The 55866-nt window shown below is 72.0% G+C and carries 56 protein-coding genes and 1 pseudogene (1 of these 57 only partly in view); 36 read left to right on the forward strand and 21 right to left on the reverse strand.

All coding sequences use genetic code 11. The features are described 5' to 3' along the window. Both BM085_RS32660 and BM085_RS32665 read left to right on the forward strand, forming a co-directional pair. Nucleotides 1-707: dipeptidase (locus tag BM085_RS32660; RefSeq protein WP_177245390.1), on the forward strand; the 707-nt coding region annotated here is incomplete at its 5' end. 65 nt (nt 708-772) lie between these two features. Beyond that, on the forward strand, nt 773-1495 hold the full coding sequence (locus BM085_RS32665) for a GntR family transcriptional regulator (RefSeq protein WP_093890676.1): 723 nt from the start codon (nt 773-775) through the stop codon (nt 1493-1495). A gap of 335 nt (nt 1496-1830) precedes the next feature. Here the strand turns inward: BM085_RS32665 and BM085_RS32670 are convergent, their stop codons facing one another. From BM085_RS32670 to BM085_RS32680, 3 genes are all read right to left on the reverse strand, one after another. Beyond that, complete coding sequence (locus BM085_RS32670; RefSeq protein WP_093890677.1) at nt 1831-2568, reverse strand: DUF4232 domain-containing protein; 738 nt, start codon at nt 2566-2568, stop codon at nt 1831-1833. 158 nt (nt 2569-2726) lie between these two features. Then, entirely contained in the window at nt 2727-3839 is a 1113-nt protein-coding gene (locus tag BM085_RS32675) for a DUF5925 domain-containing protein (protein ID WP_093890678.1), read from the reverse strand. Between the two features lie 89 nt (nt 3840-3928). Beyond that, nucleotides 3929-4642 carry a GntR family transcriptional regulator gene (locus tag BM085_RS32680; RefSeq protein ID WP_093890679.1) on the reverse strand — a complete coding sequence of 238 codons (714 nt, stop codon included), beginning with the start codon at nt 4640-4642 and terminating at the stop codon, nt 3929-3931. A gap of 110 nt (nt 4643-4752) precedes the next feature. Here BM085_RS32680 and BM085_RS32685 point away from each other — a divergent pair, with 110 nt between their 5' ends. The 19 genes from BM085_RS32685 (at nt 4753) to BM085_RS32775 (ending at nt 26979) form a co-directional block, all read left to right on the forward strand. Next, a complete protein-coding gene (locus tag BM085_RS32685; RefSeq protein WP_093890680.1) occupies nt 4753-5937 on the forward strand; it encodes an amidohydrolase in 1185 nt (394 codons plus the stop codon). 224 nt (nt 5938-6161) lie between these two features. Next, complete coding sequence (locus BM085_RS32690) at nt 6162-6932, forward strand: peptidoglycan recognition protein family protein (RefSeq protein WP_093890681.1); 771 nt, start codon at nt 6162-6164, stop codon at nt 6930-6932. Between the two features lie 69 nt (nt 6933-7001). Beyond that, nucleotides 7002-8945, forward strand: a complete 1944-nt coding sequence (locus BM085_RS32695; protein WP_093890682.1) for a methylmalonyl-CoA mutase family protein — start codon at nt 7002-7004, stop codon at nt 8943-8945. Continuing rightward, complete coding sequence (scpA, locus tag BM085_RS32700; RefSeq protein ID WP_093890683.1) at nt 8942-11119, forward strand: methylmalonyl-CoA mutase; 2178 nt, start codon at nt 8942-8944, stop codon at nt 11117-11119. Before BM085_RS32695 ends, scpA begins: the two co-directional genes overlap by 4 nt. Then, the gene (gene meaB / locus BM085_RS32705; protein WP_093890684.1) at nt 11103-12071 is read left to right on the forward strand and encodes a methylmalonyl Co-A mutase-associated GTPase MeaB; all 969 of its coding nucleotides are present in this window, start codon (nt 11103-11105) and stop codon (nt 12069-12071) included. The genes scpA and meaB overlap by 17 nt, the downstream gene beginning before the upstream one ends. Before the next feature lie 454 nt (nt 12072-12525). Beyond that, a complete protein-coding gene (locus BM085_RS32710; protein ID WP_093890685.1) occupies nt 12526-13899 on the forward strand; it encodes a cytochrome P450 in 1374 nt (457 codons plus the stop codon). After that, nucleotides 13896-14780: a terpene synthase family protein gene (locus BM085_RS45445; protein WP_093890686.1), complete on the forward strand. Its 885-nt coding sequence runs from the start codon at nt 13896-13898 to the stop codon at nt 14778-14780. Before BM085_RS32710 ends, BM085_RS45445 begins: the two co-directional genes overlap by 4 nt. After that, on the forward strand, nt 14777-16420 hold the full coding sequence (locus tag BM085_RS32720) for a prenyltransferase/squalene oxidase repeat-containing protein (RefSeq protein ID WP_218158892.1): 1644 nt from the start codon (nt 14777-14779) through the stop codon (nt 16418-16420). Before BM085_RS45445 ends, BM085_RS32720 begins: the two co-directional genes overlap by 4 nt. A 245-nt stretch (nt 16421-16665) precedes the next feature. After that, the gene (locus BM085_RS32725) at nt 16666-19104 is read left to right on the forward strand and encodes a sensor histidine kinase (protein ID WP_093890688.1); all 2439 of its coding nucleotides are present in this window, start codon (nt 16666-16668) and stop codon (nt 19102-19104) included. 96 nt (nt 19105-19200) lie between these two features. Next, nucleotides 19201-19626 carry a roadblock/LC7 domain-containing protein gene (locus BM085_RS32730; protein ID WP_093890689.1) on the forward strand — a complete coding sequence of 142 codons (426 nt, stop codon included), beginning with the start codon at nt 19201-19203 and terminating at the stop codon, nt 19624-19626. After that, the gene (locus tag BM085_RS32735; RefSeq protein WP_093890690.1) at nt 19623-20009 is read left to right on the forward strand and encodes a DUF742 domain-containing protein; all 387 of its coding nucleotides are present in this window, start codon (nt 19623-19625) and stop codon (nt 20007-20009) included. Before BM085_RS32730 ends, BM085_RS32735 begins: the two co-directional genes overlap by 4 nt. Continuing rightward, a complete protein-coding gene (locus BM085_RS32740) occupies nt 19990-20613 on the forward strand; it encodes a GTP-binding protein (RefSeq protein WP_093890691.1) in 624 nt (207 codons plus the stop codon). The genes BM085_RS32735 and BM085_RS32740 overlap by 20 nt, the downstream gene beginning before the upstream one ends. A gap of 410 nt (nt 20614-21023) precedes the next feature. Continuing rightward, nucleotides 21024-21533 (forward strand): CehA/McbA family metallohydrolase domain-containing protein, encoded by a 510-nt coding sequence (locus BM085_RS32745; RefSeq protein WP_093890692.1) that lies wholly within the window; start codon nt 21024-21026, stop codon nt 21531-21533. Between the two features lie 93 nt (nt 21534-21626). Continuing rightward, nucleotides 21627-22058, forward strand: coding sequence for a redox-sensitive transcriptional activator SoxR (gene soxR, locus BM085_RS32750; RefSeq protein WP_093890693.1), 432 nt, complete (start codon nt 21627-21629; stop codon nt 22056-22058). Nucleotides 22059-22168: 110 nt separating this feature from the next. Then, a complete protein-coding gene (locus BM085_RS32755) occupies nt 22169-22762 on the forward strand; it encodes a maleylpyruvate isomerase N-terminal domain-containing protein (RefSeq protein WP_093890694.1) in 594 nt (197 codons plus the stop codon). 34 nt (nt 22763-22796) lie between these two features. Next, complete coding sequence (locus tag BM085_RS32760; protein ID WP_245789837.1) at nt 22797-23225, forward strand: protease inhibitor I42 family protein; 429 nt, start codon at nt 22797-22799, stop codon at nt 23223-23225. A 95-nt stretch (nt 23226-23320) separates the two neighbouring features. Further along, the gene (locus BM085_RS32765; protein WP_093890763.1) at nt 23321-24151 is read left to right on the forward strand and encodes a polyphosphate kinase 2 family protein; all 831 of its coding nucleotides are present in this window, start codon (nt 23321-23323) and stop codon (nt 24149-24151) included. Between the two features lie 157 nt (nt 24152-24308). Then, nucleotides 24309-25748 carry a bifunctional phosphatase PAP2/diacylglycerol kinase family protein gene (locus tag BM085_RS32770; RefSeq protein WP_177245391.1) on the forward strand — a complete coding sequence of 480 codons (1440 nt, stop codon included), beginning with the start codon at nt 24309-24311 and terminating at the stop codon, nt 25746-25748. Between the two features lie 250 nt (nt 25749-25998). Continuing rightward, a complete protein-coding gene (locus BM085_RS32775) occupies nt 25999-26979 on the forward strand; it encodes a hypothetical protein (protein ID WP_143121167.1) in 981 nt (326 codons plus the stop codon). Nucleotides 26980-27048: 69 nt separating this feature from the next. Here BM085_RS32775 and BM085_RS47555 read toward each other — a convergent pair whose 3' ends face one another. From BM085_RS47555 to BM085_RS32785, 3 genes and pseudogenes are all read right to left on the reverse strand, one after another. Then, nucleotides 27049-27201 carry a hypothetical protein gene (locus BM085_RS47555; protein WP_370879609.1) on the reverse strand — a complete coding sequence of 51 codons (153 nt, stop codon included), beginning with the start codon at nt 27199-27201 and terminating at the stop codon, nt 27049-27051. Between the two features lie 15 nt (nt 27202-27216). Continuing rightward, nucleotides 27217-27324, reverse strand: a pseudogene (locus tag BM085_RS47560) (TFIIB-type zinc ribbon-containing protein); the annotation flags it as partial. Between the two features lie 46 nt (nt 27325-27370). Continuing rightward, a complete protein-coding gene (locus BM085_RS32785; RefSeq protein ID WP_093890698.1) occupies nt 27371-28267 on the reverse strand; it encodes a phosphotransferase family protein in 897 nt (298 codons plus the stop codon). A 55-nt stretch (nt 28268-28322) separates the two neighbouring features. Here BM085_RS32785 and BM085_RS32790 point away from each other — a divergent pair, with 55 nt between their 5' ends. From BM085_RS32790 to BM085_RS32805, 4 genes are all read left to right on the forward strand, one after another. Then, on the forward strand, nt 28323-29222 hold the full coding sequence (locus tag BM085_RS32790; protein WP_093890699.1) for a TIGR03619 family F420-dependent LLM class oxidoreductase: 900 nt from the start codon (nt 28323-28325) through the stop codon (nt 29220-29222). Nucleotides 29223-29246: 24 nt separating this feature from the next. After that, a complete protein-coding gene (locus BM085_RS32795; RefSeq protein ID WP_093890700.1) occupies nt 29247-29678 on the forward strand; it encodes a nuclear transport factor 2 family protein in 432 nt (143 codons plus the stop codon). 92 nt (nt 29679-29770) lie between these two features. Next, nucleotides 29771-30562: an HAD-IIA family hydrolase gene (locus BM085_RS32800; RefSeq protein ID WP_031161243.1), complete on the forward strand. Its 792-nt coding sequence runs from the start codon at nt 29771-29773 to the stop codon at nt 30560-30562. A 269-nt stretch (nt 30563-30831) separates the two neighbouring features. Then, nucleotides 30832-31461, forward strand: coding sequence for a neutral zinc metallopeptidase (locus BM085_RS32805; RefSeq protein WP_245789838.1), 630 nt, complete (start codon nt 30832-30834; stop codon nt 31459-31461). 60 nt (nt 31462-31521) lie between these two features. On the opposite strand, the gene BM085_RS32810 is transcribed toward BM085_RS32805, so the two are convergent. Both BM085_RS32810 and arfB read right to left on the reverse strand, forming a co-directional pair. Further along, nucleotides 31522-31965: an NUDIX hydrolase gene (locus tag BM085_RS32810; RefSeq protein WP_093890702.1), complete on the reverse strand. Its 444-nt coding sequence runs from the start codon at nt 31963-31965 to the stop codon at nt 31522-31524. Between the two features lie 96 nt (nt 31966-32061). Next, nucleotides 32062-32481 (reverse strand): alternative ribosome rescue aminoacyl-tRNA hydrolase ArfB, encoded by a 420-nt coding sequence (arfB, locus tag BM085_RS32815; RefSeq protein ID WP_093890703.1) that lies wholly within the window; start codon nt 32479-32481, stop codon nt 32062-32064. A 191-nt stretch (nt 32482-32672) separates the two neighbouring features. Here arfB and BM085_RS32820 point away from each other — a divergent pair, with 191 nt between their 5' ends. The 3 genes from BM085_RS32820 to BM085_RS32830 all read left to right on the forward strand — a co-directional run bounded on the left by BM085_RS32820 (nt 32673) and on the right by BM085_RS32830 (nt 35742). Further along, the gene (locus BM085_RS32820; RefSeq protein ID WP_093890764.1) at nt 32673-33506 is read left to right on the forward strand and encodes a hypothetical protein; all 834 of its coding nucleotides are present in this window, start codon (nt 32673-32675) and stop codon (nt 33504-33506) included. Nucleotides 33507-33603: 97 nt separating this feature from the next. Then, a complete protein-coding gene (locus tag BM085_RS32825) occupies nt 33604-35154 on the forward strand; it encodes an alkaline phosphatase D family protein (RefSeq protein WP_093890704.1) in 1551 nt (516 codons plus the stop codon). 39 nt (nt 35155-35193) lie between these two features. Beyond that, the gene (locus tag BM085_RS32830; protein WP_093890705.1) at nt 35194-35742 is read left to right on the forward strand and encodes a hypothetical protein; all 549 of its coding nucleotides are present in this window, start codon (nt 35194-35196) and stop codon (nt 35740-35742) included. 125 nt (nt 35743-35867) lie between these two features. Here BM085_RS32830 and BM085_RS32835 read toward each other — a convergent pair whose 3' ends face one another. From BM085_RS32835 to BM085_RS32850, 4 genes are all read right to left on the reverse strand, one after another. Beyond that, entirely contained in the window at nt 35868-37292 is a 1425-nt protein-coding gene (locus BM085_RS32835; RefSeq protein ID WP_245789839.1) for an FG-GAP repeat protein, read from the reverse strand. A 193-nt stretch (nt 37293-37485) separates the two neighbouring features. Next, nucleotides 37486-38910 (reverse strand): rifampin monooxygenase, encoded by a 1425-nt coding sequence (gene rox / locus BM085_RS32840; RefSeq protein ID WP_218158897.1) that lies wholly within the window; start codon nt 38908-38910, stop codon nt 37486-37488. A gap of 172 nt (nt 38911-39082) precedes the next feature. Beyond that, nucleotides 39083-39457 (reverse strand): P-loop nucleotide/nucleoside kinase family protein, encoded by a 375-nt coding sequence (locus BM085_RS45450; RefSeq protein ID WP_245789844.1) that lies wholly within the window; start codon nt 39455-39457, stop codon nt 39083-39085. Between the two features lie 54 nt (nt 39458-39511). After that, nucleotides 39512-40939 (reverse strand): MFS transporter, encoded by a 1428-nt coding sequence (locus BM085_RS32850; protein ID WP_245789840.1) that lies wholly within the window; start codon nt 40937-40939, stop codon nt 39512-39514. 213 nt (nt 40940-41152) lie between these two features. Here BM085_RS32850 and BM085_RS32855 point away from each other — a divergent pair, with 213 nt between their 5' ends. The 6 genes from BM085_RS32855 to BM085_RS32880 are packed head-to-tail and all read left to right on the forward strand — an operon-like array spanning nt 41153 to nt 47370. Beyond that, nucleotides 41153-42046, forward strand: a complete 894-nt coding sequence (locus tag BM085_RS32855; RefSeq protein WP_093890708.1) for an STM4015 family protein — start codon at nt 41153-41155, stop codon at nt 42044-42046. A 4-nt stretch (nt 42047-42050) separates the two neighbouring features. Continuing rightward, entirely contained in the window at nt 42051-42992 is a 942-nt protein-coding gene (locus BM085_RS32860) for an STM4015 family protein (protein WP_093890709.1), read from the forward strand. An 8-nt stretch (nt 42993-43000) separates the two neighbouring features. Continuing rightward, nucleotides 43001-44194: an STM4014 family protein gene (locus BM085_RS32865; RefSeq protein ID WP_093890710.1), complete on the forward strand. Its 1194-nt coding sequence runs from the start codon at nt 43001-43003 to the stop codon at nt 44192-44194. Continuing rightward, the gene (locus tag BM085_RS32870) at nt 44187-45017 is read left to right on the forward strand and encodes an STM4013/SEN3800 family hydrolase (protein ID WP_093890711.1); all 831 of its coding nucleotides are present in this window, start codon (nt 44187-44189) and stop codon (nt 45015-45017) included. Before BM085_RS32865 ends, BM085_RS32870 begins: the two co-directional genes overlap by 8 nt. Further along, nucleotides 45008-46477 (forward strand): STM4012 family radical SAM protein, encoded by a 1470-nt coding sequence (locus tag BM085_RS32875; RefSeq protein WP_218158894.1) that lies wholly within the window; start codon nt 45008-45010, stop codon nt 46475-46477. The genes BM085_RS32870 and BM085_RS32875 overlap by 10 nt, the downstream gene beginning before the upstream one ends. Continuing rightward, nucleotides 46474-47370: an STM4011 family radical SAM protein gene (locus BM085_RS32880; protein ID WP_245789841.1), complete on the forward strand. Its 897-nt coding sequence runs from the start codon at nt 46474-46476 to the stop codon at nt 47368-47370. Before BM085_RS32875 ends, BM085_RS32880 begins: the two co-directional genes overlap by 4 nt. Nucleotides 47371-47404: 34 nt before the next feature. Here BM085_RS32880 and BM085_RS32885 read toward each other — a convergent pair whose 3' ends face one another. From BM085_RS32885 to BM085_RS32900, 4 genes are all read right to left on the reverse strand, one after another. Then, on the reverse strand, nt 47405-48454 hold the full coding sequence (locus tag BM085_RS32885) for a DUF6745 domain-containing protein (protein WP_093890712.1): 1050 nt from the start codon (nt 48452-48454) through the stop codon (nt 47405-47407). A gap of 96 nt (nt 48455-48550) precedes the next feature. After that, nucleotides 48551-48877, reverse strand: a complete 327-nt coding sequence (locus BM085_RS32890; protein ID WP_093890713.1) for a hypothetical protein — start codon at nt 48875-48877, stop codon at nt 48551-48553. An 87-nt stretch (nt 48878-48964) separates the two neighbouring features. Further along, a complete protein-coding gene (locus BM085_RS32895) occupies nt 48965-49570 on the reverse strand; it encodes a TetR/AcrR family transcriptional regulator (RefSeq protein ID WP_093890714.1) in 606 nt (201 codons plus the stop codon). A 104-nt stretch (nt 49571-49674) separates the two neighbouring features. After that, nucleotides 49675-50325: a TetR/AcrR family transcriptional regulator gene (locus BM085_RS32900; protein WP_093890715.1), complete on the reverse strand. Its 651-nt coding sequence runs from the start codon at nt 50323-50325 to the stop codon at nt 49675-49677. A 90-nt stretch (nt 50326-50415) separates the two neighbouring features. On the opposite strand from BM085_RS32900, the gene BM085_RS32905 reads away from it, so the two are divergent. After that, entirely contained in the window at nt 50416-50790 is a 375-nt protein-coding gene (locus BM085_RS32905; RefSeq protein ID WP_093890716.1) for a DoxX family protein, read from the forward strand. Nucleotides 50791-50826: 36 nt separating this feature from the next. Here the strand turns inward: BM085_RS32905 and BM085_RS32910 are convergent, their stop codons facing one another. The 5 genes from BM085_RS32910 to BM085_RS32930 form a co-directional block, all read right to left on the reverse strand. Next, on the reverse strand, nt 50827-51480 hold the full coding sequence (locus BM085_RS32910; RefSeq protein ID WP_093890768.1) for a biliverdin-producing heme oxygenase: 654 nt from the start codon (nt 51478-51480) through the stop codon (nt 50827-50829). A gap of 78 nt (nt 51481-51558) precedes the next feature. Then, a complete protein-coding gene (locus BM085_RS32915) occupies nt 51559-52668 on the reverse strand; it encodes an acyltransferase family protein (protein ID WP_093890717.1) in 1110 nt (369 codons plus the stop codon). Further along, on the reverse strand, nt 52661-53401 hold the full coding sequence (locus BM085_RS32920) for an alpha/beta hydrolase (RefSeq protein ID WP_093890718.1): 741 nt from the start codon (nt 53399-53401) through the stop codon (nt 52661-52663). Before BM085_RS32920 ends, BM085_RS32915 begins: the two co-directional genes overlap by 8 nt. A gap of 223 nt (nt 53402-53624) precedes the next feature. Beyond that, nucleotides 53625-54281 carry a response regulator gene (locus BM085_RS32925; RefSeq protein ID WP_012889932.1) on the reverse strand — a complete coding sequence of 219 codons (657 nt, stop codon included), beginning with the start codon at nt 54279-54281 and terminating at the stop codon, nt 53625-53627. Then, nucleotides 54278-55570: a sensor histidine kinase gene (locus BM085_RS32930; RefSeq protein ID WP_093890719.1), complete on the reverse strand. Its 1293-nt coding sequence runs from the start codon at nt 55568-55570 to the stop codon at nt 54278-54280. Before BM085_RS32930 ends, BM085_RS32925 begins: the two co-directional genes overlap by 4 nt. 209 nt (nt 55571-55779) lie before the next feature. Here BM085_RS32930 and lon point away from each other — a divergent pair, with 209 nt between their 5' ends. Continuing rightward, nucleotides 55780-55866: the start of an endopeptidase La gene (gene lon, locus BM085_RS32935; RefSeq protein WP_093890720.1), read on the forward strand. It continues 2310 nt past the right edge of the window; 87 of the gene's 2397 nt are visible here — the first part of the coding sequence; its start codon is at nt 55780-55782; its stop codon lies beyond the right edge, outside the window.

Consider the following 55866-nt stretch of genomic DNA (forward strand, 5'->3'; position numbering starts at 1 on the left):
CGGCGACGATGATCGAGAATGAGCTCGATCGTCTGGACATCCTGTATGGCTTCGGGGTCCGGCAGATCGGTGTCGCGTATTCGCAGGCCAATCAGTTGGGTTCGGGGTTGGCCGAGCGGGCCGACGCGGGGCTGACCAATTTCGGCCGTCGTGCGGTGGAGCGGATGAACCGGCTCGGTATGGCGATCGACATCTCGCATTCGGGTGACCGTACGTGTCTGGAGGTCATCGAGCATTCGGCGGTGCCGGTCTTCATCACTCATGCCGGTGCTCGTGCGGTGTGGCCGACCAATCGGATGAAGCCCGACGAGGTGATCAGGGCGTGTGCCGAGCGTGGTGGCGTCATCGGTCTGGAGGCGGCCCCGCACACGACGCTGTCGGAGGAGCATCGCGAGCATTCGCTGGAGTCGGTGATGGACCACTTCACCTACTGCGTGGACCTGGTGGGCATCGACCACGTCACCTTCGGCCCCGACACGATGTTCGGCGACCACGTGGGGGTGCACAAGACCTACGCCGGCAACTACGCCCAGAACCGCGACGCCGCGCCCGACCACCCGAACGTCGCCTACGTGGACGGCCTGGAGAACCCGGCGGAAAACTTCACCAACATCATCGGCTGGCTCGTCAAGCACGGCTACGGCGACGACGACATCAGCAAAGTCATTGGCGGGAACACGCTCCGCGTGCTCGATCATGTTTGGTAGGACCTCGCCCCCCGGCGTCCTCGGGCGCGGGGGGCACCCGGGCAGCGTGACGAAGGGAACCCACGATGGGCCGACGTGATACCGCGGCGCAGGCGACGCTGCACGGCCTGCGGGCGTTACTCCGGGAGAAGTTCCAGCCGGGAGACCGGCTGCCGACCGAGCAGGACCTCTCCGAGATGCTGGACGTGAGCCGCGGCACCGTCCGCGAGGCGCTGGGCGTCCTGGCCATCGAGGGCGCGGTGATCCGGCGCTGGGGGATCGGGACGTTCGTCGCCGGCAGCCACGACCTGGCGCCGCTGAGCATGTCGAAGATTCTCGCCTACCGCGACCGCATCCAGATGGCGGGGCACACCGCCGAGCTGGTCACGTCATCGTGCGACACCGTGCCGAGCCCGCCCGCGGCGGCCGAGGCACTGGGCCTGCCGGCGCGGGCGCCTGTGTGGCAGGTGACGCGGACCTTCAGCGTCGACGACGTGCGGGCCGCGTACATGCAGGACTACGTACCACTGAAGTTCGGCACGGACGAGATCGACCCGAGTCCGATGCTCGGCATCGACACCGACCTGTTCACCTTCCTCGACCGTGTGGTCCTGCGCCCGGCCGCCCGGGTGATCACGGACCTCGAAGCCGTGCTCGCCTCCGATCAGGGGGCCGACGCGTTGCGCGTCCCCGTGGGCTACCCCCTGGCCCGAACGCTGCAGACCGTTTTCGGCCATGGCGATGTGCCGCTCGCCTATGGCGTCACCCTGCACCGCACCGACATCGTGCGGATCCGCATCACCCGCTGATCGAGCCGTTCCGGGGAGGGAGCCCACCGGAGCCCGAACTCGCCAGGACGGGCAGAAGGTGTCCTCGATCACCGCCAGGATCAGGCCGGCCCGCCGGAGGCCGATCCTGGCCGTGCCGCCGAAGCGCCGGCGGGTGCGGTCGGCGACCGGGGCGGCAGCGGCGGCTGGGGGGCGGCCCGGTCGAGTCCGAGACGGGAGCGAGCCGGCGGTACTCCGAGAACATGCGCGACCACTCCTTCGGCGGCTTCCGGCCGCGCATGGCCCCGATGCCGAGGGCCGAGCCGACCGGCCTGATCCCAGTCGCCTCCCTGCCCCGGTAAGGCCGATCACGGGTCTCAGAGACGCGTCCCCGGGGCCATCGGGGTGATGTCGAGACGGCCGTCGTCGCAGACCGCGGCGGTGAAGGGGATCTCCAGGTGCGCGACCTCGTCCGGCGGGATGATCATCAGTCGCGCGGCGGCCGGGCACCTGGTCTCGCGCCCGCTCGGCACCTCGGTCCAGTGGATCCTGGCGTGGGCGCCGGCTCCAGGCCGCAGGGTGACCCGGTGCGGCTGGACGCTCTCCCTGCGGGTCCTGGTGCGCAGCGCGTCGCCGTTGCGGTCGATCATGATCAGGCCGACGAAGCCGTACACCCAGCAGGTCCTGGCGGACCTGTTGGTGACCACCAGCGGCGCGTACCGCTGGCCCGCCCCCGCGTCCACCGCGCCGACGCGCGCCGCGAGCGCCCCGGTCCGGCAGCGCTCGACCGCCGTACCCGCGCCGGAGGAGCCGCCACCCGCCGCCGGCGGGCCCGCGAGCCATGCGTTCGCGCCCGCCGCTTTCGGGCCGGTGTCCGTCAGCCGCGCGTTCGCTTCCGCCGGCTTCGCGTCCGTCAGCCGTGCGTCCACGCCTGCGACCTTCGCGTCCGCGAGCGGTGCGTTCACGCTCGCGATCCGGGGGAGGGCGCCGTCGGCCGCCGGTGTGACGCTCCGCTCGGAGGACGCGGGGGAGCCGCATGCGGCCGACGCCATCAGCACGCCCGCCATCACCGTCGACAGGGCCGTGAGCCGCCTGGCACCGCTGGATCGTTTCATGTCCGGTTGGACGCGCGCCGCACGGGTTTTGTTGTCCTTTCCGGGCTCCGTGCGGGCCGGCCTTCCGGGCGATGGAGGTCCCGGGCCGTCCGGAGGACGCGCCGTGCCCAGCCCGCCTTCCCGGCAGGTTCAGCCGGACAGGTACGGCCGGGCGTTCCTCACAGGTAGAGGCCGGTGGTCTCCGGAGCGGTGGCCGGGTGGCCCGCCACGCCGTCGCGCAGGGCGAAGAGCTCGGCGAGGGTGGCGCCCGACGGGGGGACGCCCTCCGCGCGGCCGAGCCACCGGGTGGCCTCCTCGTAGGGCAGGGCGCCCACCTCGATCTGGGCCAGGCAGCGGCCGGGGCGGACCACGGCCGGATGGAGACGGGCCAGGTCCTCGTTGGTGGTGATGGCGACCAGCACGTCACGGCCCTGGCCGAGCAGGCCGTCGGTCAGGTTGAGCAGCCGCGACAGGCCCTGCCCCGCCGCCTCCTTGGCGCCGGACCTGATCAGCTCGTCGCAGTCCTCCAGCACGAGGAGCCGCCACTTCTTGCCGTCCTCGTCGGAGTCGGAGCCGACCGCGACCTCCATCAGGTATCCCGGGGCGTTGAACAGGCGGTCCGGATCGAGCACGCAGTCCACCTGGCACCACGACCGCCATTCGCGGGCGATCGTGCGCAGCAGCGTGGTCTTGCCGGTGCCGGGCGGGCCGTGCAGGAGGATCAGGCGGCCGTGCGCGTCGGCCGGCGTGACGGACATCAGGCGTGACAGCGGGCCGTGCAGGGATCGGGCGTAGTTGCCGCCGACCTCCGCCCAGGGGGAGGCGGTGACGGGCTTGCCGGAGCGGCGGACGCCGTCGGTGCTCTGCCACCAGAAGCCCATCTCCACGTGGTCGCTGTCCGGAGCGGGTTCCACCGCGTCCTTGACGGCCTCCTCGATCACCGAGCGGGCCAGCTCGTCGTCGACCGCGGTCACGCTGACCGTGGCGGCGCGGTTGCGGTAGCGGACCACACGCAGTGTCCAGCCCTCCCCGCAGACCAGTCGCGACTCCCGGCCGTCGTCCTCCCGCGCCGCCCGGACCAGCGTCCCGGAGGCGGGCGTCAGCGGAGCGTCGGGGCGGACCCGCTCCAGGTCCGTGGTGCGTGACCACGGCTGCGCGCCCGTCGCGAACGGCGACAGCGCGAGCGCGTCGATCACGTCCATCGCCGAGTCGCCGTCGTCGAGCCAGAGTTTCATCGGCAGTTCGGCCGGCCGTGGCTCCGGCGCGAAAGGGACGTTTTTCAGCACGGACATGACGGCAATGATCCCTTCCGCGGCCGTGGAGGTCGACGGGTTTTAGCGGGGGCGGGGCCGGTGGGAGAGTCCGTGGTGGCCGGTGGGCTTCAGGGCCGGGCCGCGGTCGGCTCCTGGGGCGCGGTCCTGCGGCGGCGGGTGTGGGTCACCTTGACCGGGTCGATGTCGGCGGTCCAGCGCTCGGCCAGCGCCAGGGTCGGCTCGCGGCCGTCGGCGACGTGGCGGAACGCGCAGGCGGCGGCCCGGTCCGCGTCGCCGCCGGCGATCGCCGCGTAGAGCTCCTCGTGCTCGGCGCACTGCCGGGCGGGATCACGGTCGGAGGTGAGCCGGAACAACCGCCTGAGCCGGGCGTCGAGCGGTTGCATCAGCGTGCCGAGCAGCGCGTTGCCGGAGACCCTCACGATCTCGGAGTGGAACTCGGCGTTGGCCGCCACGGTCTCCCGCCGGTCGTCTCGCCGTACGGCGTCGCGGGCGCGTTCGAGGCAGGCGTGCAGCCGCGCCAGGCCGTCGGCGTCGGCCCGCTCGGCGGCCAGCCGCGCGGCGAGCACCTCCAGGCTCTCGCGCACGTCGAACAGGTCGCGCACGTCGGCCGGGGTGAACGGGCTGACCAGCGCGCCCCGGTTGGGCACGATCACCACCAGGCCCTCGGCGGACAGCAGGCGCAGCGCCTCGCGGAGCGGGATGCGGGAGACGTCGAGTTCGGCGGCGAGGTCGCGCTCCACCAGCCGCTCGCCCGGCCTCAGCTCCACTTCGACGATGCGCCGCTTGAGCGTCTCGTAGACCCGGTCGCGCAACGCGCTCACCTTCCACCCCTCTCGTCGGGGGCCAGCCTAACTTGCCCAGTTAGCGGTATACCACTAACGTCGGCGGCGTCACCGTGGAGCGGTGTCACCACGGACGGGAAGGGAAGACGATGACCGAGCTGCTGCTGCTGCGCGACGCCCGGATCCGGGGCCACGAGGGCGCCGCCGACCTGCTGATCAGGGACGGCCGGATCGCCGAGATCCGCCAGGCCGGTCCGGACCGCGCCGGGGACGGCGCGGAGGATCTGGGTGGCCGGCTCGTGCTCCCCGGCCTCGTCGACGGCCACGCCCACCTGGACAAGACGCTGTGGGGCGGTCCCTGGGTGCCGCACGACGCGGCCCCCGGCCTGATGGGCAAGATCCGCAACGGCCAGGAGCGGCGGCCGGAGTTCGGCGTCCCCAACGCCGACTTCGTGACCGCGCTGCTGGAGAACATGATCGCCTGCGGCACCACGCACGTCCGGTCGCACGTGGACGTCGACCCGCTGGTGGGCCTGGGCTCGGTCGAGGCGGTCCGCGAGGCCGTCGAGCGGCACGACGGCCGGATCTCCGCCGAGCTCGTCGCCTTCCCGCAGGCCGGCATGCTGATCAGCCCCGGCACCGAGGCGCTGCTGGAGGAGGCGCTCAAGGCCGGGGTCGAGTCGATCGGCGGGCTCGACCCGGCGGGGGTGGACCAGGACGCGGTCAGGCACCTGGACGCGGTGTTCGCCCTGGCGGAGCGGTACGGCGCGGGCGTGGACATCCACCTGCACGACGGCGGCACGCTCGGCGCCTGGCAGTTCGAGCTCATCATCGAGCGGACCAAGGTCCTCGGCCTGGGCGGCAAGGTCACCGTCAGCCACGCCTTCGCGCTCGCCGACGCCGACCCCGCCACCCGGGACAGGCTGATCTCCGGCCTGGCCGAGGCCCGGATCGCCCTCGCCACGGTCGCCCCGAACCGGGGCCTGCTGCCGCTCCGCCTGCTCGGCGAGGCCGGGGTCCCCGTGACGCTGGGCAACGACGGCGTCCGCGACCTGTGGAGCCCGTTCGGCACCGGGGACATGCTGGAGCGCGCCCTGTTCCAGGCCAAGGGCACCGGGCCGCGCGACGAGGACATCGAGCTGGCCCTGGACGCCGCGACCTACGGCGGAGCCCGCGCCCTCGGGCTCCGGGACTACGGCCTGTCCGTCGGCGACCACGCCGACCTGGTGGTGGTCGACGCCCGCAACGCGGCCGAGGCCGTGTGCGTGCGCCCGCGCCGATCCCTGGTCGTCAAGTCCGGCCGGATCGTCGCCCGCGACGGCGTCCTCGCCTGACAGGTCCCCTCTCCGCGCCGGCTGCCCGGGGGCCGGGCTCCGGAGCCGGGGGTTTAGGCGCCCCTCCCAAGGTAAGAGGATGGCTGTTTGCCCGCTGTACCCATACCCGGAGCCCCGTTCCATGACGATCTGCTGGTAGATCAGTTGGCGAAACCCGGCATAGTGCGATGTGTCACCCGTTACGCTCCGGTAGGCCCTAGTCACTCGAACCGTGGAGAAGTCCCGTGGCCATCGATCTCGTTACCCGTCGCGAGTGGGGGGCTCGTCAGCCGCGCGGTGCCTACGGCCGGCTGAGCTCCACCAGAGGCGTCAAGGTCCACTACACCGGCGGCCAGGTCAGCCCGGACATCGTCGGCGACCACGCCAGGTGCGTGGCCCTGGTGAGGTCCATCCAGAACCACCACATGGACGGCAACGGCTGGATCGACGTCGGATATTCGTTGCTGGTCTGCCCGCACCGGAAGGTGTTCGAGGGCCGCGGGCCGCACCACCTGCCCGCGGCGAACGGCTCCGGGCTCAACAGCGGCCACTACGCGGTGCTCGGCCTGGTCGGCTCGACCGGGTTCACCCAGCCGACCGACGACATCCTGCACGGCATCCTCGACGCCGTCGAATACCTCCGCGACAAGGGCGGCGCGGGCGACGAGATCAAGGGGCACCGGGACGGCTACTCCACCGACTGTCCCGGCGGGCCGCTGTACGCCTGGGTGAAGCGGGGCGCGCCCCGGCCCGGCGGCGGCCCCACCGAGCCGCCCGAGCCGCACCCGTCCTTCCCCGGCCGCGTCCTCAAATATCCGCCGGTCATGGTCGGCGAGGATGTCCGCACCTGGCAGCGGCAGATGCGCAGGCGCGGCTGGGACATCGACGTCGACGGCCTGTACGGCGGGGCCTCCCGGGACGCCTGCCGCGCCTTCCAGCGCGAGAAGGGGCTGTCCGCCACCGGCGCCGTCAACCGCGCCACCTGGCAGGCCACCTGGGAGGAGCCCGTCACGTGAGCCGCCGCCGGAGCGCCCGACCCGACCCCGGAAGAATGTTCTCAGGCGGCGGCGCTTACTATCCGGTGCATGACCGTGCCGCCTGAGGAACTCCGATCGGCCGCCGATTTCCCGCCGACCACGCGGGAACAGTGGAGCGAGCTGGCACTCGGGGTCCTGCGAAAGTCCGGAGTCGAGGCCGGCTCTCCCGAGGAGGCACTGGCCTCTGTCACATATGACGGCGTGACCATCGCGCCGCTCTACGACGCGTCGGATCTCCCGGACGACCCCGGCCTGCCGGGGGCGGCTCCCTATGTCCGCGGCGCCCGGCCGGAGGGCGGGAGCTGGGAGGTGCGGCAGCGGCACGAGGTGGCCGATCCCGAGGCGGTCCTCGCCGACCTGGAGAACGGCGTCACCTCGCTCTGGCTCGCCCTGGAGCCCGAGGACCTGCCCCGTGTCCTGGACCGGGTCCACCTGGAGCTGATCTCGATCACCCTGGACGCGGGGGAGCGGACCCGCGAGGCGGCCGAGGCGCTGTTCGCGGTGGCCGAGGGGAAGAGGGCCGCCGCCGGCCGGCTCCGCGCCCCGGGAGCCGCGCCGGGGGAGAGCACGTCCGGGGAGAGCGCGTCCTCCGGGACCGGCGGGCGGACCGTGGACGGCCCGGCCGTGGACGGCCGGGGCGGGGACGGCCCGGCCGGGGAGAGGGGGCAGGGAGAGCTCGCCGGCAACCTGGGCGCCGACCCGCTCCGCGACCCGGAGACCGCGATCGACCTGGCCCGGCGCTGCGTCGCCGACCTTCCGGGCCTGCGGGCGGTCGTCGTGGACGGCACGCCCTACCACGACGCGGGCGGCAGCGACGCCGAGGAGCTCGGCTGCTCCGTCGCGGCGGGGGTCGCGGCCCTGCGGATCCTGACCGGCGCGGGTCTCACCGTCGACGAGGCGTTCGGGCAGCTGGAGTTCCGCTACGCCGCCACCGCCGACCAGTTCCTCACCATCGCCAAGCTCCGCGCCGCGCGCCGGCTCTGGGCGCGCGTCGCCGAGGTGTGCGGGGCAGCGGCGTCCGGGCACGGGGCGGGGCAGCGGCAGCACGCGGTGACCGGCTCGGCCATGATGACCGCCCGCGACCCGTGGGTGAACATGCTCCGCACCACGCTCGCCTGCTTCGCCGCCGGGACCGGCGGGGCCGACGCGGTGACCGTGCAGCCGTTCGACGCCCGGCTCGGCCTGCCGGACGCCTTCGCCCGCCGTATCGCGCGCAACACCCACGCGCTGCTCGTCGAGGAGGCCGGGGTGGCCCGGGTGATCGACCCGGCCGGCGGCTCCTGGTACGTCGAGCGCCTCACCGAGGAGCTGGCCGAGAAGGCCTGGGAGTGGTTCCAGGAGATCGAGCGCGCCGGCGGCATGGCCGCGGCCCTGGAGTCGGGGCTCGTCGCCGGGCGGCTCGCCGCGACCTGGGAGCGGCGCTCGGAGAACATCGCCCACCGCCGCGACCCGATCACCGGGGTGAGCGAGTTCCCCGACCTCGCCGAGCGGGTCCCCGTCCGCCGGGCCGGGCCCGGCCGGGCCGGCGGGGTCCGCTACGCCCAGGAGTTCGAGGCGCTCCGCGACCTGGCCGACGCTCAGGAGAGCCGGCCGAAGGTGTTCCTGGCGACCATCGGGCCGGTGGCCGCGCACACCGCCAGGACGTCGTTCGCGGCGAACCTGTTCCAGTCCGGCGGCATCGCCGCCGTGACCGCCGCGGCCGCCGCCCCCGGCGCGGACCCCGCCGTGACCGCCGCGCCGGGCGTGGACCCGGGCCGGATCGCCGCCGCGTTCGTCGCCAGCGGCGCGGAGGTCGCGTGCCTGTGCTCCAGCGACCGGCTGTACGGCGAGCACGCCGAGGCCGTGGCCGCCGCGTTGAGACAGGCGGGGGCGCGCAAGGTCTGGCTGGCAGGGAAGGGAGAGTTCGCAGGCGTGGACGCCAACCTCTACGCCGGGTGCGACGCGCTCGGCGTGCTCCGCACGACCTTCGACGACCTGGGGGTGGCTCGATGATTCCCGACTTCTCCGGAATCGGGCTGAAGGGCGAGCCTGTGACGCCGGACCCGGCCGGATGGGCGCGGGCCGTACGGGAGGCCACCGGCAAGGGACCGGAGGACCTGGTGTGGGAGACGCCCGAGGGGATCGGGGTCAAGCCGCTCTACACGGCCGCCGATCTGGCCGGGCTGGACTTCCTGGAGACCTACCCGGGCGCCGCGCCGTACCTGCGCGGGCCGTACCCGACCATGTACGTCAACCAGCCGTGGACGATCCGGCAGTACGCCGGGTTCTCCACCGCCGAGGAGTCCAACGCCTTCTACCGGCGCAACCTGGCGGCCGGGCAGAAGGGCCTGTCGGTCGCCTTCGACCTGGCCACCCACCGCGGCTACGACTCCGACCACCCGCGCGTGGCCGGCGACGTGGGCATGGCCGGGGTGGCCATCGACTCCATCTACGACATGCGGCAGCTCTTCGACGGGATCCCTCTCGACCGGATGAGCGTGTCGATGACCATGAACGGCGCGGTGCTCCCGGTGCTCGCGCTCTACATCGTGGCGGCCGAGGAGCAGGGGGTGGCGCCCGAGCAGCTCGCGGGGACCATCCAGAACGACATCCTCAAGGAGTTCATGGTCCGCAACACCTACATCTACCCGCCCGACCCGTCGATGCGCATCATCTCGGACATCTTCTCCTACACCAGCGAGAGGATGCCGAAGTTCAACTCGATCTCGATCTCCGGCTACCACATCCAGGAGGCCGGGGCCACGTGTGACCTGGAGCTGGCCTACACCCTCGCCGACGGGGTGGAGTACCTGCGGGCGGGCGTCGAGGCGGGGCTCGACGTCGACAGGTTCGCGCCACGCCTGTCGTTCTTCTGGTGCATCGGCATGAACTTCTTCATGGAGGTCGCCAAGCTGCGGGCCGCCCGGCTGCTCTGGGCGCGCCTGGTGTCCGGATTCGGGGCGAAGAACCCCAAGTCGCTGTCGCTGCGGACCCACTCGCAGACCTCCGGCTGGTCGCTCACCGCCCAGGACGTGTTCAACAACGTCGTGCGCACCTGCGTCGAGGCGATGGCCGCCACGCAGGGCCACACCCAGTCGCTGCACACCAACGCCCTCGACGAGGCCCTGGCCCTGCCCACGGACTTCTCCGCGCGGATCGCCCGCAACACCCAGCTCCTGCTCCAGCAGGAGTCCGGCACCTGCCGGGTGATCGACCCCTGGGGCGGGTCCTACTACGTCGAGCGGCTCACCCACGAGCTGGCCCGCAGGGCCTGGGGGCACATCGAGGAGGTCGAGGCCGCCGGAGGCATGGCCAAGGCGATCGGCCTGGGGCTGCCGAAGCTCCGCATCGAGGAGGCCGCCGCCCGTACCCAGGCGCGCATCGACTCCGGGCGCCAGCCGGTCATCGGCGTCAACAAATACCGGCCCGACGCCGACGAGGCCATCGACGTGCTCAAGGTCGACAACACCTCCGTCCGGGACCGGCAGCTCGACAAGCTCCGCCGTCTGCGTGCGGAGCGCGACGCCGGCCAGGTGGCCCAGGCGCTGGAGGCGCTGACCAAAGGCGCGGCGGGCGACGGCAACCTGCTGGCGCTGTCCATCGAGGCCGCCCGCGCCAAGGCCACGGTCGGGGAGATCTCCGACGCGCTGGAGCGGGTGTTCGGACGGCACGCCGGTCAGGTCCGTACGATCTCCGGGGTGTACCGCGAGGAGGTGGGCTCGGGCGTGGACGAGGTCCGTACGGCGTGCGCCGAGTTCGAACGGCTGGAGGGCCGCCGCCCCCGGATCCTGGTGGCCAAGATGGGCCAGGACGGTCACGACCGGGGGCAGAAGGTGATCGCCACCGCCTTCGCCGACCTCGGCTTCGACGTCGACGTCGGCCCGCTGTTCCAGACGCCCGAGGAGGTCGCCCGCCAGGCGGTCGAGGCCGACGTGCACGTGGTGGGGGTCTCCTCGCTGGCGGCGGGGCACCTGACGCTGGTCCCCGCCCTCCGTGAGGCGCTCGCGGAGCTGGGCGCCGGCGACGTCATGATCGTGGTCGGCGGCGTCATCCCGCCGGGCGACTTCGAGGAGCTGCGCGCCGCCGGAGCCTCCGCGATCTTCCCGCCCGGCACCGTGATCGCCGACGCCGCCCGCGGTCTGCTCGCCGACCTGCTCACCCGGCTGGGCCATGACGCGGACGCTTGACGACTACCTCCGGGGGGTGAAGGAGGGCTCCCGGACGTGGATCGCCCGGGCGATCACGCTGGTGGAGTCCTCCAGGGCCGACCACCGGGACCTGGCCCAGCGGCTGCTGGTCGAGCTGGCCCCGCTGGCCGGGAAGGCGCGCCGGATCGGCGTCACCGGCGTGCCGGGCGTCGGCAAGTCCACCTTCATCGACGCCCTCGGCGTGCACCTGACCGGGCAGGGCCACCGGGTGGCGGTGCTCGCCGTCGACCCGTCGTCCACCAGGACGGGGGGCAGCATCCTCGGCGACAAGACCAGGATGTCCCGCCTGGCGGCCGACCCGGCGGCCTTCATCCGGCCCTCGCCCACCTCGGGCACCCTGGGCGGGGTCACCAAGGCGACCCGTGAGGCCATGGTCGTGGTGGAGGCGGCGGGATACGACATCGTGCTCGTGGAGACCGTCGGCGTCGGCCAGTCGGAGACCGCCGTCGCCGACATGGTGGACACCTTCCTGCTGCTCGCCCTGGCCAGGACCGGCGACCAGCTCCAGGGCATCAAGAAGGGCGTGCTGGAGCTGGCCGACGTGATCGCGGTCAACAAGGCCGACGGCCCGCACGAGCTGGACGCCAGAAAGGCGGCCAGGGAGCTGGCGGGGGCGCTGCGGCTGCTCCGCTCCGAGCGGGCGGTGCCGGTGCTGACCTGCAGCGGGCGCGAGGGCACCGGCCTGGAGGAGCTCTGGGGGCAGCTCGTCCGGCACCAGGACGCCATGGCCGCCTCCGGCGAGCTCGCCGCCCGCCGCCGGCGCCAGCAGGTCGCCTGGACCTGGTCCCTGGTGACCGAGCGCCTGCTGTCCAGGCTCCGCGCGCACCCCGATGTCGCCGCCATCACGGCCGAGGTCGAGCGGGACGTGCAGGCCGGGCTCCTGACGCCCTCCCTCGCCGCCGACCGTCTGCTGGCGGCCTTCAAACACTGACGCGGAGAGCTCGACAGAATTGGCCGGATCCGGCCAAGGGGCCCACAAATGTGCACTCATGACTACATTGGGTGACTTTTAGTCAAAAATCGAGATGCCGCATTCGCTCTATACCACATGAAATCTCGGTTAATTACGCAATTATTTCGCGCATCAGTGGATCATTGCTCTACTTCAACCTTGATCACGGATGGCGGAACATGGAATACTTCGCCCGAAGAGTCATGAAACACGTAATAAGCACTCTTTGGCTACGCGAGTGTGAGAAGGCGCATGACGAGGCGCGGGAAGGTCGCCGAAGGGCTGTCAGTCGACCGGCCCTGACCTGCTCCCCGTGCGGGATGGACCACAACGCAGTGGCCCGGCCCCGGATCGCGCCCCTGCGGTCGGTGTCCGCCGAGTGCGGTTCTCATGCTGCGCGGGCTCGCATCACACGAAGTGGGAGAGCGTGGCAATGTCGATCGACGTGGGAGCCGGACGGGTCAGGAGCGTTCCGCTCCATCGTGCTCTGCCGAGGTTCGCCAGGGAGCCGGCGAACGTGCTGGCCGACCTTGCGAGGCAGGCCGGGGGAGGGGTCGTCCGTCTGGGCCTGGGGCCGTTCCGCCCCTACCTCGTGACCCATCCCGACCACGTCCGGCAGGTGCTGCGGGCCGACTGGGTGAACTACCGGCGCGAGGGCATGTTCTGGCGGCCGCTGCGGCGACTCCTCGGAGACGGCGTCCTCGGCGAGGGCACGTCGTGGGAGACCAGCAGAAAGGTTCTGCAGCCCCTGTTCACCGCGCGATACGTCGCAACGCTTGCCGAGGAGATGGCGCGAACGATCACTGCGCGCATCGAGGAGCTGGACGGGCACGCCCGGACGGGGCGGCCTGTCGACGCCGCCGAAGAGATGCAGAACATCATCAACCGGGCCGTCATACAGGTTCTCTTCGGTGACAAGATCACCCATGAGGACGGGGAGCGGCTCGGGCCCGCCTACGACACGGCTGCGACCTCGGCCAACTTCCGGCTGCTCATGCCGTTCGTCCCCTACTCCGTCCGGGTGCCCGGTGACAGAGCCTTCATGAATGCCGTCAAGACGGTCGACGACGTGGTCTTCCCGCTGATCCGGAGGACACGAGCCGATCCCGACGGTGGCTCCGACGTCGTCTCCGCGCTCTGCCTGGCTCGGGGGGAGGACGGCGCCGAGATCGGCGACCGGCAGATCCGCGACGACCTGGTCAGCGTCTACGGCGCCGCAGCGGAGTCCACCGCCTCGACCCTGACCTGGCTGTGGCCGCTGCTGGACGCCCACCCGGAGGTGGCGGCCCGGCTCCACGACGAGATCGGCCGCGTGGTCGGCGCAGGACCGGTCACGGCCGCGCACCTGCCCGAGCTGCGCTATACCCGCATGGTCCTGCAGGAACTGATGCGCTTGTATCCGGCGGGGTGGATCTCTCCCCGGATGGCCATGGAGTCCGCGGAGCTCGGCGGGGTGCGGATCGAGGCGGGCTCGCAAGTGCTGATCAGCCCCTACGCCACGCACCGGCTGGAGGCGTTCTGGGAGCGCCCGTCGGAGTTCGACCCCGGGCGGTTCGCGCCCGGAGACCAGGAGCGCAGGCACAAGTACTCCTACTTCCCCTTCGGCGGCGGCCCGCACCAATGCCTGGGCCAGCACCTGTTCTACCTCGTGGCGTCACTCCTGGTCGCGACCTTCCTCAGCCGGTTCCGCCCCACGCTCCGCACCCCCGGGCCGTTCACCCAGGCCCCGGCCGCCTCGCTGCGTCCCCGGCAGAAGGTCGAGCTGGACCTGCTGCCCGTCGAGCGCGTCTCGGGTGAGGTCCGATGACGGACCCGACCAGTCTCGCCGCGTGGCCGGCGGCCACCATCAGCGGGACCGTCTGCGCCGTGGCCGGACAGTCCCAGCGGGACATGCGTGAATGGGCGGCGGCCTATCCGGGCCTGTTCTCCGCCAAGCCGTTCGACGGGGCCCTTTACAGCACCCTGTCGCTGGCCATGGCGTTCAGCGGGCCCTGGTTCACCGCCGAGCAACTCCGTATGGCCAACAAGGTCTGCCTGTGGGCGTTCGGCCTGGACTGGCTCGTCGACTACGTCGCTACCTCACAGGAAGAGGTGGACGGCATCGCGCGGCGCTGCCTGGACGTGGCCGCGGGCGCCCCGTCCGTGCCCGGCGACGACCTCACCCGCCTGCTGGCCGACATCCGCGACGAGCTCGCCGCCTCGCCCGCCTCCCCGGTGCTCGGGCCCGTCTGGCGGGAGGAGCTCGGGCGGATGCTGGAGGCGATGCTGAAGGAGTGGCGCTGGAAGAGCACGAAAGCCACGCCGACCTTCGAAGAGTATCTCGCCAACGCCGACAACCTGGGCTTCTGCTTCGCCTTCGCGGCCCACTGGCTGCACACCACGGGCCCGGAGGACGCCGCGGACCTCGGCCAGGTCCGGGAGGCGAGCCGGGCGGTGCAGCGGGTGATCCGCCTCCTCAATGACCTGGGCACCTACGAGCGTGACCTGCTCTGGGGCGATCTCAACGCCCTGCTGCTCGGCGCCGGCCGCGCCGAGGTCGAGCGGCTGATCGCCGAACTCGCCGGACGGAGCCGGGAGCTGATCGCCCCGCTCCGGTCGACCCATCCCGAGCTGGCCGGTTACCTGGAACGGCAGATGGACTTCTGCGCGGGCTTCTACCGGGTGGCCGACTACTGGGGCACGTTGTGAGCGTCGACGATCTTCTTGCGGCGCCGTACCCGGTTTCCGGGGAGATCGACGTGGTCGCCGCGGCGCGTGAACTGGTCGCAGGGCTCGTGGCCGAGCCATGGGGCCAGGCCTCGGCATCGGTCTACGAGACCGGGCGGTTGGTGAGCCTGGCCCCATGGCTGCGCGGCCACGCCGCACGCGTCAGGTTCCTGCTGGCGGCCCAGCGGGTGGACGGCGGCTGGGGCGCTTCTGGTGGCTACGCCCTGGTCCCGACCCTCAGCGCGACCGAGGCGCTCGCCGCCGAACTGCGGCGCGGGGCCCCCGGCTCCGAGCACGACATCCTGGCCAAGGCCGTCGACCGGGGGCTGGAGTCGCTGCGGAGCCAACTGAACGCTGAGAGCTCGCCGCTCCTGCCCGACATGCCCGCCGTCGAGCTCATCGCGCCGGCCCTGATCTCCATGATCAACGGATATCTGGGGGAGGGCGGCGGGCGGCTGGAGGTCCCGACCGGCATGGACGAGGCCAAGCTGTCGGTGATCCGGATGCGGCTGGCGTCGGGTGCGGCGGTGCCACAGAAGCTGGTCCACGCGCTGGAGGTGGCGGGCGAGGCGGCGGTCGCCGCCCCCGAGGTGAGTCCCAGCCCGATCGGGACGGCCGGGACAGTGTCCGCAAGGGCTGGAACGGGCGGGGGCCCCGCAGCGGTGGCCGCGACCATCGGGGCCTCTCCCGCGGCTGGGGCCGCGTGGCTGGGCGCGGCGGGAGCGCACGATCCCGACGCCCCCGTGCGGCGGTATCTGGAGGAGGTCGTGGACAGGTCCGGGGGGCCGGTGCCGTGCGCGCTGCCCATCACTGTGTTCGAACGGGGATGGGTGCTGAGCTGGCTACGGCGCGCGGGCATCCCCGTGGCCGTGCCGCCGCAGCTCGTCGGCGACCTGATCGAGGCGCTCGGTCCGGAGGGCAGCCCGGCGGGACCGGGACTGCCGTTGGACGCCGACACCACTTCCGTGGCGCTGTACGCGCTGGCGCTGCTGGGAGCCGGGCGCGAGCCCGACTGCCTGTGGCCGTACGAGACCAGCACCCACTTCTGTACCTGGCGCGGAGAGGAGGGGGCGTCGCCGACGGTCAACGCGCACGTGCTCGACGCCTTCGGCGAGTACCTGCGCCGCGTCCCCGGCCCCTCGCCTCGTTATGAGGCCGCCGTGGGCAGGCTGGCGGCCTGGCTACGAGACCACCAGCGGGCGGAGGGAAGTTGGCAGGACCGCTGGCACGCCTCGCCGTACTACGCGACGGCCTGCTGCGCGCTCGCCCTGGAGAGCTTCGGCGGCGAGGACTCGGCGGACGCGGTGGGCGGGGCCGTGCGCTGGGTGCTCGGCACCCAGCGCGAGGACGGATCGTGGGGCCGGTGGGAAGGGACGGCGGAGGAGACCGCCTACGCCTTGCAGACCCTGCTGCTGACCACCGCGGCGAGCGGGGAAGAGCGGGCGGAGGCCGTGGAGCGTGGATACCGCTATCTCTGGGGCTCCGTCAGCGACCGGGGCGTGCCGGTCAGCATGCCGCCGCTCTGGCATGACAAGGATCTCTACGTACCGGTGGCGGTCGTCCGGGCCGCGATCCTGGGGGCGTTGCATCTGGCGCGGCACCCTTCCCCCGCGGGTGGGTGACCCGGACCCCCGGTGGACCTTCCCACATATTTGATAGGAGAAGTTAGGGTCAAAAAGGACAGATGGCTACATCTGGCCAATGTTGCCTTGAGTGTATTTGGCGACATTGCTAGGGTTCACCGGGTGCAACGCGAGCTGTGTCGCTAATTCGGGCGATTTGACAACGGTTGGCTCAGCCGGTTATTCGCGCGCTAAACGACATGGATCGTACGTGACTTTCTTTCACTTTCACCAGGATGGGTGCTATGCGCTTGCGTAACGCGCGTTTGCGGACCAAGGTCGCGGCACTGCTGGTGTCACTTGCCGCTCTCTGGGCGTTCACCGCGTGGGTCACGATCCGTGACGGCCTGAACATCCTGGGCGTGGCCACGCTCGACGCAGGCATCGCCCAGCCTAGTGAACAGCTCCTGGTCGAGCTCCAGACGGAGCGGCGGCTCAGCCTGGTAGTCCTCGGGGAAGCCGGCACCACCCGCACGCACCGCGGGGCGCTGGACGCCCAACGCAAGCGGACCGAGGCGGCCATCGCCGACTTCCGCGAGCTCGCGAGCGGCGGCAACGTGCGGCTACTGGCGAGCGAGACTCTCAACCGGCGCCTGGACGAGGCGTTCCAGCGGCTGGACGGGCTCGCCGCCGGCCGTAAGACGGTCGACGGCGGGCGGGCGGACCGGCTCCGGGTGGCCGCGGCGTTCACCGACATCATCGACTCCGTCTACCGCACCTACGACTCGATGGCGACGCTGGACGACGAGGCGATCGCCAAGGACACCCGCACGCTCATCGAGCTGGCCCGGGCCCGGGAACTGCTCGCCCGTGAAGACGCCCTGGCGGCGGGCGCTCTGACCGCCGGTCGTCTCACCGAAGCCGAACGTGCCCTGTTCACGCAGGTCGTAGGAGCCCAGCGATTCCTCATCGGCAGGGCGGTGGACGAACTGCCCTCCGCCGAGCACGCGGCCTACCAGAGGCTGGCCGGCAGCGAGGCGTTCACCCGCCTGCGCGCCATGGAAGACCAGCTCATCCAGGGCGTCCAGGCGGGGCTGCCGGGGACCGTCGACGCCGAACGGTGGGCCTCCGCCACCCAGACCGTGTTGTCGGCGCTGCAGGACACCGTGGTGACAGGTGGCGACGGGATCGTCGATCGGGCCACCCCGGTGGCGACCGGTGTCATCGTACGGCTCACGCTGGCCGGCGGCCTGGGCCTGCTGGCCGTCATCGCCTCTGTCGTCCTCTCCATCACCACGGCCCGGGCCCTGGTCCAGCAGCTTGAGAAGCTCCGTCTCGCGGCCTGGGAGCTGGCCAACCAGCGGCTGCCGAGCGTGGTGGAGCGGATCGGCCACGGCGAGGAGGTGGACGTCGCGGCCGAGGCGCCGCCGCTGGAGTTCGGCGACGACCAGATCGGCCACGTCGGCCAGGCGTTCAACGCCATGCAGCGGACCGCCATCAAGGTCGCGGCCGAGCAGGCCCAGCTCCGGCGCGACATCGCCGACATTCTGCGCAACCTCGCCCGCCGTACCCAGTCACTCGTCCACCGCCAGCTGAGCGTGCTGGACGTCATGGAGCGGCGGGAGAACGACCCGCAGGAACTCCGCGACCTGTTCCGGCTCGACCACCTGGCCACCCGCATGCGCCGCTATGCGGAGAACCTCCTGGTCCTGTCCGGTGCGTCGCCCGGCCGCGCATGGCGCGACTCGGTCCCGATGATCGACGTGGTCCGCGGCGCGCTGGCCGAGATCGAGGACTACACCCGAGTGGACGTGCTGCCCCTGGGGGACGCCGAGCTGGACGGGCGGGCCGTGGGTGACGTCATCCACCTGGTCGCCGAGCTGGTCGAGAACGCAGCCTCCTTCTCCCCGCCCTACACGACGGTTCAGGTCAGCGGGCACGTCGTGGCCCACGGATACGCACTGGAGATCGAGGACCGGGGCCTGGGCATGAGCCCGGAGGACATCGCCGACGCCAACCAGCGGATCGCCAATCCTCCGGAGCTCAAGCTGTCGGGCAACGCCCGCCTGGGGTTGTACGTGGTCAGCAGGCTGGCCGAGCGCCACGAGATCCGGGTGACGTTCAAGGCCTCGCCGTACGGTGGCACGACGGTCGTCGTCCTGGTGCCGCAGGAACTCATCACGGAGCCCGCAGAGCCCGAGGCCCCCGTCGTGGTCGGTGTCCCGCGGGCCCGCACGGCGATCACCGGTGCGACGGCGGACGAGATGCGCGCCGCCGCGCTCCGCGACCGGGACGCCGACCCGCTGGGAATCGCCGACGGCACCAGGTCGTCCGGCGAGCGGGGAGAAGCCCTTGGCCGGCCCGTCCGGGTGAAGCCGCCCGAGCCGCGGGAGACCGCGCGGCCGGTCGCGGGCCGCCACACGGTCGCCGGCGGTCACGATGTCCCCGAGGGGCCCGGTGGCACCCCCGCGTCCGCGTTGCCCCCCGTGCTGCCCCCGCCCGACACCAGCCACACACCGGGCGGTCTGCCGCGCCGCGTTCCCCAGACGCACCTCGCCGCTCCGCTGCAGGTTGACGAGCCGGCACCCGCGCCGGCCCCCGACGACGGCGAGGATCGCTCGCCGGAGGCGATCCGCGCGGCCATGGCGTCGTTCCAGGAGGGCACTCGCCGGGGCCGCTCCGACGCCGCCCAACTGCTGACCGAGGACGCCGGACCCGCCGACGGAGGCGACTCCCGGATGTGACCCCAGTGACGATCTTGATCCGCGCGTGCCCGGCGGGCACAGATGAGCCGCCAAGGGCAGGCGACCGAAGGCCCGCCAGCAGAAAGAGGACAACGAGTGGTGCAGGGAACAGGATCTTTCACCGACCTGGCATGGTTGCTGGACGACCTGGTCGCGCGGGTGGGGGAAGCCGAGCACGGAATCGTCTTCTCCACCGACGGCCTGCTGCTGGCGGCGTCGGCGGGGTTCGACCGGGCCGACGCCGAGCACCTGGCCGCCGTGGGGTCGGCGATCCAGAGCCTGGGCCGTGGGGTCAGCGACCGGGTCGAGGGCGGCGCGGTGCGCCAGACCATCATCGAGATGCGGTCGGCATACCTGATCGTGGCCGCGGCCGGGCAGGGAGCGTGCCTGGCGGTGCTCTGCACACACGAGGCCGACGTCGGCCTCGTGGCCTATGAGATGGCCATGCTGGTCACCCGGGTCGGCCAGTACCTCACCTCGCCCGCGAGAGCGGATGCCGCCAGGGATGACGCCCCGCGATGAGTCCCTTCGAAGAGCACCCCGAGACGCAGTGGGTGGGAGAGGAGGCCGGGCCGATCGTCCGGCCGTACGTCCTCACCCGGGGCAGGACCGAACCGACCCGGGGCAGGTTCGACCTCATCACTCTGGCGGTGACCGTCCGCTCCGCCTCCCCAAGGGAGAGCGGCCTCGACCCGGAGTGCCTGGCCATCGTCCGGTTCTGCCGTCAGCCCCAGTCGGTAGCGGAGATCGCCGCGCACATGAACCTTCCGGCGGGCACCATCCGTGTCCTGCTCAGCGACCTGCTGGACCAGGGATTCATCGCCCTGCAAGAACCTCATTCGGAGACGGACATGCACGACGAGAGCCTGTACAGGGCGGTGCTCGATGGACTCCGCGCACTCTAGCCGTGACGCCGGGCAGGTCAAGCTGCCCAGGGCGATCAAGATCCTGGTCGCCGGAGGCTTCGGAGCCGGTAAGACCACCCTGGTCGGCACGGTCTCCGAGATCGAGCCGCTGCGCACCGAGGAGACGTTGACCAACCGGGGCGTCGGGGTCGACGACCTGTCCGGGGTGGAGACCAAGCAGACGACCACGGTTGCGATGGACTTCGGCCGCATCACCATCGGCGACGACTACCGGCTCTACCTGTTCGGCACCCCGGGACAGGAGCGGTTCTGGTTCCTCTGGGACGAACTGGCGCTCGGCGCCCTCGGCGCGGTCGTCCTTGCCGACACCCGCAGGCTCGCCGACTGCTTCCCTTCCCTCGACTACTTCGAGCGGCGTGAGACACCGTTCATCGTCGCGGTCAACTGCTTCGACGGAGCCCGCCGCTACGACCTCGACGAGGTCCGGCTCGGCCTGACTCTCCACCCGGACATCCCGATCGTGCTGTGCGACGCGCGGGAGCGGGAGTCCGGCAAGGAGGTGCTGATCACCCTCGTGGAGCACGCGATGAAGATGCGCCTCGGCACGGCGCCGGCCGCCGGGAACACCGCGCCGGCGACCTGACGCGCGCCCTCCCCGGAGCCCGTGGGCCTTGGGGAGGGAGCTGACCGTCTACGGATCATCTCTGCCCCTCAGATAGCTATAAATCAACACTTATGGCGCTCCGTCCCCCGGGTGGCCCGTGCCGGGCGTGCCACGATGACGGCGATCACGAGGAGTTCATCACGGGGAGAGATCCATGTGTGACGATCCGGCCATGCCCCCCGCCGTGGCGCGGGCCCTGGAGGAGTACCGGGCGCTGCTCGCCGAACACGGGGTCACCTGAGGTGAGGACCCCATCCCCTACGTCAGGTCCATGACCACCGACGAGCCGGTCACCGTGCTGGTGGACGGCCGGGCGCACGAGATCGGCCCGCGCGGCGCGCGCCTCATCAAGATCACCAGCGGGAGCGAGGTGATCGCCGACGGCGGCCATGCAGCACGGCGAGGACCTGCACGTGCTCAACCTGGTCGCCGGGAACGTCTCCTCGGCGCGCGTCTACGACTCCGAGGCGCTGGCGCACTGGGCCGGCCGGGACCTCTCACCGGGAGAGCGGGTCACGGTCACCGCGAGATCGATCGGCCCCGAGGTGGAGAGGCTGGAGATCCGCACCGCCGACGGCGTCCTGGCCGAGGGGCCGCCCGCCGAGCTGACCTGCGAGCTGGTCGTCGGCGACCCCGCCTACGTCGTCGCCCTGGCCGTCGGCGGGCCGCACGAGCGCGCCTTCACCGGCGGCGCCTACGCCCACACCAGCCCGGTCTACCTCGACGTCGCCGGCCGCCACGTGGCCAGGGAGCAGGACGTCCGCTGGTGCCTGGAGTGGCTGGACGGCATGGAGACGCTGCTCCGCAGTCAGGGCACGTTCGAGACCGCCGGGCAGCTCGGCGACCATCTGGAGCTGATCGGGCGGGCCCGGGAGGTCTACCGCGCCCGGCTGGGCTGACGGCCGGCGGCCCCGGACCTAAACTGCGGTTCATGTCCGAGCAGGGGCGGCCGGCATGCCGGCATCCGCGATGACCGCCAGGGAGCCGACCAGATGATCACCAAGGAACTGACCATCGGCGAGCTGTCCGAGCGCAGCGGCGTGGCCGCCTCCGCGCTGCGCTTCTACGAGCGGGAAGGGCTCATCCACAGCCGGCGCACCACGGGCAACCAGCGCCGCTACCACCGCACCACTCTCCGCCGGGTCGCGTTCATCCGCGCCTCGCAGAGCGTCGGCATGCCGCTGTCGGTGATCGGGGAGGTGCTGGGCTTCCTGCCGGCTGACGTCCCGCCCAGCCGCGAGTTCTGGGTCCGTGCCTCCGAGTGCTGGAGCAGGGAGATCAACGCCCGCATCGAGAAGATGGAACGGATGCGCGACCGCTTCACCGAGTGCATCGGCTGCGGCTGCCTGTCGTTCGAGCAGTGCGCGCTGGTCAACCCCGGCGACGAGCTCGCCGGCCAGGGGCCGGGGGCCCGGCGTCTCTGAGAAGCGGCCGGGGCCGGGGGCCCGGCGTCTCTGAGAAGGGACCGGGGGCGAGGCCGGTGTCTGTGAGAACCGGCCGGGGCAGGGGGCGGCGTCTCTGAGAAGATCGTCCGATGGACGCGAAAACGGTTCTCCAGACGGCGGACGAATGCCGGGCCTTCCTCGAATCAGGGCTCGGCCGTGACTGGGAGAAGGGGATCCCCGGGATGGAGTGGACCGTCGCCCAGGCGGTCGCGCACATCTCCGACACCCTCCTGTGGTACGCCACGGACTTCGCCGCGGGGCAGCGCGAACTCAGCACGATGGATCTGCGGGTGCGGCCGGAGAGCCCCCCGGCGGACCTGGCCGCCACCCTCGGGACCTTCGCCACGGTCGTGGCCAGGGTCGTCCAGGGCGCCCCGGCCGGGGCCCGGGGCTGGCATCCGTACGGCATGGCCGACGCCTCCGGGTTCGCGGGCATGTCCTGCGACGAGATGCTGATGCACACCTATGACGCCTCCCTGGGTCTGGAGCTGCCGTTCACCCCGTCCGCCGGGCTGAGCGAGGCGACCCTGCGCCGCCTGTTCCCCTGGGCGCCGCACGACACCGATCCATGGCGGACGCTGCTGTGGGCCAACGGCCGCGCGGACCTCCCCGGCCATCCCCGCCAGCGCGAATGGCGCTGGCACTGCGCCCCGCTGGAGGAATGGGACGGCGCGGCCCCCTGAGGCGCCGGCCGCCGCGGTCGCTACTGTGAACTGCGTGATTCACCGAACGTGGTTGGCCGTCCTGCTGCTGGTGGCGCTCGTCGCGGGGTGCGGCGCCGGATCCGCCGTCTCCGACCTGGGCCTGATCGTCCACGGGGGAGTCGGCAGGACAGCGGACGTCCGGCTCACCCCGGGCCAGCGGTTCTCGCTCGCCGTGGACGAGGACGCCTCCGCCGGAGACAGCTGGCTGATGCCCGACCTGCCGGACGTCATGGTGGCCTCGTTCATCAGCGAGGAGTACCGGGCCGCCTCCGAGAAGCCGGGCGCGGGCGGGATCCGCTACTTCGTCTTCAACGCCAAGCGTCCCGGCACGACCACCGTCACGATCTCCAACTGCCGGCGCTGCCCGGCCGATCGGGTGCCCGCCGACGAGCAGAGCAGGCGCGCCTCGGGTGAGGCGATCTTCCGGATCACCGTCGCCTGAGCCGCGCGCCGCCGGGGCGGTCCGGGTGGATGGTCCGGGGCGGGCGGTCCGGGGTGGGTGGCCCGTGCCTCGCCGAGGATGCGAGGCTGATGCCCATGAATCGGTTGTCTCAGGTTGATCTGTCGCAGAGGCTGCACAAAAGGGAGGCGGCCGAGCGGCTCGACGCCGCCCTGGACCGTCTGCTGCGCCTGCGGCTCGTGCTGGGCGGGCAGGTCGGGGAGAAGCGCATCGGCCCTCCGCTCTGCGCGGTGTTCGAGGGCTGGGACGCCTCGGGCAAAGGAGGGGCCATCAAGCGGCTGGTGCGCCCGCTCGACCCGCGGCACGTGCGGGTCGCGCAGTTCGCGGCGCCCACCTACGACGAGAAGCGGCATCACTTCCTGTGGCGGTTCTGGCCCGTCCTGCCCGGCTGGGGCGGCATGGCCGTGCTCGACCGTTCCTGGTACGGGCGGGTGCTGGTGGAGCGCGTGGAGGGCTTCGCCACCGAGGAGCAGTGGTCGCGGGCCTACGGCGAGATCGTGGAGTTCGAGCGGACCCTCGTCGCGGAGGGCATGATCATGGTCAAGTTCTGGATGCACGTCTCCGAGGAGGAGCAGTTGCGGCGCTTCCGGGATCGGGCGGCCGATCCCCTGCGGGCCTGGAAGCTCACCGACGAGGACTGGCGCAACCGCGACAAGCGCCCGCAGTACGAGGCCGCGGTGGAGGACATGCTCACCCGCACCGACCATCCGAAGGCGCCCTGGCACGTGGTGGCGGGAGACGACAAGCGGCTGGCCCGCGTCACGGTCGTGGAGACGGTCTGCGCCGCGGTCGAGGCCGAGCTGCGGGTCCGGGGGTACGATCTGGGCGATCCGGGCGATCCGGGCGACCTGGCCGCTCCGGGCGACCTGGGCGATCCCGTCGACGTCCCGGCCCGGATGCCCCGGTAGCCGGCGGCGAGCCGTTTCTCGTTCATTTCACCCAATTTCTGTAAATAGCCTCTCTTGTTGGAATTATGGGAGGACAAGAAATCGCGCGTGCGCCGGATATCGGGGTATGCGACAGAATCAAGTGGTTGTTCACTCGTCATTGGGAAAGGTGGAGCGCATGCGGTGGAGGTCGAGGCTCGGCAGGCTGGACCGGCGGCTGTTCGCCACGGTGGCGGACGCCCGGCTCCCCGGTCTCGAACGCCTCGTGCCCGCCCTGTCGCGCGCGGCCGACAACTCGTTGCTCTGGGCCGGTCTCGCCGGGACGCTGGCGGTCAGCGGGCAGCGGCCGCTGCGCCGCGCCGCGACCCGCGGGCTGCTGGCGATCAGCCTGGCCAGCCCCCTGGTGAACCTGGTCGGCAAGCAGCTCTTCGGCCGGACCCGGCCGTCGCTGGACGGCCTCCCGCTGGCGCGGATGATCAAAGTGCCCGCGTCGGCCTCGTTCCCGTCCGGCCACTCCGCCTCGGCCGCCGCGTTCGCCACCGCCGTGGCCATGGAGGCCCCCGTCGCGGTCGCGCTCCCCGTCGCGCTGCTCGCGGCGGCGGTCTGCTTCTCCCGCGTCTACACCGGCGTGCACTACCCCGGTGACGTCCTGGCGGGGGCCGCGATCGGCGTGGCGACCGGGCTGGGCACCCGGCGGCTCTGGCCGGAGGCCGTGACGGGCGCGCCGCGCGTGGTCACCGCGCCGCCGATGCCCGGTCACGACCCCGACGGCCGGGGCGTGGTGGCCGTGATCAACCCCGTGGCGGGCGGCGAGCCGTCCATGGCCGCGACGGTGCGGGCCGCGCTGCCCGGGGCCGAGGTGGTCGAGGCGGACGGGCGGGACATGGCGGAGCTGATGAGCGAGGCCGCCGCCCGCGCCCGGGTGCTCGCGGTCGCGGGCGGCGACGGCACGGTCAACCTCGGGGCGCAGGCCGCGCTGGAGCACCGCAGGCCGCTGCTGGTCATCCCGGCGGGCACGCTCGACCACTTCGCCGGGGCGTTGGGCCTGGACGGTCCCGAGGAGGCGATGACCGCCTACCGGTCGGGCGAGGTGGTCGCGGTGGACGTGGGGGAGGTGGCCGGCCGGGTCTTCCTCAACAACGCCAGCCTCGGCGTCTATCCGGAGCTCGTCGACCGGCGTGAGTCCATCGAGCGGCGCGTCGGCAAGTGGCCCGCGCTGCTGTGGGCCCTGAGCCGCGTGCTGCGCACCGCCGAGCCCGAGAAGGTGGTCGTCGACGGCGTCCCCCGGCGGGTCTGGCTGCTGTTCGTCGGCAACTGCCACTACGACTCGCGCGGAGCCGCGCCCCGCCTGAGGCGGCGGCTGGAGGACGGGCTGCTGGACGTCCGGCTGCTGACCGCCGCCTCCCGGCTGCCCCGGCTGCGCGCGCTCACCAGCGTGCTGCTGGGCGGGCTCGGCCTCTCCCGGCACTACCAGCAGTGGCAGGCCGACACGCTGAAGGTCTCCTCGCCCTCCGGAGTGGTACGGCTGGCGCGCGACGGCGAGACGTTCACCGTGACGGGAGACGTGGAGTTCACCAAACGGCCCCGCTCCCTGCTCGTGGTCCGCCCGGCGGATTAGGCCGTCCGCGCCGAGGCCGGGCCGTCCGCTCGGCGGGGGAGAGGCGGAATGGAATCGCTTTCACCGGCATGTGCGCCCGCGCAGTCTCTCGTATCTCGATAAATTACGACACGTTTATGAGAGCCATTTCATATCGCTTTCCGTGCTGTTCCTGCGGGGGCCGGACGTCCCGCCGCCGACCGGGTGACGATTCGGAGAAAGGGCGATTCCCCGTTGACGTGTCGTGATCGATCCGGCGATAGTGGGGCAGGTGACTACCCCCCGTCTGCTGTCCTGTGCCGTGGTCACCGTGCTGGCCCTGACCGCCTGCACCTCCGGCACCTCCAGTGATCCCGTGGTCGGCTCGGCCACCGCGGGCGGTGTCGTGGGGACGGTGGGCGGCGGAGGGACGGGCGCGCCCTCCAGCGGCACGCCCACCCCCACGGGCCTGACCCCCGAGGCCTACCGGGCCGAGCTCGACAAGGCGCGCGGCCCGATCAGGGAGGCGCTCAAGAAGCTGGACGCGACCGGCGGCAAGGGGCTCGACGAGCGGCTGGAGAAGACGGTCGCCTCGATGGAGGAGGCGGTCGCCGGGCTGGAGGCCCTGGTCCCGCCGCCCGAGGTGAGCACCGCGCACGGCGACTACGCGGGAGCGCTGCGCAGGCTCGTGGCCGCGCTGTCCGCGGCGCAGGAGGACGTGCGGGCACAGGAGGTCTGCACCGGGCCCGCCGTGCTGACCGGGGTTCATGAGGACGGGCGGCTGTCGCCCGTCCGCGACAGCGGGAACGCGCTGGCCGACCTGGGCGACTACCGCGCCGACGTCGTCCCGGTGAAGGTCGGCAAGGAGCGGTCCCGCCGCCTGTCCAACGGCAAGTACATCAACTCCGAGGGCCGTCCCGGGCGGGCCTACCTCGAACTGAAGAACGGCAACAGCCGGGACGCGGTCGTGGTGCTGGTGCGCGGCAAGAAGAAGGCGATCCGCGTCTACGTCCGCAAGAAGTCGAAGTTCAGGATCCAGGGCGTGCGCGACGGAAACTACAAGGTCTACTACACCCTGGGCACCGACTGGGACTCCAGGGCCCGCAGCTTCACCCGGTCGTGCGACTTCGAGCAGTTCGGCAAGTCCGTGCGCTTCAGGACGGTCCGCACCTCGACCCAGATCCGCTGGACCGACTGGACCATCACACTGAACGCCGTCAAGGGCGGCACCGTGCGGCCCAAGCGCATCAAGCCCGGCGAATTCCCCGGCTGATCCCCCGGCCGCAGACGCGAAGACCGCGATCCCGTGACGGGATCGCGGTCTCGGTGCCACCTGATCGGATCAGGTGGAGAAGAGCATCCCCACCCAGCTGCGCTGGCGGTGGTGGCCGTAGTGGCCGCCGTGGTGCGGCGCGCCCCAGGCGGGGGCGCCGTGCACCGGGGGCGGAGGAGGCGGCGGCGGCGCGGCATGCGACTGAGACCACTGGCTCTCCATGCGAGTCAGCGTCTCCAGCTCGCCATAGTCCAGGAAGATCCCGCGACAGCCATCACACTGGTCGATATGGACGCCATTGCGCTCATAAGTGCGCATTGCGCCGCGACACTTCGGGCACTGCATCTGGCTGATCTCCTTGTCCTTGGCATTCCCTTGACGTAACCACAACCTACTGCGTGGGCACACTATGACAGGCGCTCCGGAGCTGAACAATTCTTTGGCAGGTGTCGATCAGCACCTGCTCGACCTCGTCCAGCGGCCGTCCCTCCCGCTTGGCGGTGGCCACGGCCGCCGCCGTGAGCTGCACGGTCATCGCCTGCGCCGGCAGATCGAGCCGCTCCCACGGGTCCGCGCCGGCTCCGGCGGCGAGTCCGCCCGCGGCGCGGTAGGCGCCCAGGAAGCGGTGCCACACCTCCGGCTCCAGCAGTCCGGCCGCGAACCAGGCGGCGGGCCTGGCCAGATCCCAGGCCGGGTCGCCGATCCCCAGGTCGTCGACGTCGATGAGGATCCATCCGCCCGGCAGGCGGACCAGCTGGCCCATGTGCCAGTCGCCGTGGGCCGGTGAGCCGGGCCCGGCGTCGAGGGAAGGCAGGCAGGCCAGGGCCCGGCGCACGACGCGCTCGGCGGCGGAGTCGCCGTCCAGGCGGGCGACCGTGGCGGCCACCCGGGCGGGCCCGCCCGCGGCCGGCAGCGAGGGCAGCTCCCGCGCCGGTACGGCGTGCAGCCGGGCCAGCAGCCGGGCGGATGCCTCCCAGGGGGCCGCGTCCGGGTCCCGGTGGTCCACCGGGACCCCGGCCGGCCACACGGTGACCAGCCGGCCGTGGACGACCGTGACCTCCTCGGTCAGCGGTTCGAGCATGATCCCGCGCAGCGCCGGGTGGGCCACGGCCCGCATCCGCTCCACCAGCGGCGCCTCGGCCGCCCCGGGGGCGTGCGCCTTCACCACGACGGATCCCGCCCGCACGATGATCACGTCCGGCCTGGTCGGCAGCACCTCGGCGGGCGCGTCGCCGTACCGGGCGCCGATCCGGAGCAGTTCGTCGATCAGGTCGTCGCTGTCGTCCATCCGGCAAGTGAACCACTGATCCGCGGCTCGCCGTACGGCGCATAAAGTGCGTGGCATGAGGATCGGATTCGCGGTGCCGGTGTCGGGATCCTGGGCGACGCCCGCCAACATGGCGCGGGTCGCGCAGCGGGCCGAGGCTCTCGGCTACCACGAGGTGTGGACCTTCCAGCGCCTGCTGTACCCGCGGGGGCATCCGATGGGGCCGGTCTACCGGAGCGTGCACGACCCGGTGGTCACGCTGGCCTACCTGGCGGGGATGACCAGCCGGGTCCGGCTGGGCGTGGCGGTGCTCAACATGCCGTTCTCCTCGCCGGCGATGCTGGCCAAGCAGCTCGCCAGCCTGCAGGCCGTGTCCGGCGGCAGGCTGGACGTCGGGCTCGGGCTGGGCTGGCTGCCGGAGGAGTTCGCCGCGTCGGGGGTGCCGTTCGAACGGCGCGGCCGGCGCGGGGAGGAGTTCGTCCACGTGCTGCGCCGGCTCTGGTCGGAGGAGGTCGTGGAGCACAAGGGGGAGTTCTACGAGCTGCCCCCCGTCCATCAGGATCCCAAGCCGATCACGCCGCCGCCGATCCTGCTGGGCGGGAGCGCGGAGGTGGCGCTGCGGCGCGCGGGGCGGCTGGCGGACGGCTGGATCAGTTCGAGCCGCGAGGACCTCGACCGGATCGACGAAAAAATCTACATTGTAAAGGAGGCGGCCCGGACCGCGGGGCGGGACCCGGAGGCGCTGCGTTTCGTCACCCGCGGCGTCACCCGCATCCGCCCGGCCGGAGCCGCCGGCCGCGCCCCGCTGACCGGCTCGTTCGAGGAGATCCGGCGGGATGTGGCGGCGCTGGAGGCCAGGGGCGTCACCGACGTCTTCCACGACCTCAACTTCGATCCGGAGATCGGCTCGCCCGACGCCGACCCCGAGGAGTCGATGCGGCGGGCCGGAGCGGCACTGGAGGCCCTCGCGCCATAACCAAGCGTTTGGTTGTATAAGGGGATGAGGGAACAGGAGATCGCGGACCGGTTGGAGATCGGCGACCTGCTCGCCAAATACGCCTACTCCATCGACACCGGCGACTGGGCCAGGCTCGACCTGGTGTTCACCGCGGACGCGGTGATCGACTACACGGCGGCCGGCGGCATCCGGGGCACCCGGGACGAGGCCCGGCGATGGCTGGCCGAGGTGCTGCCGAACTGGCCGGGGCGCCAGCACCTGATCGGGGCGACGACCGTCAGGTTCGAGGGGGACGAGGCCGTGGTCACCGCCTCGTTCACCGACACGCTCGCCCCGTCCAGGGACATGGTCGACGCCGGCGCCGCCGGGCTCATCCGCGGTGGCGGGTGGTATCACCACCGCATGGTCCGCACGCCGTACGGCTGGCGCAGCAGGGAACTGGTCGAGGAGCAGAGCTGGCGCACCATGCAGTAGGGGGCCGCCGATGTGCGGGCCTGATGACGTGTCGCCCGTCTCGGACCTGTCATCCTTGTTCCGTACCTGTTGGGCTGGAACGCGGGGGAACGGTGAACGAGCGCAAGCCGATCGAGTGCTGGCTGTCGGACATGGACGGAGTCCTCGTCCATGAGGGACATCCGGTGCCCGGGGCCGATGAGTTCGTCCGCCGTCTGCGCGAGTCCGGCAAGCGGTTCCTGGTGCTCACCAACAACTCCATCTACACCCCGCGCGACCTGGCCGTACGGCTGCGCGCCGCCGGCCTCGACATCCCGGCGGAGTCGATCTGGACCTCGGCGCTGGCCACGGCGAAGTTCCTGGCCGGCCAGCGTCCCGGCGGCTCCGCCTACGTGATCGGCGAGGCCGGTCTGACCACCGCCCTGCACGAGGCCGGTTACGTCCTCACCGACATCGAGCCCGACTACGTGGTGCTCGGCGAGACCCGCACCTACAGCTTCACCCAGATCACCCGGGCCATCCGGCTGATCGAGGGGGGTGCCCGGTTCATCGCCACCAACCCCGACCCGGTCGGCCCGTCCACCGAGGGCTCGCTGCCCGCCTGTGGCGCGGTCGCGGCGATGATCACCAAGGCGACCGGCGTGGAGCCCTACTTCGTGGGCAAGCCCAACCCGATGATGATGCGCAGCGCGCTGCGGGCCATCGACGGTCACAGCGAGAGCACCGCCATGATCGGCGACCGGATGGACACCGACATCGTCTCCGGCATGGAGGCGGGGCTGCACACGATCCTGGTGCTCAGCGGGGTCATGGCCAAGGACCAGATCGACCGCTACCCGTTCCGCCCGTCCCAGGTGGTCGATTCCGTCGCCGACCTGATCGACCTGGTCGACGACGGTATCTGACCCGATCCGTCCACCCGGCGGCCGTCTCTCGCGGGCGGTGCGCATTCCGGTGGGCCGGACCCGGGAACAATGGCGTACCACAAGAGTGGCACACAGCCATGAAAGTGATTTATATCTCACGGAGCGTCGATTAAGCCGCGCTTCGTGAGATATCGCTATGAATCATGTTTCTCCCTTCCGCAGGGCTTAATTCACGTTTACCGTCTAGGCAGGATCGGGGCCGACGAGAGGCGGTCGTGAGCATGCGGCGATGGAGAACGGCCTGGCTGATGCTTGCCGTGGCATCCCTGATCACCGTCGGCGCGGGTGGTGGAGCCGCCTCCGCGTCCGTGCGGCAGAGGGACGACATGGACAAGGACATCTCCACCGCCGTCTATGTGGTCAACCGTTACTGGGCGACCCACTGGTCGCAGTTCTTCACCGGCGGATACTCGCGCCCCGGCGTTTTCGGCGGCTACCAGAAGGGCGGGAGAAAGCCGCCTTTCTGCGGTGCGAAACGGCTCGGCTACGACAACGCGTGGTACTGCCGCGACGGCGACTACCTCGCCTGGGACATCGACCTCATGGAGGAGGGCTACAGCTCCGGGGACGCGTGGGTATATCTGGTCATCGCCCACGAATGGGGACACGCCGTGCAGCGGCGGCTCGCCGGCTCGCTGCTCCTGCGCACCTACGAGCTCCAGGCGGACTGCCTGGCCGGAGCCGCCCTGTACGGCGCGGCGGCGGACGGGACCCTGCAGTTCGAGAGAGGGGACCTGGAGGAGATCGAGGAGGCCCACCGGAGGCTGGGCGACGAGACGTCGTGGACCGATGTCAGCGATCACGGGACCGCGGCCCAGCGGATATCCGCCTTCAAGCGGGGGGCGAGGTACGGCGTGTCCGCCTGCCTGCCCCGCTGACGCGGCGGAGGCCGGTCCCGTGCCGCGGGGACCCACCGGTGCGGGCCCCGCGGCCGGAGATCACGAGATCAGCGTGGGCAGCCGGTCGATGTGGTCGGCCAGGTAGGCGCCGAGCTCCGGGGGGACCAGGTTGATGGCGGTGATCTCGGCCGGGTCGAGCGGCAGCCGTACCACCTCGTAGAGGCCGCGGGCGGGGTCGGTGAACTCGGGGCCGCATCGCAGGGCCGGGTCCATGGAGACCAGGCGGCAGCCGTAGACGTGCTGGGTCTTGACGCCCTCCTCGCGGACGCACTCCAGCGTGGTCAGCGGGGTGACGCCGGAGACGGTGGCGCCGAGCTCCTCCAGGACCTCGCGGTGGAGGGTGTCCTCCAGGCAGGCGTCCTCCGGCTCGACGTGCCCTCCCGGGATCGACCAGTAGAGCTCCTCGCCGGGGACCGTGCGGCGGAACAGCACGAGCCGGTCGTCGTCGAGCAGGACCGCGCGGACGCTGGGGACGAGAGGCATCTGCTCATTCTGCCACCGCGTCCCGGCCGCCTTCCCGGAGACGGCCCGCGTGAACGGGGCCGGCCGGAGGAGAGGGAGGCGGGACGGCCCGGCCGCTCAGATGTCGCGGCGCAGGCGCTTGAGGTCGGAGCGCTGCTTCTTGGCGGTTATCCGCCGCTCGACGGCGCCTCTGCTGGGCTTGGTCGGGCGGCGTTTCTTGGGTGGCGGGGCGATCGCCTCGCGCAGGAGCTGGGCCAGCCGCATCTCGGCGGCCTCACGGTTGCGCAGCTGGGAGCGGAACTCCGAGGCGGCGATGGTGACGACGCCGTTCACCAGGCGCGACCCCAGGCGCTCCAGGGCGCGGGCCTTGAAGACCGGGCCGAGCGCCTCGGTGGCGGCCAGGTCGAAGCTGAGTTCCACCCGGCTGTCGGTGGTGTTGACCCCCTGCCCGCCGGGACCCGAGGAGCGGGAGAACCGCCAGTGGAGCTCGGCCTCGGGGACGGAGACCGAGCCGCTGATCTGAAGCGGACCGGGCATGGCGGGTTACTCCTTCTCATGGATTGTTACCGGGTGTGCGTTCAGAATAACGGGGAGGCAAACCCATTCATCAAGTTATTTATGCCCCATTCGGGGCGTGCTGATGGGGGTGGTCTTGTGGCGTTCGGCCCTTTCCGTCACAGTGACTGCGGGCAGACCGCAGAGATCGGTGACGAGAAGGCGTGGGGTGCGTGGACAAGATCGTCGGTGTGCACGGGATAGGCAAGTACCACTACTACCGCGACGCGGGAAACTCCGTCAGCGGCGCCGCCGCCGCGGTGCGCGACAAGTGGGACCGTTACCTGCACAAGGGCCTGACCGGTGGCGGCCCGTACGCCAAGGAGCGCTACATCACCGAGGTCGCCTACTACGCCCACCTGCTGGGCGAGAACAAGGACGACTCCCCCCGCGCCGTGCAGAGCATGGACACCGGCGCCCAGGAGGTCTTCGTCGCCTGGGCCAGGCAGCTCGACTCGGTGGGGGAGGGCCTGACCGGCGCGCTGCACCGGGTGACCGGCTGGCTGCTGGACCGCCTGCAGGGCAACGCCGCCGAGTTCGCCAGGTTCTTCTGTCCCGAGGTCGCCGCCTACATGACCGCCGGCGGCGAGGCGCGGGCGGAGGCGCGTGCGGCCGTGGCCGAGGTGATCAGGCGTAACCGGCCGAAGGTGGTGATCGCGCACTCGCTGGGCAGCGTGGTGACCTACGAGACGCTCTGGGCGCACCCCGACCTGGAGGTGGATCTGCTCATCACCCTCGGCAGCCCGCTCGGCATGCGCAACGTGATCTTCGAGCGCCTGCTGCCCGCCCCGGTCAACGGCTGGGGCGCGCGGCCCCGGCAGGTGCGGCGCTGGATCAACATCGCCGACAAGGACGACATCGCGGCGATCCCCCCGGGGCTGCGGGCCTGCTTCACCGGGGTCGATCAGGAGGCCCTGGTCAACCTGGACTGGCTCGACTTCCACACGGTGGAGAAGTATCTGGGCTGCGGCGCGCTCAACGAGCATCTGAGGCCGTACCTGGGCTGACAGCGGCTGACAGAGGCGCTCGCCTGTGCAACGGCTGTTCACCCTGCCTTGATTCGCAGGCCACAGTGGGGACAGGTGGAGACGTTGCACTGGCGGTGTGGAGCAGAAGTCGTCACGCAGAGTGTTCCTGTCCGTCGCCGCCGCGGGTGCGGGCGGCCTGTTGCTCACCGGGGCCGGTCGCGCTTCGGCCGTGACCTCCAGAGCCCTGAGCCGCGATCCGTTCACTCTCGGCATCGCCTCCGGCGACCCGTCACGGGACGGGTTCGTGCTGTGGACCAGGCTCGCCCTCGACCCGCTGGGGCCGGACGGGCGGGGCGGGATGCCGGCCCGGGACGTGGACGTCGAATGGCAGCTCGCCACCGACGAGCGGTTCGCGAAGGTGGTCCGCGGCGGTACCGAGACCGCGCGCCGGGAGCGGGCGCACAGCGTCCACGTCGAGCCGTCCGGGCTGGAGCCCGGACGGGAGTACTTCTACCGCTTCCGCGCCGGCGGTCACCTGTCGCCGGTCGGCCGCACCCGCACCGCCCCGGCCGCCCTGTCGCCGCTCACCTTCGCGGTGGCCGCCTGCGCCCACTACGAGCACGGCTACTACACCGCGTACAGGAGGCTGGCCGAGCAGGACCCCGACCTGGTCGTGCACCTGGGCGACTACATGTATGAGTACGCGCCCCGGGGGTACACCGCGCTCGGCGGGAGCGTCCGCCGGCACACCGCGGGCAAGTGCGCCACGCTGGCCGACTACCGGCTGCGGCACGCGCAGTACAAGAGCGACGCCGACCTGCAGGCCGCGCACGCGGTCGCACCCTGGCTGGTCGCCTTCGACGACCACGAGATCGAGAACAACTGGGCCGCCGGCGTCTCCAGCAGCGGCGCCGCCGGATTCGCCCGGCGCAGGGCCGACGCCTTCCGGGCCTACTACGAGAACATGCCGCTGCGCCGTGCGAGCCTGCCCGGCGGCTCGTCGATGCGGATCCACCGCCGGGTGGACTGGGGGCCGCTGGCCCGCTTCCACCTGCTCGACACCCGGCAGTTCCGCGACGACCAGGCGTGCGAGGACGGGCTCAGATCCGGCTGCGACGAACGGCTCGCGGCCGGGCGCACCCTGCTGGGGGAGGGGCAGCGGCGCTGGCTGCTGGACGGGCTGGCCGCCTCCGGCGCCCGGTGGAACCTGGTCGGCCAGCAGATCCTGATGGCCCAGCGCGACTCCAAGGTCGGGCCGGGCACCGAGGTCAACATGGACTCCTGGGACGGCTACGCCGCCGAGCGCGCCCGGCTGCTCACCGGCTTGCGGGACTCCGGCGCGGCCAACCCGGTCGTGCTGACCGGCGACGCGCACATGCACCACGCGGCCGACCTCAGGCTCGACTTCGACGACCCCGGCTCGCCCCGGGTGGCGGTGGAGCTCGTCACCTCGTCGATCGCCAGCGACGGCGACGGCTACCGGGACAGGGGGCGGATCGCCGAAACCCTCGCGGAGAACCCCCACATCTCCTATCTCGACCAGCGGCGCGGCTACATCGTCTGCCGCCTCGCCCCGGATGAGCTGCGGGCCGACTTCCGCACGCTGGACTACATCAGCCGCCGGGGCGCCCCCGCCAAGACCGGCGCCCGCTTCACCGTTCCGGCCGGGCAGTCCTCCTTGATCTGACTAGGGGGAATTTCCGGCTATTTGTTAGATGATGCGGCAATGAGTCACCTCGCCAAGAGGCTCACCGCAGCGGCTCTCGCCGCCGCGCTGGGCGGTACCCTCCTCGTTCAGAGCCCCGCCATGGCCGCGGGGCCCGCCGTCCCCGCCACGACCGCTTCACCCGCCGCCGCGACCGCGTCGCCCGCCGGCACGGCCGCCGCGAAATTCGGCTACGAGATCTCCTTCCCGAAACACGTCCGCCGGGGCGGGTCCCTCGTCTTCACCGTCAAGGTCCGCAACCGGAAGGCCCGTGGCCAGCATTACGTGGCTCTCGTCGGCGACTTCCCCAGCGGCTTCCGAAAGATCAGAGTGGTCGCCAAGCCGCGCAGCGTGAAGTGCTCGGTCAAGCGGCGCGACCTGGCCTGCTGGATCACCTCCCTCGACAAGGGGGACTCGACCACCGTGAAGATCCGCGCCTGGGCGGGCTCGCGCCGCGGCACCGCCACGGTCAGGTTCGGCGTGCTCGCCACCAAGACCCCCGGCGCGAGCCTCGGCAAGATCGCGAAGAAGGTCCGCCTCACCATCAAGGCAAAGACGAGGATCCTGTGAGAGGCCGTCGCGGGGAGGCCGCTTCCGGCCGGTGCGCGGTCGCCGCGTGCGGGCCAGGGTGAGGAGACCGCTTCCGGGCGGCATGCGGCCGTCGTGTGCGGTCAGGGCGCGGCGGCCGCGGCCGGTCAGCGTGCGGACGAGACCCCGGTGAGCGCGTAGCCGAACAGGGCGTCCCCGGCGGCGGTGGCGAAGGTCCGCGCCGCCGCCGGGCGCACGCCCGGATACGCGCCCTTCCTGGTGTCCCCCCGCAGCAGGGTGAGCCTGCCGCCGCCCGGAGCGGCCACCACCAGGCCCCGGCCCGGGAGCGTGGCCAGGGCGGCGCCGAAGTCACCGCCCCGGCCGGTGATCAACACGTTGTTCCTCCTGGTCAGGCCGGCGGAGCGGCTGCCGGCGAGCACCTGGACGGCGTTCTCCCCGGGCGCTCCCACGATCAGCTCGTCGTCCCCGTCGCCGTTGAGGTCCCCGGCGGCCAGCGCGGCGCCGAACCGGTCGAAGTAGCGGGGCTCGCCCTCGAGTGACCGCTGCGACCACGCCTGCGAGGTCGCGGTCCGCAGCCCGGTGCGCGAGCCGTAGACCACGTCGACGGTGCCGTCGCCGTAGTCCATCGCCCGCTGGTCGTCGGTCAGGCCCTCGCCCGGCACCCCGATCGCCAGGTCGTCTCGGCCGTCGGCGTCGAAGTCGCCGGTGGCCAGCGCCGCTCCGAAGGAGTCCCAGGGCTCGCCGAGGCCGGCGATCCCCGGAGTGTCCTGGGTGAGCAGGGTCGCCCTCCTGCGGTGGACGTCGAGCACGGTGACCGAGCCCTGGCCGTTCCTCTTCGAGATCGTGTCGGCGGGGGCGCCCACCGCGATCTCGTCGCGGCCGTCGCCGTCGAAGTCGCCGGCCGCGAGCACCGCCCCGAACTGGTCGGTCTCCTTCGCGCTCTGCCCGACCCAGCCGCTGTCCTGGCCGATGATCCGCGGCCCGCGTCCCTTGAGGCCGTACAGCGCGACGCCGCCCCCGCCCAGGCCCGGGACGCCGATCACCAGTTCGTCGTCCCCGTCGCCGTCCAGGTCGGCGGCGGCGAGCGCGGCGCCGAACCGGTCGGGGCCGCGCCTGCCGCCCAGATCCCCGGCGTCGATCATCTCGCCGGCGCGCAGGCCGTCCGCGGAGCCGTGGAAGAGCTGCACGGCGCCGTCGCCGTCGGCGCCCGGCCGGGAGCGGTCCTCCTCGGAGACGCCCACGGCGAGGTCGGCGCAGTGGTCGCCGTCGAAGTCCCCGGCCGCCAGCGCCGAGCCGAACGCGTCCCCGGTCTCCGCCGCACCGGGCACGCCGGGGCTGTCCTGGGTGAGCCGTCGCTCGGCGTGCGTGCCGTACAGGACGGTGACGGACCCGGCGCGGGCGTGACCGCCGACGGCGGCGTACGGCGCGGCGACCGCGAGATCGGCGCGGCCGTCGCCGTCGAAGTCGGAGGGGACGCCGGAGCAGGTCCCGGCGGAGGCGGAGACGGCGGGGGAGGCGGGGAGGAGGACGGCGGAGGCGAGGACGGCGGAGGCGAGGAGCGAAGCTCTCATACGGGGAATGGTCTCCGGAAATTCGGACACTCCGCCCACTGGGATGTGAAATTCACATGACCAGCGTGGGTAGAGAACATGCCGACCCCGGCGCCGGAGCACCACGGCTGATGCCGCCTCCAGCCTTCCGACGGTCAGTCGCTCCTGGCCGTGCCGATCCTCCTCACGGGCCTTTTCGGTTGCTCGGGCGAAATCAGTCGGCGGGCCTGCCGAACCAGCGGGAGAGGTGGCCGTCCAGGTCCTGCTGATCGTCGCCGACCCAGGCGACGTGGCCGTCGGGGCGTAGCAGGACGCACGGAACATCCAGTGCCGCAGTGGGATCCGCGAGGTAATCGACCCGGTCTGACCAGCCGCCGACGGTCAGGCGTTCGGTGCGGTCCAGCAGCAGGCCGCGACCGCGATGCAGCAGACCGTAGAGGTGGCCCTGTTTCACGTCGATGTCGCGCAGGCGGCGGCCGAGCAGGTCGGGGCCTGCGCCGAAGTCGTAGCGGATGCCGATCGCGGTGATCTTCTCGATCAGATGGCGGTTCACCTCGTCGAAGTCCATCAGTTCGGTGAGCAGCCTGCGCACGGCCCGCGGGCCCGGTTCGGCGGACAGCAGTTCCGTCTGGGCGCGGGTGTTGTCCAGCACGTCCTCGGCGACCGGACGACGTTCGGCCTGGTAGGTGTCCAGCAGTGGTTCCGGCGCCCAGCCGCGGATCTGTGCGGCCAGTTTCCAGCCGAGGTTGAACGCGTCCTGAACGCCCAGGTTGAGGCCCTGTCCGCCGATGGGTGGATGGATGTGCGCCGCATCGCCGGCCAGCAGCACCCGACCGACCCGATAACGTTCGGCCAGCCGGGTGGCATCCCCGAAGCGGGACAACCAGCGCGGGGAGTGCACGCCGAAATCGGTTCCGGCGATGGTGCGCAGCGCTTGTTTGAAATCCTCAAGGGTGGGCGGTTCCGCGCGATCGCTGACTCCCGCGATGGGGACCACGACGCTGTGGACCCCCTCGCCGAAGGGCCTGAGCCAGAATGGCCTATGGGTCTCGCCGACTTCGGTCACCTTGGCGGCGATCTCCTCCTGCGGCACGCCCACTTCCATCTCGCCCATCAGCGTCTCGGTCCGCGAGGGCTCGCCGGGGAAGCCGACACCGAGCAGTTTGCGCACCGTACTGCGCCCGCCGTCACAGCCGACGAGGTAGCGCGAACGCAGCTGTTCCCCGTCGGCCAGCTCGACGGTCACACCCTCGTCGTCCTGCTCGAAACCGGCCATCACACAACCGCGCCGGACCTGCGCACCCAGTTCGATCGCATGTTCTTCGAGCAGGCGTTCGATGACCGGCTGCGGGATGCCCAGCAGATAGGCGTGCGCGGAATCCAGGTTCTTGGGCGCGGGTCTGCCGATGGCGGCGAAGAAACCGCCGGCCGGACGCTGTCTGCCGTGTTCGAGAACGCGCTCCAGTAGTCCGCGCATCGCCATCAGTTCGATGCTGCGAATATGCAGACCGACTATGCGGACGAACGACTTGGGCTCGGTCTCCTTCTCCAGAACGAGCACTCGCACGTCGTGCAGCCGCAGTTCGGCGGCCAGCATCGCGCCGGTCGGCCCGCACCCGGCAATGATCACGTCGAACATGGGCGCGCGACCGGCGTCGGAGGCCGGCGACCGGAGTCCTGAGACGTCGCGCACGGTGAAGTCGCGCTCGACCGGGTCGTTCGACGGCGGCTCGGCGGTGAATCGCGGAGAGTGCATAGGTGTTGCCTTTCGGGAGTGCCTTGTTGTCGAGGCGCTCCCGGCGACACCTACGTCAATCGCCGGCCGTGACGGGAAGGGGGAGCACCCACATCGATACAGCGTTCATGGGTCTCACCTCCTCGGGCGGTGTCACGGTCAAGCGGCAAGTTACAAGCCCGAGCGTCATCCCGTCCAATCCTTTTCCTGTCCCAGCCACGTGATCACGACTCCGAACGGGCCCGTGACCGACCCCACACCCCGGACCCCGCCCTTCCAGGACGTCGCGCTTCCCGTCCGCCTCCGGCTCACCGAACAGCGGGATCATCCACTCATCAGGCGTCAGCCGAAGCGCCTTGTGCTCCTTGGCCAGCTGCCGAGCCCTTGTGGTCTTTCCGGCCCCCGGCAGGCCGACTGTGAGAAACAACGTGGTCACACCCGGATCGTTCATGGAAACCACGTGGAGGACACCTGCTTTCTCTGCCGAGATCGCCAGGGCCGCCTCTCACCTGCCCTGCTGGGGAGCCTCCACCGGGCAGCTCATCTGCGGCCGGGAGTCGGCCAGGACGTTCTCGCGGATGGTGAGGAAGGCGACCAGCGCGGCGAGGGCCATCATCGCCGCGCTGACCAGCATCGTCGTGTGGAATCCGGCGGTGAAGGAGACCGGGTCGTGGAAGGCGTCGCCGGTCAGGCCGGCCAGCGGCGGGATCGCGGCGACCGCCAGCAGCCCGCCGGTCCGGGCGACGGCGTTGTTGACGCCGCTGGCCACACCCGCGTAGCGCTCCTCGGCGGTGGCCAGCACGGTCGCGGTGAGCGGCGCGACCGCCGCCGACAGCCCCAGGCCGAACAGGGCCGTCGGGACCAGCACGCCCGTCAGGTAGGAGGTGCCCTCGCCGATCCTCGACATCAGCAGCAGCGCTCCGGCGCAGATCAGGACGCCCGCCGTCATCGGGACGCGGGGCCCGATCCGCTTGGCCAGCTCGCCCGCCCGCGACGACAGCAGCAGCATCAGGACCGTCACCGGGATCATCGCGGATCCGGCCGTCACCGGCGAGAAGCCCGCCGACACCTGGAGCTGGACGACCAGGAGGAAGAACACCACGCTCATCGCGGCGTACATGATGAACGTGACGACGTTGACCGCCGTGAACACCTTGGAGGTGAAGACCCCGACCGGTACCAGCGCGCGGGGCGAGCGCCTGATCTCCAGCCAGACGAACGCCGCTCCCAGCAGGACGCCCACCGCGATCGGGACCGGCCGCAGGTCGATCAGACCGTAGGTGATCCCGGCCAGCGCCAGCGCGGCCAGCGCCGCGCCGAGCACGTCGAAGCGCCCGGTGGCCTCCACGTCCCTGCTCTCCGGCACATGCCGTACGGCCACCGCCACCACGAGCGCGGCCACCGGCAGGTTGATCAGGAACACCCACCGCCATCCGGCCGTCTGCACCAGCCACCCGCCGAGGAGCGGCCCGATGGCCGCCGCCGTCCCGCCCAGCCCCGACCAGGCTCCGATCGCCCTGGGCCGGTCCTCGCGGACGAAGGACGCCTGGATGATGGCCAGCGATCCGGGCGTGAGCAGCGCCCCGCCGACGCCCTGGAGCGCCCGGGCCGCGATCAGCGTCTCCACGTTGGGAGCCAGCCCGCACAGGGCCGACGCGACGGCGAACCAGACCACGCCGATCAGGAAGATCCTGCGCCTGCCGTACCGGTCGCCGAGCGAGCCGCCCAGCAGGATCAGACCCGCCAGAGTGAGGGTGTAGGCGTTGACGGTCCACTGCAGGCCCGCCATGTCGGCGCCGAGGTCGTCGCCGAGCGCGGGAAGCGCCACGTTGACGACCGTGCCGTCCAGCAGCGCGATCCCCGAACCGAGCACGGTGGTCAGCAGAACCCACCGTCCCCGGGCTGAGCTGAGCCGAATGTGGCCGTTGTCCATAACTCTCATCATCGCTGACCGTTTTCGTCCGCCCGATGGGGATTCATGATTCCAGAAGTGTCGGCGATCTCTGGTAGGACGTGGTCTGTCATGTTTCGCCGGACAGGAGCCCGGGATGGACGACACCGAGTCCGCCGGACGGTGGCCGGCGGCATGTGGCGCTCAGTAAGCGGACCGGCCCCCTTGACCTCCATTTTCCTCAGAGGACCCGAGATGACCAACGAGAATCCCGGCCACGGCGCCGTGTGGGACCTGCGCGGCGACCCCTACGACCACGTGGTGGACGAGGACGAGGCGGGGCCCTCAATTCAGCGGAGTTTCGAGGATTTCCTGGCCACCCACGACCTCGCCGAGGTGCGTGAGATCGTCGTCGGCTGGTGGGGGCCCGGCTGGGAGGGCAACACCTCCGAGCTGCCGGTCCGGCTGCTGAGCGGGGTGGCCGACCGGCTGCCGAACGTGCGGTCGATCATGCTCGGCGACATCGAGTCGGAGGAGAGCGAGATCTCCTGGATCGAGCACGGTGACGTGACCCCGCTGCTGGAGGCATTCCCCCTGCTGGAGGCACTTCACATCCGCGGCGGCAGCGGACTCCTGCTCCGGCCGGTCCGGCATGAGGCGCTGCGCACGCTGTGGTTCGAAACCGGCGGACTGCCCGGCCGCGTGGTGCGTGCCGTGGCCGACAGTGACCTTCCCGCGCTGGAGAATCTGGAGATGTGGCTGGGCGTCTCGCAGTACGGCGGGGACGCCACGGTGGCGGATCTGGCGCCGATCCTGTCCGGCGAGCGGCTGCCGGCGTTGCGGCACCTGGGGCTGCAGGACAGTGAGATCCAGGACGAGATCGCGGCGGCGGTGGCGTCGGCGCCGGTGGTGGCACGGCTGGAGTCGCTGGCCCTGTCGATGGGCACGCTCACCGACGAGGGCGCCGAGGCGCTGCTGTCCGGCCAGCCGCTGACCCATCTCAAGCGCCTGGACCTGCACCACCACTACCTGACCGGCACGATGGTCAAGCACATCGAGGCGGCCTTCGCCGGCACCGGCGTCGAGGTCGACCTGTCCGAGCAGGAAGAGCCGGACGACGACTGGCGCTACGTCGCGGTGGCGGAGTAGACCGATGGGACACGGAGATCTCAGCAGGTTCAGCAGCCTGCCCCTCTCATACTTTCCCTGCCTTGAGGACGGTGACCCTGACGCACCGCACGAGGCCCAGGCCTGGCGGCTCTGGCTGGACGACGGCTACAGCAGCGAGGAGACCTTCGAGGACTACTTCGTCCGTTTCGTCGAGACGGTCGACACCGGACGCGTCCGTGAGCTGGTCTTCGGCTCCTGGGGGACTCCCTTCGAGGACTCGGCCGACGAGCCGATCGACCTGCTCACCCAGGCCGCGGACCGCTTCCCGAACCTGCGCCTGATCGCGCTCGGCGACATCTCCTCGGACGAGGCCGAGATCTCCTGGATCCAGCAGGGCGATCTGACGCCACTGCTGGGTGCCTTTCCCCGCCTGGAGGTCCTGGAGGTCCGGGGAGGGACCGGGCTCGGCCTGCGCCCGGTCGGTCACGACTCGCTGCGGGTGCTCCGTGTCGAGTCCGGGGGGCTGTCCGGCGCCGTGGTCCGTGCCGTGGGCGCGAGCGACTTCCCCTCACTGGAGCACCTTGAGCTGTGGTTGGGCGTATCCGACTACGGCGGGGACGCCACGGTGGCCGATCTGGCGCCGATCCTGTCCGGCGAGCGACTGCCGGCGTTGCGGCACCTGGGGCTGCAGGACAGTGAGATCCAGGACGAGATCGCGGCGGCGGTGGCGTCGGCGCCGGTGGTGGCACGGCTGGAGTCGCTGGCGCTGTCGATGGGCGCGCTGGGCGATGAGGGCGTCGAGGCGCTGCTGTCGGGCCAGCCGCTGACCCATCTCAGGCGCCTGGACCTGACCCACCACTTCGTCGGCCCACCCATGGTGAAGAGGCTGGCCGCCGCGCTGCGACACGTAAAGCTGATCATGGGAGAGGCCGAGGCGAGGTACGAATGGGCGCCCGAGGGCCGCTATGTCGCGGTCGGCGAGTAGGTTCTCCGATGATTCATGAGCACCTGACGTCCCTGGCCGCCGCGGAAGGAGCGGCGTCACGCGCCGGTGGCCGGACGACCTCGCTGACGGTCGTCGGCACGCCGGGCGAGCGGCGGGTGACCATGTTCGCCGACGCCTGCGTCCGCCACGGCCTGCGGGAGCCGGCCGTCGTGCCGTGGACCTCCGTGCTGCGGGGCCAGGACGTCACGCTGGAGCCGGGGACGCTCGTGCGGATCGAGTCGCCCGGCGAGGACGCCGAGGCCGACGCGCTGCTGCGCGGTCCGGGCGAGCCGTCCCGGGTCGGCGGCGGCGCCGCCTGGCACGCCGCCTTCACCGCCGGGACGGCGCGGATCCGCCGGGCCGTCGGGCGGACGCCCGGGGCCGTGCTGCTCGCCGACGTCGACGAGATCGCGGTGATGTTCGACAAGCGGCTGTGCCATGCGAGGCTGTCGGCGGCCGGGGTGCCGGTGCCCGCCGCGCTGCCCGGACCGGTCGGCGGCTACGCCGAGCTGCGCGAGCGGATGGGGCAGGCCGGTTGGGGCCGGGTGTTCGTCAAACCGGCCCACGGCTCGTCGGCCTCCGGGGTCGTCGCCCTGCAGACCTCCGGTCACCGGATCAAGGCGGTGACGTCGGCGGAGCTGTCCGCCGGCGGGCTGCACAACTCGCTGCGGGTGCGGTCCTACGAGGACGAGGCGGACGTGGCGGCGATCGTCGACCTGCTCGCCGGGGACGGGCTCCACGTGGAGCGGTGGTTCCCCAAGGCGGGCCTCGACGGGCGGACGATCGATCTGCGCGTGGTCGTGGTGGACGGCACGCCGACCCACGCCGTCGTCCGCGCGAGCCGCAGCCCCATGACGAACCTGCACCTCGGCGGCGAGCGCGGCGATCTCGGCACGGTCAGGACCAGGCTCGGCCCGCAGGGCTGGGCGCGGGTCACCGAGGCGTGCGTCCGGGCGGCGTCGTGCTTTCCGGGGAGCCTGACCGCCGGGGTCGACCTGATGATCGGCGTCGACTGGCGGAGTGTCGCCGTGGCCGAGGTCAACGCCTTCGGGGACCTGCTTCCCCGGCTGACCGGCTTCCCCGGCGGCGGCGCCGAGCACCTGACCACCTACGAGGCCCAGGTCAGGGCCATCCTCGCCCGCCGTACGGCGACGCCGGGCGCCGCCGTACCGGTGCCCCTGGGAGGGAACGCCGATGGCTGAGGAGACGGCGCGGGACATGAACGGGATCGTGGGAAGCCATGACCTGCTGCTGGTGACCCTCGACACGCTCCGCTACGACGTGGCCGAGGAGCTGGCCGGGGCCGGGCGGCTGCCCAACCTGGCCAGGGCGCTGCCCGGCGGGCGATGGCAGAGACGGCACAGCCCGGGGAGCTTCACCTACGCCGCGCACGCCGCGCTCCTCGCCGGATTCCTGCCGACCCCCGCCGAGCCCGGACCGCATCCCCGCCTCTTCGCGGCGGCCTTCCCCGGCAGCGAGACCACCGCCGGCGGGACGTGGGTGTTCGACGCGCCCGACCTGCCCGGCGGGCTGGCCCAGGCGGGATACCACACCGTCTGCGTCGGGGGCGTCGGGTTCTTCAACAAGCTCACCCCCCTCGGGGCCGCACTGCCGGGGCTGTTCGCCGAGAGCCACTGGGATCCGGCGTTCGGAGTGACCTCGCCGACGTCGTTCGAGGCGCAGATCGAGTGCGCCGAGCGGGCGGTGGCGAGGGTGGACGGGCCGGTGTTCCTGTTCGTCAACGTGTCGGCGCTGCACCAGCCCAACTGGTTCCACCTGCCGGGCGCCACCCGTGAGCACGGTGACAGCCGGGAGAGCCACGCCGCCGCGCTGGAGTACGTCGACCGGCACATCGGCCGGCTTTTCGCCCTGATGAGCGCCCGGCGGCCGGGGTTCGCGATCGTCTGTTCCGATCACGGCACCGCCTACGGTGAGGACGGATACACCGGGCATCGGATCGGCCACGAGGTCGTCTGGACGGTGCCCTACGGAGAGTTCACGATGGAGCGGGGGCAATGGCGGTGACTCCGAGTTCCGGCCGGGCACGGACGCGGGTGCTGGAGACGGTGGCCCTCGGGCCGGGCGGCACCCCGGCGCGACCGGCCCCCGACGGCGCGACCGGCGCGACCGGCGCGGGACCCTACCAGGGGTATGTGTACGCCTACCCGCACAAGACGGCATACCGGCCGCTGGAGCCGCGCCCGTCGCTGCGGGAGGTGTGGTCGGGGGAGCCGCTCGAGAGCCTCTTCCTCTACCTGCACATCCCCTTCTGCGAGATGCGCTGCGGGTTCTGCAACCTGTTCACCCGGACCGGCGCCCCCGAGGAGCTCGTCGCCGCCTACCTGGACGCCCTGGCACGCCAGGCGGAGGCCGTACGGGACGCCCTGGACGGGCCGAGGTTCGTCACCGCGGCCATCGGCGGCGGCACGCCCACCTACCTGAGCGCGGCCGAGCTCACCCGGATGTTCGACCTGACCGAACGGATCACGGGCGCCGACCTGCGGGCCGTGCCGCTGTCGGTGGAGACCTCGCCGGCGACCGCGACGGCCGACCGGCTCGCCGTCCTGGCCGAGCGGGGCACGACCCGGATCTCGATCGGCGTGCAGAGCTTCGTCGACGCCGAGGCCCGCGCGGCGATCCGCCCGCAGAGACGGCAGGAGGTCGAGACGGCGCTCGGGCACATCAGGGAGGCCGGGTTCGAGGTGCTCAACATCGACCTGATCTACGGGATCGACGGGCAGACCGAGCGGTCCTGGCGTCTCTCGCTGGACGCCGCGCTCGTCTGGAAGCCCGAGGAGATCTACCTCTATCCGCTGTACGTCCGCCCGCTCACCGGCCTCGGCCGCCGCGCCCGCGACTGGGACGACCACCGGCTCGGCCTCTACCGGCAGGGCCGTGACCACCTGCTGGCCGCCGGATACGAGCAGGTGTCGATGCGGATGTTCCGGCTGCCGGGATCCTCCGGCGCGACCGGCTACGACTGCCAGAGCGACGGCATGGTCGGGCTCGGCTGCGGGGCCCGCTCCTACACCTCCGACCTGCACTACTCCTACGAGTACGCGGTGGGCGCCGGTCAGGTGCGCGCGATCATCGACGACTACGTACGGCTCGCGCCCGGGGAGTTCGCGCTCGCCAACGTGGGGTTCCGGCTGGATGAGGACGAGCGGCGCCGCCGCCATCTGATCCAGTCGCTGCTCCAGGCCGAGGGGCTGGACCCGGCCGCCTACCGGGAGCGCTTCGGCACCGAGGTGACGGCCGACTTCGGCGAGGACCTGGAGCGCCTGGCCGGCCGGGGCTGGCTGGCGGCGACCGGCTCGGAGGCCGGGACGCGCCCCGGCCGGGACGGAGCAGACGAGAGCCACGATGGGGCGGGCGGCGGTCGGCTCCGGCTCGGCGCCGAGGGGCTGGCGCACTCCGACGCCATCGGCCCGGCGCTGTTCTCCGGCCGGGTCCGCGAGCTGATGGCGGGATACGAGAACAGTTGACCAAGCCCGCGAGCGGCCGTGACCTCCCTGTCCTGCGGGCCGGAGGGCAGGACCCCGGCCACCTGACGATCCTCTACCGGGGCCCGCTGTCCAGCTGCGACTACGACTGCCCCTACTGCCCGTTCGCCAAGCGCCGCGACGGCACCGAGCAGCTGCGCCGGGACCGGACTGCGCTGGAGCGGTTCACCGCGTGGGCCGCCGGACGGGACCATCCCCTCTCGGTGCTGTTCACGCCGTGGGGGGAGGGGCTCGTACGGTCGTGGTACCGGCGGGCGATGGTGGAGCTCAGCCACCTCCCGCACGTCCGGCGGGTCGCGATCCAGACCAACTTCAGCTGCCGCCCCGACTGGCTGGCCGAGGCGGACCTGGACACGCTCGCGCTCTGGGTGACCTACCACCCCGGTCAGGTCGCCCACGAACGCTTCCTGGCCAGGTGCCGTGACCTGGCCGGGCGCGGGGTCCGCTTCAGTGTCGGCGTCGTCGGGCTGCCCGAGCACCTGGAGCAGGCCCGCAGGCTCCGGGACGACCTGCCCGGCGAGGTGTATCTGTGGGTGAACGCCGCCGAGGGGCACCTCTACACCGACGAGGAGGCGGCCGACTGGACGCGGATCGACCGCCTCTTCCCCTACAGCCGCACCCCGCACCGCAGCGCCGGCCGGCCCTGCCGTACGGGGGACAGCGTGATCTCGGTGGACGGCGAGGGCACCGTACGGCGCTGCCACTTCGTCCCGGCCGTTCTCGGCAACCTCTACGACGGCACCTTCCGCCCGGCGGCCAGGCCGTGCCCGGCGGCCCTGTGCGACTGCCACATCGGCTACGTCCACCTGGAGCAGACCGGTCTCTACGACGTCTTCGCGGGCGGAATCCTGGAACGCATCCCGCACCTGGCCTGACCCGGACGGCCCGCCGGGGCGGGTCTCCCGCGGCTCAGGTCTCCCGGGCCGGGTGGTATTCGGCCTCGGACAGGTTGAAGGTCCAGGCCACGCCCTCGCGGGCGGTGCGGGTGGACGGGGGCACCCGCAGCCAGTACTTACGGAAGGTGCCGTCGGGCTCCGCGGTGGAGTTGATCACCTCGACCATCACCACCGGTTCGTCCTCGGGCAGGTCGATCTGCCACAGGACGCCTGTCTCGTCCTGGTGCAGCGGGGTCGCCCCGGACTCGGCGAGGTAGCGGTCGTAGCCGAAGTGCTCCAGCATGACCCGGCGCAGCTCCGCGTTGTCCTCGGCGCGGATGCGCTGGGGGGTGAGCGCCGCCATGGAGTCGGCGAAGCCGGCGGGGACGGGCATGCCGCCCCAGGCGTGCACGGCGAAGCCGTCGGGGAACAGCAGCGCCGGGCCGTCGGCGCGGTGCAGGCGCGACAGCTCGTCGAGATGCAGCTCGGCGGGGCGCTCGCAGACGATGGCCACCCGCTCGAACGGCCACCACCAGCCCGCCGACCGGGCCACCTGGACCAGCCCCGCCACCTCGGGCCTGCCCAGCGCGTCGAACAGCGACAGCCACGGCGCGTCCTGCTGGCCCAGCACGGCGTCCAGGGTCGAGGCGCGCAGCGCGGACGCGACGGCCTCCGACTCCTCCGTCTCCGCGACGGCCTCCGATTCCGCGATGCTCCGGCGGATCCGGGTGACGAGCGCGCTCACCGGATCCCAGAGCCGCCCCCCGGTCAGCGACCAGGCCAGCGGCCAGGCCGTGGGGCCGAGCGAGGTGTGCACCTCCGCCCTGGCCCGCTCCCACGGCCCGGTCCGCACCGCGTCGCGCACGGGCCTGCCGGCGCCGAGCGTGGCGATGGCGCGGGCCCCCGCGGCGGGGGAGTCGACCCAGATGATCTTTTCAGGCTCGGCCAGCCCGGCGCTCCGGTAGGCCAGCCGTATCCCCGCCTCCGCCCCGGGGCGGTCGGCGGGGCCGGTCTGGAAGGCCACCTCCTGCCAGCGGAGCGCGGCGGCGGTCAGGACGTCGGCCAGTTCGGTGGTGACGGTCATGGTCGGGAGCTCCTCAGATGAACGGACCGCCCGCGCCGGCGGCGCTCTCGGAGGGGGCCGACCGGCCGGGCGGGGGAGGCGGAGGCGTGGAAGGAGTCAGTCGGCGACGACGCGGAAGGCGCCGGGGACGTATTCGCGCTGGCGCTGCACGCGGTACCAGCCCTTGGGCAGCGGGATGGCGGCGTGCTCCTCGTGGACGACCCGCCCGCCCCGGGGGACGTGCAGGAAGTCGGGGTCCATCGGCCGCAGGCCGCGGACCAGGGTGCCGGGGCCGACCACCGCGTGGGCGTGGCCGGTGGCCTCGCCCAGGGCCAGCACCAGGCGGCCGCGGGCGTCACGCGGCGCGGACGGCGAGGTCCGGGCCGGAGCGGGCACGGTCTCCTCGGGGACGGGCACGATCAGGATGTCTCCCTGGCGGTACATCTGGCAGGCTCCTCGCGTCGGGGGTCGATCGAAAACTAGCCGTCCCCACCGACATTTCTCCGCCCGAGGAGCCGGGAGCGGGGCCGGTCAGGAGCTCGTTCGGGCGCCCAGTCCCCGGAGCACGAACCCGCAGACGCTCTCCTCGGCCTCCTGGGGCGTCACCGTGCCGCTGAGCAGCGGCACCCGCTCCGCGCCGATGACGGCGAGGATCATGCGGGCGGCGGCGGCGACGTCGGGGGCGTGGAAGTCGTCCGAGGCCACGCCGCTGTCGATGATGCCGGTCAGGATGTCCTGCATCGGCGCGACGTGGTCGGCCAGGCGCTGGTAGGCGTCGGGTCCCAGGGCCGCCGACAGGTCGGCGGGGCCGGGGTGGGGGTGGGCGAGCAGCCCGGCGAGCTGGAGCCGGACGAACGCGCGCAGCCGCTCGGCGGGGGAGGCCCGCTCGGGCAGCTCCCGCTCGTAGCTCTCGATGAAGTAGTGCGTCACCCGCTCGGTGAAGGCCAGCAGCAGCGCCGCCTTGTCGGGGAAGTAGTTGTAGAGGACGGTCCGGGTGATCCCGGCCTCGCTCGCCACGTCGGTCATCGAGATGGTGTCGATGCCCTGGTCACGGGAGAGGCGCGAGACCGCCTGCAGGATGCGGTCCTGCGTCTGGGCGCGGTGCTCGCCGATCGTCGGGGCCGAAATCCGGGGCATGCCCCCATGGTCGCACAGGGGTGGCGCCGCGGGCCGGTGGCGGACGCGGCCCGCTGCCAGGGGCCGGGCAGTGGGTGTGGCCCGGTGCCGGGGGTGGTGCTCGGTCAGCGTTGCGGGCGGGCCGCGAGCATCGCGGCGTGCAGGGCCTCGGGCGTGGGCGCGGGAGGGAGCGGGGAGCGGGCCCGGTCCGCGCGGCAGGCGTCGAGGATCAGGGCGACCAGCCGCCGCCACGCCTCCGGAGCCGCGCAGCGGGTCGAGCCGAGCACTCCGGCGTTGGCCATCAGGATCAGCGTCAGGTCCTGACCGGTGAAGTCGGCGCGCAGGGCTCCGGCGGCCTTCGCGCGCTCGATCACCATGTCCGTCGCGGCCATCGCCCGCTCACGCGGACCCTCCAGCGACCGGGCACCGGGGAAGCAGACCGTGAAGGCCTCGGTCACGCCCTGGTCGGTGGCCTGCATGCCGCAGATGTGCTCGACCAGCCCGTGGAATCCCTCCCAGGGATCGGCGGCCGTCACCGCCTTCTCGGCGGCGTCGGCGAACTGGGCCATCCGGTCGGCCAGGATCGCCTCGATGAGTGCCTCGCGGTCCGGGAAGCGCCGGTAGAGGGTGGCGATGTTCACCTCGGCCCGGCGGGCTATCTCCTCCAGGGGAACCTCGAGGCCCCGCTGGCCGAAGGCGGTGCGGGCGGCCTCCAGGATGCGCTCCCGGTTGATCTCGGCGTCCTTGCGCAGGCCCCGCCGCTTGCACGATTCCATAGGGGCATTCTATGAAGTGAAGATGTTCCTGCGTTTATGCTACGGTGGCGGCAAACGAAGGCATGCCTTCACTTATATGCGGAGTACCTCATGAACGTTGTCCTCTGGATCGCGCAGGGTCTGCTCGCCGCGATGTTCCTTATCGCGGGCCTCACCAAGTCCACCCAGCCGCGCGAGAACCTGATCGCCAGATTGGGGGGATGGGTGGAGGACTTCTCCGGCGGTCAGATCAAGGCCATCGGCATCCTTGAGGTGCTGGCCGGGGTCGGGCTGATCCTGCCCGCTCTCACCGGCATCCTGCCCGTGCTGACCCCGCTCGCCGCCGCGGGCCTGGTGATCACGATGATCGGCGCCATCGTCGTGCACGCCCGGCGAAAGGAGTACTCGGCACTCCCGATGAACCTGGTGCTCCTCGTGCTGGCCGCCTTCGTGGCGTGGGGCCGGTTCGGGCCCCACGCCCTCTGATGCTCCAGGCCCGGCGGCGCGCCGGGGCGGGGAAGGTCAGGCGGCGAGCTCGGCCCGCACCACCCGGCCGAGCTCGCCCAGCACCTCGGTGTTGAGCAGGTAGGCGAGCTTGGTCTCGCGGATGATCCGCTGCTTCTCGGCCTCGTCCACGGGCAGCGCGTCCAGCCGGGCGCGATACTCGTTCTTGAACCGCGGCAGGCTGCCGACCTCGTCGAACAGGTAGAAGTCGACGCCGCCGCCCGGCTGGTAGCCGTAGATCTTCTGCAGCTCCATCCGGATGAACTGCCCGCCGGACAGGTCGCCCATGTAGCGGGTGTAGTGGTGGGCGATGTAGCCGCCCGGCCAGGTCGCGACCTGGTTGATCCGGGCGACCAGCGTCCGGGTCGGCTTGGAGGGCTCGATCCTGGACTTCCAGCCGGCGCCGTAGACGGTCTCCAGGTCGCGGATCAGCGACTCCTCCCGGTAGAGCTCGGGGAAGACGAACGGCCCGGCGACCGGGTCGTCGGCGAGCGACCTGGAGGCGCCGTCGAGGGCGACGTAGGCGAAGTAGTGCTGGGCGATCAGCTCCCCGTAGGCCTCGCGGCTGAGCTGCCCGGCCATCAGGGCCTTGAGGTAACTGTCGTCCTCGGCCGACTCGTGGTCGCCCCAGGTGGCGTTCCTGAGTACTTCGGAGAACGGCGACTCGCTCATGATCACTCCGCGTCGAATGGGCCTTTCGCGACTTTCATGACACAGTGTCACAAAAGCGGATGGATCCCGTCAAGCTGATCACGACACTCTGTCATCAAACCGCCTCCGGGCGCGCCGGAGCAGCCAGACCGCCCCCAGCGGCGCGGCGAACACCGGCAGCCAGGCCAGCCGGTGCAGCGGCCACACCGGCTCGGTGGGCGGCGTCAGCAGGCCGGGCACGTCGCCGAAGCGCAGCGCCGCCAGGACGGTCGCGGTCAGCGCGGTCTGGTGCCACAGGAAGAGCGTCATCGCGCCCAGGTTGGCCACCGCCACCGCCGCCCACAGCCGGGGCCGCCGCATCAGCCGGGCCAGCGGCTCGCGCACCAGCAGCGCCAGCCCCACCTGGGCGACCCCGAAACAGACCACGGCCAGCGTGGGCGGGCCGAGATTGGAGATCTCCGCCCCCGCCACGCCCACCATGCTCGCCGGATACCCGAACCCGGCCACCAGCACCGCGGCCCCGGCCGCGCCGCCCGCCAGCAGCGCCGCCGCGGTCCGGCGCGAGGCGAGCGCGCCGCCTGCCCAGCCGACCCCGAGCACGTACGGCAGCAGCCACCCGGCCGCCAGGTTCACCCACTTCAGCCAGTCCGGCCCGGCTTCCCCGAACCTGAGCGCGTCCACCACGAGCACGACCGCGAACGCCGAGACGGCCACGGCGCCCGGCCGTACCCGCAGCAGCAGCGGAGTGGCCGCGCTGAGCGCGGCGAAGACCGCCAGGAACCACAGCGGCCCGACGGCCGGCAGCGCCAGCGCCCTGATCGTCCCGTACGGCATGCCGTGCAGCGCCATCCCGGCGGCGATCCCCGTCCAGACCAGCGCCAGCGGTCCCACCGGCCGCAGCAGCCGCCCCGTCCTGGCCCGCACCCAGGCCGGGTACCCGGTGGCCGAGCGCAGGCTCCGCGCCGCCGCGTAGCCGCCCACGAAGAAGAACACCGCCAGCGTCTGCAACACCCACGACAGCGGGGTGAGCGCCGGCAGGTAGGCGAGCGGGCTGGAGATGTACACCTTCCCGCCGGGCCCGTGCACCCACGTCGTGACCAGCCAGTGCCCCGCGACGACCCCGAGGATCGCCAGCGCGCGCAGCGCGTCCACCCCCCGGTCCCGGCCCGCCGGGGTGGCACTCTCGATCCGGGCGGCGGCGCTAGCCACGCGACACCTCGCCCGTCCGGCCGAGGGCGATCAGGGTGAGGTTGCGCAGGGACTCGCTGCCGGGCCTGAGATAGTCGCTGTGCCCGGCGGGCCCGGTCGCGAACAGCCGGGCGCCGAAGGAGGGGGCGGCCGGGTCGGGGCCGAAGCCGAGCGGCCCGAGCCGGAGCTTGGGCGCCTTCCGCACCCAGTCCCGGCTGCCGCTGCCGGCCCACAGCCGGGCGCCGCCCAGCGCGGACGCGTGGGGGACGCCCAGGCCGGGGCTGCCGAAGACGGCCACATCCGCGACGTCCGACCTGGGCGCGGCCATGGCGCACACGACCGACCCGTAGCTGTGGCACAGCAGGCTGACCCGTTTGCCGCCGAGCGTCTCGGCGACGTAGCGCCGCAGTTCCACGGCGCCCCTCCTGGCGGCCCCGTCGGTCACCGCCGCGAGGCTGACGGTCCCCGGGCTGTCGTACCCGAGCCAGGCGACCACCGCCAGCCCGGCCCGGGGGTCCAGCGCCCGCGCCTCGGCCAGCACCGCCCGGGCGCCGCCCCCCGGCGTGCTGTACGGCTTGGCCCTGCCGCCGTCGAAGTTGGCGACCGTGGTGTCGGAGCCCGGGACGATGACCGCGACGTGCCCGGCCGTACGGAGATCGCCGTAGACCCTGACGATCCGGTCGCCACGGGGAGCGGGGACGATCGCATAGGTGAGCGCGGCGGCGGTGGCCACGGCGAGCACGCGGCGGAACATGGAGCCTCCTGTCCGGTTGGGGAACCGGACAGGACATTAGGAATCGGGGCCTGTCGCCCACGTCATCCCCGGAGACCCATCTCGCGGGTCCCTCCCAGGGGTGAGGGAGGTTCGGCGGGGGCGGGGGCGGGTGGGGCAGGGGCTCACCGGCTCGGGCGGGCGGGGGTGAGAGCGGGGCCGGGGCTCACCCGCCCAGGCGTGCGGGGTGAAGCGGGGCCGGGACTCACCCGCCCGGGCGGACCAGGCCCGTCTCATAGGCGTGGACGATCGCCTGGGCCCGGTCGCGCAGGTTCAGCTTCGCCAGGATCCGGCCCACGTGGGTCTTGACCGTCTGCTCCGACAGCACGAGCTCCTCGGCGATCTCCTGGTTGGAGCGGCCCTGGGCGATGAGGGCGAGCACCTCGGTCTCCCGCTCGGTGATGTCGTCCAGCCGGCCGCGCGGGCGGCGCGGCCCGACGCGCGCGAACTCCGAGATCAGCCGCCTGGTCACCGAGGGCGCGAGCAGCGCCTCCCCGGCCGCGACCACCCGGACCGCCTCGGCGAGCTGCTGGGCGGAGGCGTCCTTGAGCAGGAATCCGCTGGCCCCGGCCCGCAGCGCCTCGTACACGTAGTCGTCGAGGTCGAAGGTGGTCAGGATCAGGACCTTCGGCGGGGAGCCGTCCCCGTCCAGGATCGCCCGCGTCGCGGCCAGGCCGTCCATGACCGGCATCCGCACGTCCATCAGCACCACGTCCGGCCGCAGCTCGGCCACCCGGGCCACGGCCTCGCGGCCGTCGGCCGCCTCGCCCACGACCTCTATGTCCGGCTGGGAGTCCAGGAACACGGTGAACCCGGTCCTGACCATGCCCTGGTCGTCGGCGATGAGCACCCGGATCGTCATGCGTTCTCCACGATCGGAAGTATGGCGGTGACCGCGAAGCCCGTTCCCACCGGCCCGGTCCACAGCCTTCCGCCGAGCATGGAGACCCGTTCCCGCATCCCGATCAGGCCGTGCCCCGTGTGCCCCGGCTCTCCCGCGTGCTCCGGCGCGGCGGGGGAGCGGCGCCTGGCGTCGTTCTCCACGTGGATGTGCAGTTCGGCGCCGGAGCGGCTGATCCTCATCGAGACGGCCGAGCCCGGCGCGTGCCGCATGGCGTTGCTGAGCGACTCCTGCGCGATCCGGTAGGCGGACAGGCTCACCGCCGTGGGCAGCCCCATCAGGTCGCCGCCCAGCTTGAGCGTCACGGTGAGCCCGGCCGAGCGCGCGGTGCCGACGAGCTCCTCCAGGCGGCCGAGGCCCGGCTGCGGCGCGGTGTCCGCGCGCCCGTCGCCGTCCCGGAGCACGCCCACGACGCGGCGCATCTCGGTCATGGCCGCCAGCGACAGCGCGCGGATCTCTCGCAGCCCCTCCTCCAGGCGCCCGGCGTCCCCGGCCGCCTGCAGCGGCACGGCCTCCGCCTGGATGGCGATCACCGACATGTGGTGGGCGACGACGTCGTGCAGCTCCCTGGCGATCCTGGCCCTCTCCTCCAGCGTGGCCTGCGCTGTCAGGGCCCGCTCGCTGCGCCGTTCCTCCTCGGCCAGGCGCCTGGCGGCCAGCCGCCGGGCGCGCACGTTGTAGCCGAAGAGCGCGGTGACGCTCAGCAGGATCGCGGCTATGACGAGGTCGTCCCGGCTGGTGGCCGAGAGCGCCACGCAGAGCATGGAGGAGATCCACACGCCCAGGGTCGTCTCCCGGCCGCAGCGGACCGCGACGGAGTAGACGACCAGGAGGTAGGCGGCGATCCCGGCTATCGACACGGGATGTCCGCTCAGGGCGTCCATGACCGGGGCGGTGGTGAGCATTCCCGCCACGCTGATCCGCCATGCGGCGAGTGGCCAGCGATCGCGCAGCAGCAGCGGGAGGGAGCAGGCCGCGGCGGCGTAGTAGATCCGCCATTCGGGATAGGGGATGGAGAGCCCGGCGTTGCCCGACAGGAGCGAGGACAGCCCCCCGTCGTAGGTGAGCCAGGCGATCAGCAGGTTGGCCAGCACGACCAGGTCGACGGTCCGGAACGGCAGCAGTCCCAGGAACCTGGGGATCGGTATCCCCAGGCGGCGGGAGCGGGGGAACGGAGGGTCGGCGCGACCGCTGACCACCGCCAGGGTCAGCGGCCGGGTGAGCCGTACGAGACCGGCGGGCAGATTCACCCGGCCAGCCTAGACAGCCGCGGCCCGGACGGCGTCACGCCCGGGAGTGACCCCCCGCCTCACACCCGGGAGGTACGGCGGGCGCGGCGGGACGTCGCCGCGAAGTGAAATTACACAATTACGATCGCTCACAGCGAACACGCTCAACCTCGGGAACATTTCACGGCTCCCATTAATTGAGTCCATGTAACTCAACCTTTGGAGTTCAAATGAGTGAGAGCTTGATCCTCCCGGTTCTTCCGCTCGACGACGAGGTCGTGCTGCCGGGCATGGTGGTTCCCCTGGACCTGTCCGAG

Source organism: Streptosporangium canum (assembly GCF_900113865.1).
In the GTDB taxonomy this organism is placed as follows: Bacteria; Actinomycetota; Actinomycetes; order Streptosporangiales; family Streptosporangiaceae; genus Streptosporangium; species Streptosporangium canum.

Bases quoted from the DNA above. Each gene is read 5' to 3' on its own strand.
- BM085_RS32830 (WP_093890705.1), top strand. From the start codon at position 35,194: ATGAGTCACCTCGCCAAGAGGCTCACCGCAGCGGCTCTCGCCGCCGCG.
- BM085_RS32745 (WP_093890692.1), top strand. From the start codon at position 21,024: ATGCAGCACGGCGAGGACCTGCACGTGCTCAACCTGGTCGCCGGGAAC.
- BM085_RS32810 (WP_093890702.1), bottom strand. From the start codon at position 31,965: ATGCCTCTCGTCCCCAGCGTCCGCGCGGTCCTGCTCGACGACGACCGG.
- BM085_RS32695 (WP_093890682.1), top strand. From the start codon at position 7,002: ATGACCGTGCCGCCTGAGGAACTCCGATCGGCCGCCGATTTCCCGCCG.
- BM085_RS32685 (WP_093890680.1), top strand. From the start codon at position 4,753: ATGACCGAGCTGCTGCTGCTGCGCGACGCCCGGATCCGGGGCCACGAG.
- BM085_RS32770 (WP_177245391.1), top strand. From the start codon at position 24,309: ATGCGGTGGAGGTCGAGGCTCGGCAGGCTGGACCGGCGGCTGTTCGCC.
- BM085_RS47555 (WP_370879609.1), bottom strand. From the start codon at position 27,201: ATGGAGAGCCAGTGGTCTCAGTCGCATGCCGCGCCGCCGCCGCCTCCT.
- BM085_RS32910 (WP_093890768.1), bottom strand. From the start codon at position 51,480: ATGAGCGAGTCGCCGTTCTCCGAAGTACTCAGGAACGCCACCTGGGGC.
- BM085_RS32875 (WP_218158894.1), top strand. From the start codon at position 45,008: ATGGCGGTGACTCCGAGTTCCGGCCGGGCACGGACGCGGGTGCTGGAG.
- BM085_RS32665 (WP_093890676.1), top strand. From the start codon at position 773: ATGGGCCGACGTGATACCGCGGCGCAGGCGACGCTGCACGGCCTGCGG.
- BM085_RS32785 (WP_093890698.1), bottom strand. From the start codon at position 28,267: ATGGACGACAGCGACGACCTGATCGACGAACTGCTCCGGATCGGCGCC.
- BM085_RS32675 (WP_093890678.1), bottom strand. From the start codon at position 3,839: ATGTCCGTGCTGAAAAACGTCCCTTTCGCGCCGGAGCCACGGCCGGCC.
- BM085_RS32895 (WP_093890714.1), bottom strand. From the start codon at position 49,570: ATGCCCCGGATTTCGGCCCCGACGATCGGCGAGCACCGCGCCCAGACG.
- BM085_RS32670 (WP_093890677.1), bottom strand. From the start codon at position 2,568: ATGAAACGATCCAGCGGTGCCAGGCGGCTCACGGCCCTGTCGACGGTG.
- BM085_RS32865 (WP_093890710.1), top strand. From the start codon at position 43,001: ATGATTCATGAGCACCTGACGTCCCTGGCCGCCGCGGAAGGAGCGGCG.
- BM085_RS32890 (WP_093890713.1), bottom strand. From the start codon at position 48,877: ATGTACCGCCAGGGAGACATCCTGATCGTGCCCGTCCCCGAGGAGACC.
- BM085_RS32905 (WP_093890716.1), top strand. From the start codon at position 50,416: ATGAACGTTGTCCTCTGGATCGCGCAGGGTCTGCTCGCCGCGATGTTC.
- rox (WP_218158897.1), bottom strand. From the start codon at position 38,910: ATGTTCGACGTGATCATTGCCGGGTGCGGGCCGACCGGCGCGATGCTG.
- BM085_RS32920 (WP_093890718.1), bottom strand. From the start codon at position 53,401: ATGTTCCGCCGCGTGCTCGCCGTGGCCACCGCCGCCGCGCTCACCTAT.
- BM085_RS32885 (WP_093890712.1), bottom strand. From the start codon at position 48,454: ATGACCGTCACCACCGAACTGGCCGACGTCCTGACCGCCGCCGCGCTC.
- BM085_RS32795 (WP_093890700.1), top strand. From the start codon at position 29,247: ATGAGGGAACAGGAGATCGCGGACCGGTTGGAGATCGGCGACCTGCTC.
- BM085_RS32925 (WP_012889932.1), bottom strand. From the start codon at position 54,281: ATGACGATCCGGGTGCTCATCGCCGACGACCAGGGCATGGTCAGGACC.
- BM085_RS32710 (WP_093890685.1), top strand. From the start codon at position 12,526: ATGTCGATCGACGTGGGAGCCGGACGGGTCAGGAGCGTTCCGCTCCAT.
- BM085_RS45445 (WP_093890686.1), top strand. From the start codon at position 13,896: ATGACGGACCCGACCAGTCTCGCCGCGTGGCCGGCGGCCACCATCAGC.
- BM085_RS32805 (WP_245789838.1), top strand. From the start codon at position 30,832: ATGCTTGCCGTGGCATCCCTGATCACCGTCGGCGCGGGTGGTGGAGCC.
- BM085_RS32740 (WP_093890691.1), top strand. From the start codon at position 19,990: ATGGACTCCGCGCACTCTAGCCGTGACGCCGGGCAGGTCAAGCTGCCC.
- BM085_RS45450 (WP_245789844.1), bottom strand. From the start codon at position 39,457: ATGAACGATCCGGGTGTGACCACGTTGTTTCTCACAGTCGGCCTGCCG.
- meaB (WP_093890684.1), top strand. From the start codon at position 11,103: ATGACGCGGACGCTTGACGACTACCTCCGGGGGGTGAAGGAGGGCTCC.
- BM085_RS32755 (WP_093890694.1), top strand. From the start codon at position 22,169: ATGGACGCGAAAACGGTTCTCCAGACGGCGGACGAATGCCGGGCCTTC.
- soxR (WP_093890693.1), top strand. From the start codon at position 21,627: ATGATCACCAAGGAACTGACCATCGGCGAGCTGTCCGAGCGCAGCGGC.
- BM085_RS32855 (WP_093890708.1), top strand. From the start codon at position 41,153: ATGACCAACGAGAATCCCGGCCACGGCGCCGTGTGGGACCTGCGCGGC.
- BM085_RS32835 (WP_245789839.1), bottom strand. From the start codon at position 37,292: ATGAGAGCTTCGCTCCTCGCCTCCGCCGTCCTCGCCTCCGCCGTCCTC.
- BM085_RS32850 (WP_245789840.1), bottom strand. From the start codon at position 40,939: ATGGACAACGGCCACATTCGGCTCAGCTCAGCCCGGGGACGGTGGGTT.
- scpA (WP_093890683.1), top strand. From the start codon at position 8,942: ATGATTCCCGACTTCTCCGGAATCGGGCTGAAGGGCGAGCCTGTGACG.
- BM085_RS32860 (WP_093890709.1), top strand. From the start codon at position 42,051: ATGGGACACGGAGATCTCAGCAGGTTCAGCAGCCTGCCCCTCTCATAC.
- BM085_RS32790 (WP_093890699.1), top strand. From the start codon at position 28,323: ATGAGGATCGGATTCGCGGTGCCGGTGTCGGGATCCTGGGCGACGCCC.
- arfB (WP_093890703.1), bottom strand. From the start codon at position 32,481: ATGCCCGGTCCGCTTCAGATCAGCGGCTCGGTCTCCGTCCCCGAGGCC.
- BM085_RS32735 (WP_093890690.1), top strand. From the start codon at position 19,623: ATGAGTCCCTTCGAAGAGCACCCCGAGACGCAGTGGGTGGGAGAGGAG.
- BM085_RS32870 (WP_093890711.1), top strand. From the start codon at position 44,187: ATGGCTGAGGAGACGGCGCGGGACATGAACGGGATCGTGGGAAGCCAT.
- BM085_RS32900 (WP_093890715.1), bottom strand. From the start codon at position 50,325: ATGGAATCGTGCAAGCGGCGGGGCCTGCGCAAGGACGCCGAGATCAAC.
- BM085_RS32765 (WP_093890763.1), top strand. From the start codon at position 23,321: ATGAATCGGTTGTCTCAGGTTGATCTGTCGCAGAGGCTGCACAAAAGG.
- BM085_RS32725 (WP_093890688.1), top strand. From the start codon at position 16,666: ATGCGCTTGCGTAACGCGCGTTTGCGGACCAAGGTCGCGGCACTGCTG.